This is a genomic window from Aeromonas sp. 603404 (assembly GCF_049171775.1).
Lineage (GTDB): Bacteria > Pseudomonadota > Gammaproteobacteria > Enterobacterales > Aeromonadaceae > Aeromonas > Aeromonas veronii_A.
In genome coordinates, this window is the sequence record NZ_JAAKPE010000003.1 from 115,343 (window position 1) to 173,013 (window position 57,671).

Genomic DNA, 57,671 nt, shown 5'->3' on the forward strand with positions numbered 1-57,671 from the left:
CATCACCAACATCCATCAGGAGAAGGCCCCGGCCAGCGGCCACGCTCTGGAGCAGGCAAAAGATGAGATGGAAGGGATGGACCATAGCCAACATCAGATGGCGATGCCCGAGGTGGAGAAGAAATCATGATCCCTGCCATCATTCGCTGCCTAGCAGGCAACCGCTCTCCGCTCTCTGTACTTGGTGAGAAAGGAGTTCAATCATGATCCCGTCGATTATTCGCTGGTCCATCGGCAACCGCTTTCTGGTGCTGCTATTGACCCTCATGCTCACCGCCTGGGGGCTCTGGTCGGTCAAACAGACCCCGGTGGACGCCCTGCCGGATCTCTCCGACGTGCAGGTGATCATCAAGACCTCCTATCCGGGCCAGGCGCCTCAAGTGGTGGAGGATCAGGTGACCTACCCGCTCACCACCGCCATGCTGGCGGTGCCGGGGGCCACCACGGTGCGCGGCTACTCCTTCTTCGGCGACTCCTTCGTCTATGTGCTGTTTGACGACAACACCGACCTCTACTGGGCCCGTGCCCGGGTGCTGGAGTATTTGAGTCAGGTCGCCCCCAACCTGCCCGCCTCCGCTCGACCCCAGCTCGGCCCGGACGCCACCGGGGTGGGCTGGGTCTATCAGTACGCACTGGTGGACAGAACCGGCAAGCATGACCTCAGCCAGCTCACCTCGCTGCAGAACTGGTTCCTCAAGTACGAGTTGCAGACGGTAGACGGGGTCTCCGAGGTCGCCACCGTCGGCGGCATGGTGCGCCAGTATCAGGTGCGGGTCGATCCGGACAAGCTGCGCGCCTACGGCATCCCGCTCTCCCTTATCGAGACAGCCATCAAGCAGGGCAATCAGGAGACCGGCGCCTCCGTCATCGAGATGGCAGAAGCGGAGTACATGGTGCGATCCAACGGCTATCTGAAAAGCGTGGAGGATCTGAAGCAGATCCCGCTCGGTACCAATGTGCGCGGCGCCCCGCTGCTGCTGGGCGATGTGGCTGATGTGGTCACCGGGCCCCAGAGCCGGCGCGGCCTGGCCGAGCTCAATGGCGAAGGGGAAGTGGTGGGCGGCATTATCGTCATGCGCTATGGCGAGAATGCCCAGCACACCATCAACGGGGTCAAGGCGCGGCTCGCCCAGCTCAAAAGCAGCCTGCCGGAAGGAGTAGAGATCGTCACCGTCTACGATCGCTCCGACCTTATCCAGCGCGCCATCGACAACCTCTCCGGCAAGCTGGTAGAGGAGTTCGCGGTGGTGGTGCTGGTCTGCCTCGCCTTCCTGTTCCACCTGCGCTCGTCGCTGGTGGTGGTCATCTCCTTGCCCATCGCCATCCTGACCGCCTTTATCGTGATGCACCTGCAGGGGATCAACGCCAACATCATGTCGTTGGGGGGCATCGCCATCGCCATCGGCGCCATGGTGGATGGCGCCATCGTGATGATCGAGAACGTCCACAAACACATGGAGCGGGAGGCGCTCACCGATAAGAACCGCTGGCGCATCATCACCGAGGCAAGCATAGAGGTGGGGCCCGCCATCTTCTTCTCCCTGCTCATCATCACCATCAGCTTCCTGCCGGTGTTCGCGCTGGAGGCGCAGGAGGGGCGGATGTTCCACCCGCTCGCCTACACCAAGACCTACGCCATGGCGGCGGCCGCCGCGCTTGCCATCACGCTGGTGCCGGTGATCATGGGTTACTTCATCCGTGGCAAGGTACTGGCGGAGCAGGCCAACCCGCTCAACCGCTGGCTAAGCCAGGGCTATGTGCCGCTGCTCAAGACCGTGCTGGCGCGACCGAAAACCACCCTGGCCATCGCCGCCGTGGTGACTGTGGCGGGCTTCTGGCCGCTCAAGTACCTCGGCTCCGAGTTCATACCGCCGCTCGATGAGGGGGACATCATGTACATGCCCACCACTGCGGCCAATATCTCGGTGGGCAAGGCACGGGAGATTTTGCAGCAGACCGACAAGCTGATTCGTACCGTGCCCGAGGTGCAGAACGTGTTCGGCAAGGCGGGGCGCGCCGAATCGGCCACTGACCCCGCCGATCTGGTGATGATGGAGACCAGCATCCAGCTCAAGCCACGCGATCAGTGGCGCCCCGGCATGACCCCGGAGAAGCTCAAAGAAGAGCTCGACTCCCTCATCCGCTTCCCCGGCCTCACCAACGCCTGGGTGCCCCCCATCAAGACCCGCATCGACATGCTGGCCACCGGCATCAAGACCCCGGTCGGCATCAAGATTGCGGGGCCGGATCTCAAGGTGATCCAGCAGCTCGGCCAGCAGCTGGAACAAATCGTCGGCAAGGTGGAGGGCGCCTCATCGGTCTATGCCGAGCGGGTGGCCGGTGGCCGCTATGTGAAGGTGGACATCGACCGGCTCAAGGCGGCCCGCTACGGCCTCAACATCACCGACGTGCAGGCGGTGCTCGCCACCGCGGTGGGCGGCATGGAGGTGGGCCAGACCATCGAGGGGCGCGAGCGCTATCCCATCAACCTGCGCTATCCCCAGAGCTATCGCAACTCGGTGGCCAGTCTGGAGCTGCTGCCGGTGGTCACTCCAAGTGGCGCACGCATCGCGCTGGCGGATGTAGCCCGGGTCTATATCAGCGACGAGGCCCCCATGCTGCGCAGTGAAAACGCGCGCCTCAACGGCTGGGTCTACATCGACATTCGCGGCCGCGATATTGGCTCCTTCGTCGATGAGGCCAAAGCCGAGGTGGGCAAGCAGTTGGTGCTGCCGGCAGGCTACGCCCTCACCTGGTCTGGCCAATACGAGTACATGGAGCGGGCCAAGGCGCGCCTCGCCTACGTGGTGCCATTAACCGTCGCCATTATCGTGCTGCTGCTCTATCTGGCTTTTCGCCGCGTTCAGGAGGTACTGCTCATTCTCACCACCTTGCCGCTGGCGGTGGTGGGGGGGATCTGGACCCTCTGGCTGCTCGACTTCAACCTGTCAGTCGCCGTAGGTGTTGGCTTTATTGCCCTGGCTGGGGTGGCGGTGGAGACCGGCGTCTTGATGCTGGTCTACCTCAACCATGCCTGGGATGACCTCGTGACCAGCGGCAAGCCGGACAAGGCGGGGCTGCACCGGGCGGTGATCCACGGCGCCGCCCTGCGCCTGCGCCCCAAGATGATGACGGTGGTGACCATTATCGCCGGCCTCTTGCCCATCATGTGGAGCCATGGCACCGGCTCCGAGGTGATGCAGCGCATCGCCGCCCCCATGATCGGCGGCATGGTGAGCGCGCTGGTGCTGACCCTACTGGTGCTGCCCGCCGCCTACTACCTGTGGCGCAGTCGCAGCCTTGGCAAGAGCGCGCACCCGCAATCCGAGTAACCCGATTTCACGATCCATATTGACTGAACGATAAGGAAACCATCATGAACTACAAAACGCTGACCCTGACCCTGCTGCTTGGCCTTGCCACCCAGACCAACCTGCAAGCCGAAGAGATGATGCACCATGAAGGGCACGATATGAGTCAGACGGGTGAGATGAGCGAACAGGCCGCAATGGTGATGACCAAGGGGGTCATTACCCGCCTCGATGAGGGGCGCGGCAAAGTCGGCATCAAGCACGAGGCGATCGACAACCTCAAGATGCCGGCGATGACCATGGTCTTTCGGGTGGCCGATCCGGCCCTGCTCAAGGATCTGAAGGTGGGGGATGCGGTGCGCTTTCACGCCGAGAACCCGGACGGCAAGCTAACCGTAACCACTATCCAGAAACAGTAATCAGAGTCATTTCAAAAAAAAACGGCGGGATCATCCCGCCGTTTTCTGTTATTGCACCATCCGCCGAGCGGCCTCCTCAGCCGTTCGGATAGGCTTGGGCTATGTTGGCCTGCGCCACCCCCATCAACTGAACCGAGATATCCTGCAGCACATAGAGGTCGCGGCGACGGGTCCAGGGTTGATCGGATTGCTCGTCGTACCAGACGGGCAGTTCGATCCCCTCCGGGGCATGGCTCGCCACCTTGCGGGCACGGCAGGTGATGATGCAGCGCTTGACGTGGTCGCGGTGACCGATAACGGCCGCCGTGCCGAGGGCGGCGGCATCTCCGCCGGCATAATCCCTGACGATGGCCTCCACCACGCCGTCCGTGCTGAGGTAGACCAGCTTGCCTTCATTATCCCAGTAAGGCTCGATGGAGATGACATCCCGGGCTGGAATGTCCGAATAGCGGGCCGAGTCGAGGAAGCGGGCAATCTCCCATTGCACGTACATGGGCACCGGCTTTTGCCGATAGAGGGCCGCACAGCAGGCAGCCAGAGCCTCGTTCATGGGGCCGGGCTCGGCCAGTTCATCCGGGTTGCCCGAGGCGTTGGGGCGGTTGCCGAAGGCAAAGGCGATGACGCAGTGGGCCTGGTCGATGGCGACCCGGGACGGGGTCATGTTGAAGCAGGCCTCCTCGATGAAGGGGGCCAGCTGGCGGGCCGTCTGCTCGTCGTGCAGCTCGGCGCTCAGCCGGTCGGTCAGGGTGGTGCGAAAATCCGCCGCACTCCCCTGGCTGTCATTGCTGCTGTTGCAGCCGGTGAGGGTGGCGACCAGGGGGGTACTCAACAGCCCCAGGGTGACTCTACGTCGACTCTCGTTCATTTAGATTCCTCTTTGGTAGCAAGCACTTAACGGGAACAAGCAGCAATTAACCCTTGACCCAATAAACGCTCATACCATACGGAAAAACGGGGGCGACAAAAGCCATACCGCGAGGCTCGTACCCAGAACGTGCAGCAATTCACACATTAATCAATAAACGAAAGCACTCTTTTGCGAATGAGCCAATAAAAGAAATTAACATCCACATTAATGAACCACTGATAGATAGATACTCTATCTGTGGTTCATTCGCACAGATTTCATCCCTCAGATAACGCGCTCGTTCAGCTGCGGGTTGCCAGCAACCGCTCCACATCCTCGATCACCTTGAGGGCCGCCTGCGGGCCGCCGCTGGAGGTCCAGAGTGACCCGTCCACAGCGCCAAAGCGCTTGGCTTTGATCACCGGCAGCTGCTGGAACGCCGGGGTCTGCTCCGCCTGACGCATGGCATCCACCGCATCACCGGTGGCGCTCAGGGTACCGACCACCAGCCAGTCAGCATCCAGCAGGTTGAGGGACTCCAGACTCAGCGCCGGTGAGTGGGGTGCGCCAGTACCCTGCTGCTTGCTTGGGCGTACAAGCCCCATCGACTCCACTACGCTGCTGGCAAAGGTGCCCTGATACATAAAGCTCGGCCCCTTGGGGTTCCAGCGCACTATGCTGATGCTCTCCCCCTGATGCTTGGCCAGCTTGCTGCGAGCCTGAGTCAACCGCTCGGCATACTGCAGCAAGAAAGTATTAGCTTGCTGGTCGCGGTTAAGGGTGTGGGCGGTGCGGCGGAAGCTATCCTGCCAAGGCTCACCCCACTTGCTGGTCACCACGGTAGGCGCGATCTCCCCCAGCAAGGTCAACAGCTCGGGACGGGTCTGGCCGGTCAGGATAAGGTCGGGCTCCAGCGCAATCAGCGACTCCAGATTGGGGCTGTCGAGATCGCCGATCACCTGGATCCCCATGCCCGCCTTGTTCAGCAAATAGCGAGGCAAAGTGGGTTGACCACGGCCATTGACGGCGCCGATGGGTGTCAGCCCCAGGGTCAGGGTGCTGTCGAGTTCGAGCTCGCTCAGCACCACCACCCGCGTTGGCTGGGCTGGCACCTGCACCTTCTGGCCAAACGCATCGGTCACTTCACGCATATCCTGCGCCTGAACCAGCGGCGCGGCCAGCATAAGGATGGCTGCAGCCAGGGCGGCAAAACGCTTCATCATCTCACTCCTTCTCGTTGCACGGCCCGGATAATCGGCCGCGTGAATATACTCGGCGGGCCCACAGAGCAGGCCCATATGACTCAACTCGCCGAACGCAGGGCACGGCCATGTTCGTGGCGACGAGGCACGATAATGGGCGCCCCGTCGCCGGGGGCATGCAGAATGTCGACACTGGTGTGGTAGAGCCGGTCGATTAGATCCTTGGTCACCACCTCCCGGGCCGGGCCCATGGCGGCAATGGTCCCCTCGCCGATGGCGATCAGCTCGTCACAGTAGCGGGCCGCCATCGCCAGATCGTGGATCACCAGCAGCACGGTTTTGCCCTCGGCGGTGATGCGATGGATCGCCTCCATCACCTCGGTCTGGTGACCAATATCGAGGGCACTGGTGGGCTCGTCGAGCAGCACCATGTCGCTGTCCTGCGCCAGGATCATCGCCAGCCACGCCCGCTGTGCCTGCCCGCCGGAGAGGGACGCTGCGCTCTGCTGCCAGATGCTTTCAAGCTGCATCCGCTCGCAGGCGCTGCGCACCATGCGGGCATCCTCCTCGCCCCACTGATTGAACCAGCCCTGATGAGGGTGGCGGCCATACTGCACCAACTGCTCCACCAGAATGCCGGCAGGCAGGGTCGGCCGCTGGGGCAGATAGGCGAGCTCCCGCGCCAACCCCTTCATGGGGTAGCTGGCGAGCGGCTTGCCTTTGAGCAGGATCTCGCCGCGTTGGGCTTTCATCTGGCCGGATAGCAGCTTGAGCAGGGTCGATTTGCCGCAGCCGTTGGGGCCGACGATCCCCACCAGCTTGCCCCTCGGCACGCTGAAAGAGATGTCCCGCAAAATGGGGGTCTGCTGATAGGCGAAATGGAGGCGATTTACGGTGAGCGTCATCAGTCAGCCCTCTGGCGATCGTTAACGAGAAGAAACAGCAGCAACAAGCCGCCGAGAATGCGGGTCATGATGCCGGTCGCCACCTCGTGGGGGCTGGCCAGCACCCGGACCAGGGTATCGCTGGCAAGCAGCAGCAGGGCGCCGCTAAGCGCCGCCAGCCAGAGCGGCACCACCCGGTCTTTCACCAGCCAGGAGGCAAGAATGGGGGCCGCCATGGCGATAAAGACCACGGGGCCGCCGATGGCGGTGCCGAGCGCCGCCACCAGAATGGCCTGGGCCAGAATGCCCAGTTGCACCCGATCGCCATTGACGCCAAGCCCTCTGGCCATCTCGGGGCCAAAGCGCAGCACCGCCAGCGAGCGGGAGAGATAGACGATCCACGGGCAGAGCAGCAGCAACAGGATGGCGATCGGGGTGATGGTGCTGTAACCCACGGCGATAAAGCTGCCCATGTTCCACAGATAGAGGGAGCTCAAGTGCAGCAGGGCCTGGGTGGACATCACAAACTGGCCGAGCGCCTCGAACAGCTCGGAGAGGCCGATACCGATCACCACGAACAGATAGCCCTGCTCACCCGGTTTGCGGCAGAGGGCATAGAGCACCAGCGCCGCGAAGATGGCTCCGATAGGTGCCGCCCACCAGGGCCAGCTGCCCACGGTCAGGTAGAGGGAGAAGACGATGATGGCCAGAGAGGCCCCGTTGTTGACCCCTACCATATCGGGTGTGGCCAGCCGGTTGCGCACCAGCGTCTGCACCAGACAGCCGGAGAGCCCCATGGCCGCCCCCGCCACCACCACCCCAAGGATGCGCGGCAGCCGGATCTTGAACAGGGTGAGCTGCTCAAGCCGTGTCCCCTCCCCCAGCAGGGTGTTGACCACCCCGGCAAAGCCGAGCTTGCCGCCGCCAACGCTCAGGGCCAGCAGAGCAAGCGCCAGCAGCGCCATTGCCAGCAGAGCCAGCCAACGCCAACTCGGCAGATGGAGCAGCAAAGATCGGTTGCCGGCCCGCAGGCAGAGCATATCGGTAGGTGTGCGCATCAGCCCCTCACTTGACGGTCAGCAGGGTACGAAAACCCCCGCGGTGGACAATGGCGATCAGCACAGGTGCCCCGATCAGGGCCAGAATGACCCCGTTGGGCAGCTCGAACGGCTGGATCAGCCAGCGCGCCAGAATGTCGGCCAACAGCAGAAACAGCATGCCGAACAGGGCGGAGAAACAGACCTGCACCGACAGTTTCACCGGCTCTACCAGTCGGCCACAGTAGGCGGCCAGAAAGCCGACAAAGCCGATGGGGCCGGCGATAGCGATGGCACTGGCGGTAAACAGGGTGGCGGCCAGCAGCACGCCAATTCGCACCCGGTTGGGGCGGATCCCCAGCGCCTGGGCCTGACTGTCCCCCATCTGCATCAGGGTCAGCTGGCGACAGAGCAGCAAGGTGATGACAAACGCCGCCAGCACGAAGGGCAGCACGGCAATGATGGCATCGAGATTGGCCGCCGACAGGGAGCCGAGGTTCCAGAAGCGGTACTGCTCCAGCACCATCTTGTTGGAGAGCAGCAGAAAGCTGGAGAGACCGCCGAAGGTGGCGGAGAGCGCCACCCCGACCAGAATGAGCTTGAGGGGGTTGGAGCGGCCAATCATCATGCCGAGCCCCAACACAATCACGTTGCCGAGCAGTGCGCCGAGTCCGGCCCAGAGCAAATAGCCATAGGCAGACTCCACACCAAACCAGGTGAGCCCCACCACCAGCGCAAAGACGGCCCCGGCGTTGACTCCCAGCAGACCTGGCTCTGCCAGCGGGTTGCGGGTCGCACTCTGCAACAAGGAGGCAGCCAGAGATAAAGAGGCGCCGACCACCATGGCACAGAGGGTGCGCGGCAGTCGCAAGGTATTGAGCACCATGGCGAGCTTCTCGTCGCCAGCCCAGCGGGCATCCCCCATCAGGTAGCCGAGCACCTCGCGAGCACCATAGACACCCGCACCGGTGGCGAGCGAAAGAGAAAGCAGTACAAACAGGAGGAACAATCCCAGCCAGAACAGCGAGGTCTGGTCTCTAAACACCCTTTAACTCCTTATGGTGGCAATGCGCATGTTGTTGAAATACATGTGGTTGAAATAAAAGCCGTCACCCGAGGTGATCCCCTGACAACAGCGGAAGCCCGCCAATGCGGGCTCCCGTTCAGCCATTACAGCTTGTAGGCCACACCGGCATAGACAGTGCGCCCGTCGAGGATCTGATCGGCCTCGGTGGCAACCCAGTCACGCTTGGTATTGGTCAGGTTGTTGAGTCCGAACTTCAGATCCAGTGCCCGGGTGGCGTTCCAGACTGCCCCGACATCCAGGGTGTGGAATCCTGCAGTCGTCTCATAGGTGGTGCCGCTCATGCGCGGAACCGGGAGGATCTGGCTGCCGGTGTAGTTCCAGCCCAGCTGGGTACTCAGGCTCTCGATGACCTGCCACTCCAGCTTAGCGTTGGCGGTATGCTCCGGCGTCCGATAGAGATCCTTGCCGCTGGTCTTGTCTTCCCCGTCGATCAGGGTGACGTTGCTGGAAAGGGTCAGGGTATCGGTGATATCAAACCAGCCGCTCAGCTCCACCCCCTTGATGCGGGCCTTGCTGACGTTCTGATAGGTCATCACCGCCGGACGCCAGGTGGAGGTCCATGCCTCGCTCTGGATCTTGTCCTTGATATCGTTGTGGAAGGCGGTAACCCAGGCGCCCCAGAACGAACCATCGTAGGCGGTGCCCAGCTCGTAGCTGACGGCGGTTTCCGGCTTCAGATCCGGGTTGCCCACCACGGCGCAGCGACCGCGACAGGCAGCTACGGCATAATCCGGGTTGGACTGGGCAATGGTCGGCGCCTTGAACGCCTTGCCAATGCCTCCCTTGACCACCCAGTTGTCCGTCAGGCTGTAGAGGGCGTAACCGCGGGGGCTGAACTCGGTGCCATAGGTCTCGTGGTGATCGACCCGGCCACTCAGGGTCAACGCCAGATCGCCAAAGCCAAACTCATCCTGCAGATAGAGCGCGCTCTGGTTGACGCTGACATCGCCCCCCTTGAGGTTGACGTTGTGCTTGAGTTCGGTGATGCGGTACTCGGCACCACTGGTCAGCAGGTGGCTGCCCAGATTACCGCTCAGCTGGCCATCGAAGGTGTGGTTGGTCTGGCTCACATCGCCGCTGGTCTTGCTCAGCGCCGTCATCAGTTCGGAGTCATCAAAGAGATCCACCTGCTCGAAGGCATAGCCGACCCGGCTGTCGAACTGATCCCAACGGCCGACGTGGGTGGCATTGAGCCCCAGTCGCTCCATCTGCTGGATATTGCGCGGCGTCTGGCCGTAGTTGTTCCAGTGGGCCTCCCGATCGTCTTTGGCGTAGTTCATCCCTACATCCAGATCCTGACGATCATCGATCAACCATTTGACGTTGGAGAGGATCCCCAGCTTTTCACGCTGCTCGATGGCATCGGCCTTGGGGTTGATGCTCTGCTCGCTCTGCCAGGCATCCCTGTGGTTCCCTTCCACCACCAGGTTGGCCAGCAGCTTGTTGTCGATCAGCGCCCCGCCCACATAGGCACTCGCCTTGTTGATATCCCCTCCGTGACCGTCGGTGGGGTCACTGAAGGTATAGGTGGCCGCCGCTTCGGTCTTCTCCCCGGGTTGGCGCAAGATGACGTTGACCACCCCACCCAGCGCATCTGCGCCGTAGAGGGAGGAGATGGGGCCACGGATCACTTCGATACGCTCAATGGCCGCCATCGGGATGGCGGAGAGATCGAAATCATTGCCATAACCGGAGGTAAGAGCATCGCGGGAGCTGATACGCCGGCCATTGACCAGCAACAGGGTGTAATCCCCCTCCAGCCCGCGCAACTTGATCTCGCTGCGGCCGTAGCTGGTCGCAGGGCTGATATTGACCCCCGGCAACTGTTTCAGAGCGCCGGTCAGATCATTGACATTGAGCTTGTCGAGCTCGGCCCGAGTCACCACAGAGACGCTGGCCGGGGCGGTCAGCTCGCTGTGCCGGGTTTTACTCGCCGTCACCACCATAGTTTCATGAACGGTGACAGGCGCAGTCCCTTGGGCCAGAACTGGCAGGGCAAAAAGGGACAACACCAGCGGATGCACTGCAAATCGTCGGGATGATGTACGCATCATCAACACTCCACATAAAACAACCAAGGCCAACACCACCGACATCCCTGTCTGACCTCGCCAGACCCGGTGCAAAGTGATGGAGTTCATTGGCATGAACAGTCGTCCATGCCCCATCACCCCGAACATCAGTGCATTACGGCAGGCCCTGCGTTGTGCTATGCCACTCGCAGCCATCAATAACAAAAGCGCCGTACCGACTGACATCGGGACGGCGCAATACTAAATGCAAATCATTTTTATTTGCAAGAGTGAATCAGGTATTCTTTCGCATCCGCTTAATTATCCATCACATCGTGGCGAGTCTGGTGATAGGCCTCTTCACTCTTGCCCCGGCGCCAGTACGGCACGGCGTAGAGCGACTGGCGATCCACCTCGAGCACAGACCGAAAATGGCGGCGCAGCGGCAGCACCAGCGCCTCTTCCCCACCCAGCCAGAAGAAGCCACCATCGCGCACCAGCGGCAGAGCAATCACATGCTCCAGCAGGCCGCTGGACTCGGGCTCGCCGACAAACCAGTGACAGCGCACCCCGACCGGCAGCGTCAACGGCTGAGCATCGGCCTGATCCGGCACCAGAATCGCAATTTCCCCTCTGGCATCGGCAGGCATCACCTCGCACATCGCCATGATGGCGGGCAAGGCGGTGAGATCCCCTACCAGACAGTAGTGATCGGCCGGTTGCAGCATAGGGTTGGGACCACCCGGCCCGGAGAGGATTACCTTCTCTCCCGGCTTGGCATGGGTAGCAAAGGCGCTGGCGGGCCCGCCGTCACCGTGCAGCACGAAGTCGATATCAATTTCCTGCTCATCACGGCGAAACGCGCGGATGGTGTAGGTGCGGATCACCGGCTTGTCAGCCGGGTCACTCCAGCGCGGGCCGCTCGGGGTCATTGCAGGCAGCACCGGCTCTACCTGATGGGGCTGGGCCAGCATCACCTTGATATGGGCCCCACCGCAGGTGAAGGGATAGTCAGCCAGTTCGCTGCCACCAAAGGTGATACGACGCAAATGGGGGGTGATCTGGGTAATGGCTTTGACAGTCAGCAGACGGGGACGATTGGGAGGCAGAGATGGGGACACAATGAGGCTCCTCGTTGAGTGTGTTGCCTATGCTACACACAAATGGGAATCACTATCAAATGCGATTATTTCTCGTCTATCCGGCTCAAACATCACTAATCACTACCATCAGCCCCCGAACAGAGAAACGGGCTTATGCACGCTAGTCCCATGATTGGACGAAGAAAGCAGCCGGACAACAACACTGTCACGCAGGGTTCCATTTGCCTATTTCGACCATAGTTTTTCGAGATCAAATTTTATTTCTCAATAAGTTTCCTATCCTTAGTGAAGCAGTTAATGTAAGCACAGGATGCCAAACAGGATTGTATGATGGATGACCAGATCCTGATTATTGATGATGACGAGCTCTCCCTCCCCGACGCGCAGCAAGCAGGCTGGAGGGTGATGATTGTTGACGATGAACCGGAAGTGCATCGCATCACCAAGATCACTTTAAACAAATTCGAGTTTGACAATCGTCCCATCGAGTTTCTGCATGCCTATTCGGCTGCAGAGGCAAAAAAATTGCTGGCCACCACCCCGGATGTTGCACTGCTGCTGCTGGACGTGGTGATGGAGGTCGATCACGCCGGTCTTGATGTTGTCAAATATGTCCGTGAAGAGCTGCAAAACAAGATGGTACGCATCGTGCTGCGTACCGGCCAACCCGGCCAAGCGCCGGAAGATGACGTGGTGACCAACTACGACATCAACGACTACAAGGATAAAACCGAGCTCACCTCCCAGAAGCTGCGCACCCTGCTGCGGGCCAGCCTGCGCTCCTATCGGGATATCCGCACCCTGGAAAGCAACCGGCAAGGGCTGGAAAAAGTCATCGAAGCCTCCAAGGGGATCTTTGAGAAACGGGCGCTGCGTCAGTTTGTCGAAGGCGCCCAAGAGCAGCTGAGCGCCCTGCTCCATCTGGGAGAGACCCAGATTTACGATGTAAAACAATATGCCTACGAAGTGAAGGATCAACTGCTGGAGCCCCTGCTGCCAGGTCATCCCCCGGTGCGGTTGACAGAGGCACCCGAGATACTGCGTCAGGCCATGACCCGGGGCTGCAATATCTACAACACCAACCAGATGGTGCTCTACTGCCAAAACCCGCGCCACCACCTGTTGTTTCATATCGAGACCACTCGCCAGCTCAGTCAGATCGATACCAGCCTGCTGACCCTGTTTACCGAAAACATCATAGTGGCACTGGAAAATATCCGGCTCAACGAGGTGATCGCCGACAACCAGCGGGAGATCATCTATCGCATCGGCGAACTGGTCGAAACCCGCTCCAAGGAGTCAGGGTTACACGTCAAACGGGTCGCGCTCTACACCGAGCTTTTCTGCCATCTGCTGGGGATGAGCGAAGAGCAGAGCGAGCTGGTTAAACGGGCCTCACCACTGCACGACATTGGCAAGGTGGGGATTCCCGATGCCATTTTGCACAAACCGGGCAAGCTGACCCCGGAAGAGTGGGAGATCATGAAAACTCATGCCCAACTCGGTCAGGATATGCTCTCCGGCAGCGATCTGGCGTTGTTCCAGATTGGCGCCACCATAGCAGGCAATCACCATGAGAAGTGGAATGGCAGCGGTTATCCCCGCGGTTTGAAGGGGGCCGATATCCCACTGGAAGGACGGATCGTGGCACTGGCCGATGTGTTCGATGCCTTGGGTTCGGATCGCTGCTACAAGAAAGCGTGGCCGCTGGACAAGGTGCTGGCCCTGATTGAAGAGGAGAAGGGGCAGCATTTCGACCCCCAGTTGGTCGAGCTGATGATGGCCAATCTGGACAAATTCCTCGAGATCCGCGAGCAGAACAAGGATGTCTATATTGGCGATCACTGATTGCTGCCAATCCCTTATCCTAAGGGTTCGAGCTAAAAAACCGCCCTGCTTATCGAGGGCGGTTTCTTCTCTCTGGTGTATCGTTTTTCCCGAGTCTGGGCTACTGCTCTGGCAAATTGAGATCCAGCTTGGCTGCCGGTTGGCCGTTTTGTTGATTTTCAGCCTGAGCTGCTGCTAGCGCACGTTTAAAAGCACGCCGTTTTTGCATCACCACAAAACCTGCGCCTCCCAGCAACACCAGTAGTACCCCACCCCCAACCAGAACCCAAAGTAGCCACCCCATTCCCTCTTCAGGCTGCTCTTCGGTAGACTCGGCGCTGGAGGCCTGAGCGGCTGCTGATGCCACCTCTGCGGGAGGCGGAGGGGGCGGAGGGGGCGGAAAGATATTGAAGGTTTTCACCGGCAACTCGATCTTCAGCTCGCGCCCCAGACGAGTGGTGCCATAAAGGGTCGCTTTCACCTCATGCTGACCGACCTCCTTGATGGCAGAGAGATCGATATCAAGCTTGGGCTCACTGGCCGTCTCGCTAAACTCGTAGAGGCCACCCACATTGCTGGTGACACTCCCCTTGATCGCGACAGAGGCCGGATCCAGTTCATCACGATCGATCAGCAGCGACAATTTGGCGCCCAGCTCTTCCGAAGGGGGTGTCAGGTTATAGCTGAACGGATAAGGATAGAGCAGCACATCCTGATAGCGGGCTCGGACAAACACCTGATTACCTGTGCTGAACATGGCGCGGTATTTGCCGGCGGGAATATCCTGTAGTGTCACTTCCGCCGTCATGATGCTGTCACCCGGCACTTCGTCCAGCCCCTTGCCATCATCGCGATAGTGGCCAAGTACTTGATCCAGCACGACCTCTTTCTTATCGGCATCGCTGAACGATTGCAGCTTGACGGTCATGCCAAGATCAGAGAGATAGTATTTATCTTTCGGCGGCTGACCATTGATCAGCAACCACGCCTTGAGCCTGACCACCTCCCCCTGATAGAGCTGCATCGGCAGGGCGGCGATATCGAGCCGGATATCGGAGAGAATGCGCACCCGGTTGTCGGGATCCACCTCGCCAATCGCCTGCCAGGGGCCCGGCATGGGATTGCGCAGGGTAATGAGATCATGCTCCGGCAGCGCCAGCCAACCCACATCTGCGGGTTTGACCTTGCCCACGTAAAGCTTGCTGCCATCGGGGCGAACCAGGATCACGGACGGGGTGCCCGGCTTGCGTTTGATGATGAAGGTGATCTCCTTCACGCCGTAATCGATGCGAAAGCGGTTATCCAGCAGCGGAATATCGGAAGGGGCAAATACCTCGGTCGCCATCGCCCCCAGCGAGAGCAACAACAGCAGACCGGCACACCACTTGCTCATTGCCGCCACAGACAACTTCCTCCCTTTTTCTGTACCAGATCCAGTCTCGCCTCGTGCAGGGCCTGAACCTCGGCACTGGCACGCACCACCTTGAGGGCGGGTCGGTTGCTCTCCAACCGGCGAATGCTGGTGTCCTGATTGCTTTCGTTTTCGTTGCTCTCGGTAGCCAGATTGAGTTTGGTCTGGCCGCCGGTCATCAGCAGGTAGACGTCCGCCAGGATCTCCGCATCGAGCAGAGCCCCGTGCAGGGTACGGTGGGAGTTGTCGATACCGTAACGATCGCACAGCACATCCAGGTTGTTGCGCTTGCCGGGGAAGAGATCCCGCGCCATCGCCAGGGTATCTGTGATGGTGCAGATATCCGCCGTCTTGAAGTTGAGTCCGAGCTTGCTGAACTCGTAGTCCATGAAGCTCACGTCAAACGGCGCGTTGTGAGCGATCAGTTCGGCGCCGCGGATGAAGTCGAGGAATTCATCGGCAATCTGGCTGAACGACGGTTTGTCACGCAGAAACTCGTCTGTGATACCGTGTACCTGGATCGCTTCCGGGTCAACCAGACGATCAGGCTTGATATAGACGTGATAGTGGTTACCGGTCAGCTTGCGGTTGATCACCTCCACACAGCCGATTTCGATAATGCGGTGCCCCAGATAGACAGGGCCGCCCGCCGTATTCATACCTGTGGTTTCAGTATCCAGAATGATCTGGCGATTCAGTTGGGGTGTGTTCATGATCCAATCTATGTCAAACTTCGGCTTTACTTACTCGCTAGTTTACCCCAAGCCTCATGTTAAAACAGATTGATTGCTCATGTTAAAACAGATTGATGTCTATACCGACGGCTCCTGCCTCGGCAATCCGGGCCCGGGTGGTTACGGGGCCGTGATGGTCTACGGCAAGCACCGCAAAGAGATTTCCGCCGGATTCAAGTTGACCACTAATAACCGGATGGAGCTGATGGCCGCCATCATGGGGCTGCGCACCCTCAACGAACCGTGCAAGGTGCGCCTCACCACCGACAGCCAGTATGTCCGCCAGGGGATCACCCAGTGGATCATCGGCTGGAAGAAGAAAGGGTGGATGACCGCCAACCGGCAACCGGTCAAAAACGTCGATCTCTGGAAGGAGCTGGATGCAGAAGTGGGTCGCCACCAGATTGAGTGGCTCTGGGTGAAGGGTCACTCCGGCCACCCGGAGAACGAACGGTGTGACGAGCTGGCCAGAGAGGCCGCCTGCGGCAAGGATCTGGCCGAGGATACCGGCTACCAGCCCTGACGGGCCATTCCCGGTGTGGCGAGGGACTTTGGCAGTTGCCAGCGCCGCCGCACCGGGATCAGTGGAAAGCGCCGTTTACGGGCCGCAATCACGTATACCGATGCAAATGCCCTGCAATAATCCCGCCCGATACTCTCTCGCCACCAACTGTGCCAACTCTGTTTTCCCATAAACGAATAACCAAAGCGCTCGTCGAACATCACCTCGCATCCCAATAGATGCAACCAGTCCGTCACCCGCCCAGGGGTGAACATCCGTGCCGACCAGGGCATTCTGCGCCGCAAGAACGGCACACAGTGACCGATCCCGACCAGACTCATGGGGTTATAGCCACTGATGATCAGCCAGCCATCGTCGGTCAACACTCTTTCGGCTTCACGCAATACCTGATGGGGATCGGCGGAGAAATCAAGGCAGTGGGCCAGCAGGCAGGCATCGACGCTGCCGGTCCGTACCGGTAGATCGAGGGGGTCGCCATACATGTCGAGCAGCCGCCCACCGGGGGCAACCCCGATCTGGTGGCGAATGGAGGAGCGTTTGCAGGAGAGTTCAGCGCTCAGGGCGCCAATTTTCAGCAGATGATACCCAAACAGATTGGGGCACCAGTTGTCGAGCCGATCCTGGATCTCGGCCGCCACCCAGTCCCCCATAGGCAATGCAGACCAGCTGGTCGGGATCTCGATTTGTTGTTCGGTACGTGCCACCTGCATAATAGGGCTCAACTCGGGGTTTCGAACGCCATCCTGTTATATAAGATACCCTCCCTAAAGAGAAGCAGACTCATGTATCCAGTGATCACAGTTCCAGCCTTTAATGACAACTACATCTGGTTGATCCGCCACGAAAATCACTGTCTGGTGGTCGATCCGGGCGATGCCGCACCCGTGCTGGAGCGGCTCGAGGCATTGGGGCTGGTGCTCGATGCCATCCTGCTGACCCATCACCATCACGACCATGTCGGGGGCGTCACCGACCTGCTTGCCCACTTCCCCCACGCCCGGCTCTATGGCCCCAAACTTGACCCTATGCCGGATCATCATGGCCAGTGGCTCGAAGATGGTGATCAGATCAACTGGCACGGCCTCGCCCTCGAGGTAATCCATGTGCCCGGGCACACCCGTGGCCATATCGCTTACTATGGTAACGGCATGCTGTTTTGTGGCGATACCCTCTTCTCGGCCGGTTGTGGCCGCCTGTTTGAAGGGACGCCGGAACAGATGTACCACTCGTTACAGCGCCTTGCCGCCCTGCCCGACGAGACCCTGATCTACTGCGCCCATGAGTACACACTCTCCAACCTGCGCTTTGCCTATGCAGTTGAACCGGACAATCCGGCGATCCGTGATCAGATCGGACTGATCAGCAAACTGCGGCAACAAGGGCTGCCAAGCCTGCCCACCCGGCTGGAGGATGAACGCAAGTTTAATGTTTTTCTGCGCTGCGAGCTCGATTCGGTAAAATTTTCTGCTGAAAAGAAGGGGCTAAAATGCGTGGAAAATCCGGTAGATACCTTCACCATCTTGCGTCAGTGGAAGGACGTTTTTTGAACAAACCTTGATCAGGGGGCCATTGCCCCTTATGATGCGGGCTGTTTTTCCCAAAAATGACCGGAACGAGATGAAGGTACGAACGGCCTTATTGGCAGCGCTGTTGCTCAGCGGCTGCCAAAACCTGAGCCATCAGGATGACCGGGCGCTAACGGCAATCGAGCCGATCAAGTCCCCCCAGGTCAAGAAAAAAGCGCATAAAAAACACTCTTCCCATTTCCTGTTTGGCGATGAACAACTGGATGAAATGGAAGAGACGGACAATCTGTGGGTGCGTATCAGCGATGATATGCAACTGGAAACTCCGGACAACCCGCGCATCCGCCAGCAACGTGAGTGGCTGTTGCGCAATGATAAGCATCTGGCGACCATTGCCAGCCGGGCTGAACCCTACCTCTATCTGATGGTAGAGGAGATTGAACGGCGTGAGCTGCCAATGGAGCTTATTACTGTCCCGATGATCGAGAGCATGTTTGATCCTCATGCCCGATCCCGCAGCAATGCCGTCGGACTCTGGCAGTTTGTGCCAGCGACAGGCAGAAACTTCGGTCTGCGCCACGACAACTGGTATGATGGACGGCGCGATGTGCTGGCCTCCACCAATGCGGCGCTCGACTATCTGGAGTACCTGAACCGCTTCTTTGACGGTGACTGGCTGCAAACGCTGGCCGCCTACAATGCCGGTGAAGGCCGGGTGCGCAACGCCATCCAGCGTAATCAGCGCGCAGGCAAGCCGACCGACTACTGGTCGCTCGATCTGCCGCGCGAAACCCGGATGTATGTGCCCAAGATCCTCGCCATGGCTGACATGATCAGCAATGCGGACAAGTACAATATCCAGTTGCCGGTGCTCGCCAACGAGCCGAAGCTGCGTGTGGTTGAGACTGGCAGCCAGATCGATCTGAATGTGGCCGCCCAACTGGCCGGTCTGCGCACGTCACAGCTCAAGGAGGTCAATCCGGCCCTGAGCCGTGGCGTGATGTCGCCCCGTGGCCCTTACCGCCTGCTGGTACCGGTGGAGTATGCCGATACCCTGGAGCTGGCACTGGCCGATCTGCCCAAGAGCGAGCGTATTCGTACCCGCTCCTATCAGGTCACCAGTGGCGATACTCTGTCGCGCATCGCCCAGAATCACGGCGTCAGCGTGAGCGAGCTGAAACTGGCCAACAATCTGCGCAGCAACAACCTGCGTCGCGGTCAACAACTGGTGATCCCGACCCATGGTCAGGTCAGCAGCAAGGCCAGCTCCGCCAGCAAACCGCAGCAGCTGGCAAGCCGTGGCAGCAGCCAGAAGGCCAAGGTCAGTTACAAGGTGCGCTCGGGTGACAACCTGTGGAGCATCAGCCAGGCGCACGGCGTCTCCCACGAAAAGCTCGCCAAGTGGAACGGTCTGAATGCCAAGTCGGCGCTCAAGCCAGGCATGAAGCTGGTGGTCTATCCCAAGCAAGGGAAGAAGAGCGACAAATCGATGGTGTATCAGGTTCGCCGTGGCGACTCCATCTCCTCCATCGCGGCTCGCTTCCAGGTGGCTATCAACGATGTGATGCGTTGGAACCAGCTGGATAAAAGGGATTACCTCAAACCCGGTCAGGAGCTGACCCTGTTTGTGAAGAACAACAGCTAAGCCTCACCGCGTGAACCCGATAAAAAACGGGGCCAGTCATCTGACTGGCCCCGTTTTTTATTACTGCGGCTAACCGCTGCTGTGTCTAAGCCGCCGACTAAAACAATGGCTTGGCGCCGCCTGCGGATGCATCACCGCTCTGCAGGCAAAACTATCACAGCTATTCCCAGAGCCTTGTCGGCACCACCATCAGCACGGTGCGCTGACCGATCGCCACATTGGCATTGGGGAAGACCACCGCCTCACGCGGCTTCTCGACCGTGTAGCGCAGCTCGCCATCCTCGGCCAGCACGAACCCTTGCGGGAATTCGGTGAAGTTGTCGACATCGCTGGCGAACAGGAAGCGAAAGTCCGCCGATTTTTTGGTGATCACCCGATCGATGGCAAACAGGGTGAAATCATCCGCCCGCCACGGCTCCAGTGCCACCTCATCCTGAGTGACCAGCTCCTGCAGCGCCTGCCGGGTTTCGATAAAGCGGGTCATGTCGTTCTCGCCAAACGGGCGCACCTTGCCCAGCTCCACCGTAAAGGCGTGGGCACCATGCTGGCGGGAGCTGTAGTAGCTGAAGGTCGTGGTCGGGCTGGCGGAGAGCAGAATAGTACGCACCCCGCAGGCGCCGAGGAACTGCACCTGCTCGCGGCAGTGAGGCCGCTCGTGGGGGAAGGGGTAGACGGCAAACTTCTCGTGGCGCGAACCGCGAATGGCGGTGTGCAGATCGTAGTGGTAACGGGGACGAGCCGGATCGGCAAAGAAGCGGCTCACATACTGCTCGAGACGCATGGCACGGATCCGCTCCCGATTGCAGAGCCCCTCCCCCTTGCTGTGAGCACCGGAGAAGAGCCGGTTCATGTTCTCCTCCACCTCCCGCAGCCCCAGATTCATCGCCGCCGGATTGCCAAACAGGAACAGCACCCGATGGCGGGCGCTCAGCTCGCCAGAGAGCAGACGACTCAGCAGCTGGTTGCAGATCTCGATGGGAGCGGTCTCGTTGCCGTGAATACCGCAGGAGAGGACGATATCCTTGCGCCCTCCCGGCTGGCCGCCCGCGCCACTGGCAGGCTCCAGACAGAGCACGCCGGTATCCCAGACACTGACCCGCGCACCATCGGGCAGGGCAAATTCAAAGGGCTCAAGCTGCCACTCATGGCTGCGGGTCAAGGCCAAAAAATCGTGCTGGGGAATCATCCGTCTCACCCTCTCGCTCTGGAATACTATGGCCGGATTATACGCAAGGCATCGCGGCTTAAAATCGTTTTTTAAACAAATTCAAACATTAACGATACAAGTGTGATAACAATCTAACGATGACAGCAATGACAGTAGCGATGTGGAATAAAGAGGAGAGGAAAAAGGATCAACGTAAAGCGGGGGGAGATAAAACAGACAACAGACCTGGCGGCTGGGCGCCACGGGGCAGAACAGCAAACGACTCAGCAGAAAAACAAGGCGTCCATGCCCGGTTGATTAACCACGCCAGAACGGCTTGGTGGTTTCTTGATAACGGTCAGCTTCGTTCAGGCCGATGTCTTTGAGCAGGTACTCGGGCAGCTCGGAGAGCTGGCGACGGCTGCGGCTGCGCTCCAGCCAGGTCAGAACGGTCATTTTAACGCGAGCAACCAGATTCAATTGGCTGGAATGCTGGTAACCGGTTTCGGTATAAGTCATGTTGGCCATGATGTGGCTCCTCTGAATATTTGTTTACGCACAGGGCTTTATTTGATGCGCAAAGCTTAGTCAGGGAGCAGGGCCGACTCAATTGACGAATTTTGATACGTTACATTAGGAAAACTAATAGTAAAAAGCTGACTGATACAATTTTAATTGTTTGATTTATAAAGAATAATTAAATCACCATTCGACCATCAACGGCCCGCAGCATATTGTGCTGCATGGCACCCATCTATATATGCATTTTACTGCTTTACATATGCAGGGATGGACAAGGTGTGAACAACTGGCAACAGCGGAGTTACACGAAATTGTTAATTTAATGATCTTGTGATGACCCTTATTTAACACAATGAAACATAAATAAAACCAGCACCGCATCCCCATTCAGAGGCGCACATTGCCCCCTCCTCAAAGTGCCTCTTGGCACTCTAACCGCATGCTGGTATGTTTATTTATACAGTAGTTTTGCTACCCGCAGCGATGTCATACCTGGTGTCGTCAACAGCGGGTCAGACCACAGGATCATCGATGGATACCTTTACCCCGACCGCCGCCCTGCGTCAACAGATGGCCGCCATTGAAGCCTCTCTCAACCAGCTGGCCGATCTGCTTGGCCAACTCGAGCTGCAGGAGGCCCATGTCTATCCCCTCCCCCCGGTGCCACAGGGGGAAGAACACGACCCGATCGAGCAAATTGAGGTGGGCTATCTCAACGGTGAAGCCGCGCTGGCGGCCACCCTCGCCGCTTATCGGGACCACAGCGCCCGCCCCGGCTGCTCCACCAAGGCAACTCATCGGCTGCCCGGCTGGTTGCGCTTTCCTGCCGCCGCCGCTCCGCTGATCCAGCCTCTGGTTGAGGAGATCAATCAGCGCAAGCTCGATTTCAAGGGGCTGGTGCAACAGGCGGGGGGACGGGACGAGAAGTTCGAGCTGGTACATACCGCCCTGCCCGGCGTGATCACTCTGCAGGTCTACCGCAAACTGACCCTGTTGGCGGGGGAGCTGCAATCCCTTGGCTTTACCTGGGCTGACAAGCAGACCATCAATCGCCTCAGTCGCGAGCAGGTGCTTGAGATGCTGGAGCGCAGCCGCCGCTACATACCGGCCCTCTCCAACAACGAGGAGTGGAGCAAGATGGTGGATCAGGAGGTGTACGACATTCGCCGTCTGCCCGCCGATGCCGAGCTGCGGATCCGCCGCCCGGTCAAGACTCACCCGATGATCAACCTGCTCTGGCTGGAGCGCACCCCGCGCAAGCAGCAGATCAAGGCGAGCCTGCCTCTGCTGCTCTGCTCCGATACCCCGCCTGCAGTCACCCATCTGGGCAACTATCCTCCCAAGAGCCGGCAGGCGCGGCGAGATCGCAAAATTGGCGGCGAGCCCATCATCGAGCGGCTGCACCTCTATCTCTATCAGGGGTGACTGGATCTGGGATAGCTGGATCTGGGATAACCGGGCCGCCTTTCCGCGATAAACGAGTATCCCGCATCTGTATCCCAAATAAGAAAAGGGAGAACATCTCTGGATGTTCTCCCTTTTCTGTATCGATAGGAGGTATGAAAGGTGGCGTCGCCAATCAGCCCATCAGCAGGGCCCGCAAGCTCTCCACATCTAGCCCGCGCACCTCGGACTGGCCGCTCAGCAGGCCATCGGCCAGCGCCCGCTTCTCGTCGTGCAGGGCGACGATCTTCTCCTCCACCGTCTGCTCGCACACCAGCCGATACACGGTCACCGGCTGGGTCTGGCCCATCCGGTGCGCCCGATCGCTCGCCTGATCTTCCACCGCCGGGTTCCACCAGGGATCGAGGTGCAGCACGGTATCGGCTTGGGTGAGGTTGAGGCCGGTGCCCCCCGCCTTGAGGCTGATGAGGAACAGCGGCACCTCCTCGTGGCGAAAACGCAGGATGGAGTCCTGCCGCACCTTGGCCGAACAGCCGCCATCCAGATAACAATAATCCCAAGATTTCTGCTCGATGCGGGCCCGCAACAGACTCAGCAGGTCGACGAACTGGCTGAACACCAGCACCCGATGACCACCGTCGATCGCCTCTTCCAGCAGGGCCATCGCCTCATCAAGCTTGCTGCTGGTTTGCGACCACTCGGGCATCACCAGCTCCGGTGAGCAGCAGAGACGGCGCAGCCGGGTCAGGCCACTCAGCACGTGCATCAGGGCGCGACCATCTGCGCTTTGCACCTGCTGCACCACTTCCCGCCGGGTCGCCTCGTAGAGCTGACGCTCTTCGGGGGAGAGGCTGATGTGGTGGATGATCTCGGTCTTGTCCGGCAGCTCGGTCAGCACCTGCTGCTTGAGACGGCGCAGGATAAAGGGGCTGATCACCGCCCGCAGCAAGGCCATGTGCTGGGGATCCTTGACCGCCTTGCCAAAGCGACGCTTGAACTCACCAAGGCTGCCGAGCAGCCCCGGGTTGATAAAGGTGAAGAGGCTCCACAACTCCCCCAGATGGTTCTCGATGGGGGTGCCGGAGAGGGCGAGGCGAAAATCCCCTTCCAGCTGGAACAACAACTTGGCGCGCTGGGTACCGGCGTTTTTGATCTGTTGTGCCTCATCGAGCACCATGGAGGGCCAGCGACGCCCCTTGAGCGCCTCCGCCAGACTGCCGAGCATACCGTAATTGATGAGGATCACCTGCCCCGCTTTGGCATCGCGAATAATGCGCTCGCGCTCGGCGGGATTGTCAAAGATCACCACCTCCAGCTCGGGGGCGAAACGGGCCACCTCCTCCTGCCAGTTGGTGACCACTGACTTGGGTACCACCACCAGCGCCGGGCCAAGATGCTGGCGCATCCGCAGCACGATCAGCGCCTGCAGTGTCTTGCCCAGACCCATGTCATCGGCCAGACAGGCACCAAAACCGTGATGGGCCAGGGTCGCCATCCAGCGCACCCCCTCTTTCTGATAGTCCCGCAGGGAGGTAAGCAGCTCGTCCGGGCACTCGACCTCCTGCTGCCACTCCTGCTGCAGGGATTGCCACGCCGCATCTCCCTCGGTGGTGATGACCGAGAGCAGACGGGTGAGCGGGTAAGCCAGCTTGTGGTTGATGCGCTGCTCGTCGTCGAGCATGGCCCCCAGCATGGAGAGCCGCTCCACAAGCTTGTCGCTCAGCATCAGGCTGGTCTTTTCGTCGAGCTGGACGGTGCGCTGGCCCGGGATCAGCTGGCGCAGGATCAGACGCAAATCGAGGATCTGGTGCTCATCGAGGGCCAGCGCCCCTTCGACCTGGAACCAGTCCTGCCGCCGCTCGATGCGCAGGCTCAGGGCCGCTTCATCAAGGCTCTTGAGGCGCGCGCTGTCCTGATGCCAGTGAATGACCACACCGGCATCCACCAGCTCGGGCAGGGCATTGACCAGCGCCAACGCCTGCTCTCCTTCGAGGTGCCACTCGCTGCCGGGCAGATCGATGGGAAGCTGGTTGCGCAGCTGCTGGGCCTGCCCCTTCTCGACGGCGAGATCGCGCTGCCAATAGTGGTTACCCTTGATCCCTTGAAGAATAATGCTCTCCCCCTTGCCCAGAGGCTGGGGAGGCAACTCGTCAAAACGGGTCACCAGCTTCACCGCAAGCTGGCCATCCTGCCAATCCAGTTGCACCGAAGGAATACCCGGCCAGGGAGCCAGTTCGGCATTGCCGTTGAGCCCCTCCACCTGGCTGTGCCAAGGCAGATCGGCGATCCCGTCCAGGGTGCGTTGCAACTCGTTCATCCCCTCGGCGGGCAGCAACGGAATGGATTCGAGCGCCGGCAAACGGTCGAGCAGTGGCTGCGGGGTGAGGATGAGCTGCCACAGATCCTGCGCCAGCGGCATGATGTGAGCGCCGCGCGCGGCTGCAGCGGGGATCAGCAGAGCGCTCATCCCCTCTTCGGTCGCGATAATCTGCAGCAGCGGCGCCGTGATGGCGAGCTGCAGTTTCTGCCCCTTGGCGTTGAACAGGCGGGGGTGATCGGCCAGCGGCATCCAGACATCCCGGGGCAAGCGTCCCATCACCCGCGGCAGGGTGCGCACCACCGCCCAGTCGTGCTCATCGAGCAGCGCCGCATACTGGGTAGAGAGCAGGGTGGGATCGACCCGGCGGCCCGCCGTCCACTCCCCCTTGGTGCTGAGCTTCTGGATTTTGCACTCCAGCTCGGGGCCATCGGCGTGAAGCAGCCACACCAGCCGCTCCTGCGGCTTGCGTACGCCGCTGGCGCGTCCCAACCCCTGCAGCCAGTTGAGCCAGCTGGCGGAGGCGGCCCCCTTCTCTTCGCCGCCTTCCTCTTCTGACTCTTCGTCTTCGGCCTCGCTGTTGCGCAGTTGGCAGAGTGGCGCCCCTTTGGCCCCCTCTCCCAGCAGCAGGCGCAGCAGATCCTGACAAAACGCCATCAGCCGGTGATGGGGTTCGGCATCGAGCAGGTGGGAGAGATCCCACTTGTACAACATGGCCACCTGCGGGCTCTGGGCACCGTGACGGGCTAGCGCGCAGAGATCGAGCCAGAGATAGCCCCAGTGGAGCTCCTCCACCGGCAGTTGCAGGGTATCGAACAGGCCAACCGCCTGACCGTGGCGATCACCTGCCCACTGGCTGAGCAGGTCGGCAAGCAGGGGGAACTGGCCGGTCAGACTGCGCTGCCACTTCTTGCGCTGTTCGCTGGCGATAACGGGATCGGCCTGCTGCAACCAGCCAAGCCAGAGCAAGGCACTAAAGGCACGCGGCCACTGCCCCTCATGACCCTCTGCCTGCCACTGGCCCAGTGCCGTGAGCAACCGCTCACCCAGCGGGCCAGACTCCCCCTGCGAGGCAACTGCCTGCAGGGCAGGCCACAACAGGCTGGAATCGGTGTTCTCGCCATCCCCACAGAGCCAGCGCCACTCCGCCTCAAACGCCTTACCTTGCGCCTGCACCTCGGGGGCACAGCGCACTAGCGCATTGGCCAGCGGCCAGCGCTCTTCATAGGGGGCATCGAGCAAGAGTTGCAGCGAGAAGTGCTCCAGCAGCAGTTGCTGCCAGGCAGGGCTGGAGCCCGCCAGCAGCTGATGGGCATCGGGGGTATCGAGCAGGGTGAGCAGATCGCCGGGAGAGAAAAAAGCCGGGATCTCGCCCGCCTTGCCGCGACAGAGCTCGCGCACCAGCCCGTGAACCAGATCCTGGCCGGTCACCGAGGAGACCCGGCTCCAGTCAGGGGCAGCGCACACACCGGCCCGCACCCCCAGGATCAACGCCAGCGTCCCCTCGGCAGTCAGGCTCCACTGCTGCTCCCCACGCAATCTGATCAGGCCGGCATCGTGCAGCCGGGTCAGGTGGCCGGCGAGCTCATGGCCCGCCCCCAGCGTATCTTGTAACAGACGGGTACTGGCGGCACGCTGCAGTTGCAAGGCACTGAGCAGCAGATAACTATCCGGGGAGAGGGTGGAGGCAGACATCAAAACTCACGGGCAGATGCAAAAGCGGAATTTTAACGGGAAAGCGTCGGCCACTCGACCCTTTACAGTGAAATAACTCAAAAAAAAACGGCCATCCGTGATGACCGTCGAAAGTAACGAAGGAAATAGCCGGATCATCCGGTTACCTCCCACAGCGGGAAAATCGGGAGCGCTAGCCCCTAATTCGTGGGGCCAATGCTAGAGGTTGACGTATTAAAAAGCTTTGAAGCGGATCACAATTGAAAAGGATTTCTGAAAACGCTTTCAATTTTTGACGACCAAAAGAGTGATCTTGCACCAAATGAACCATCGCCAACCCGGCCTTCCTCGTCTCGGCATGGATCCCCATATCCCAATGTCCATTCAGTACTCGACGGGTTCTCTTTACACTGACTGCCTGCATGCGCGGAACATCACTGACTGTTGGTAGCGGAGCGATTGCCCTTGTCCGGAGCATTGGCAGACTGATCTGGCCAGCACGCTCGGTACTCGGCCAGTTACGAGGGCTGCGTGGCAACTCACCGGTTGCAAGAAACGGGGATCCATCCGACCGGCTTGCCCGGGCTGTCATTGATCGATAGGATGTGCCCCATTCCAAGAGGGCAGGAGCAACATGATATTGCGACAACGCGTGGCGACAAGACTCCTGCTGCTGGTCTGCATTCTGCTGCTCAATTGTGCACTCCAGCCGCTGACCAGGCTGGCTCAGTTGGAGATAGCCGCTGGCTGCCATATGCTGACCGCCCCATCCTCCGCCATCGATGTCGATGAGGATGGCCGCGCCGCAACGCCGCAACCCGGCAGTTGCCAGCTCAACGGCAAGTGGCTCAGTGCCGCCAGCCTGCAATGCGCCGAACAGCTCTTCTTTGCCATCGCATTCCTGATCGCCTTGCTGGCACCACTGTCCCGTTGCTCGCCCCCCCTCCCCCCACCCAGAAATATCTCCCCGCCAGAACGGCGGCTTCATCTCACCCTTTGTGTCTGGCGAGAATGAGTCAGTCGCGGCTTAAACCACCCTGACTTTCATTTTCAAGAGACAACACCATGTCAAACATCTTCAAGACTGCCCTCTTGCTGGGCAGCCTGCTGTGGCAATCCATCGGATTGGCCAGCGATACCGGCTGGCTCACCAGCCCCCGCAACGATCACGCACAAATCCGGCTGCAAGCAGATAGCCGGGATCCGGCACAGACCCGAGTGCTGCTCAGTCTGGCACTCGAGTCCGGCTGGAAAACCTATTGGCAAAACCCGGGGGAAGGGGGAATTGCCCCTGAAATTCTCTGGGATGATCCCAAACTCACTCAACAATGGCACTGGCCAGTGCCAGAGCGATTCGCGGTCAGCGGCATGTCGACCCAGGGGTATCAGCAGGCCGTCACCTTTCCCATCAGCCTTGGTCATGGCAACCGCAAGGCGCTGACTGGCACATTACGCCTTTCAACCTGCAGCAACGTCTGCATCCTGACCGACTACCCTTTTGCCCTTGCTCTGGATGGTACGGCACCGGATGGGTTCGATCTTGCCTATGCACAGGCGATGAGCAAGCTGCCACAAGCCATGCCCAAGAGCGTCAACCTCCAGGCTGGCTACCAGCAAAACCGGCTACAGCTGAGCGCTAAGCAGCAAGAGGGGTGGCGGGCTCCGCAGATTTTCCTCCAGCAGCTGGAGGGGGTCGAGTTTGGCGAGCCCAGCCTGGAGGTGCAGGGCAATACCCTGATTGCTCGCATTCCGGTCAGCGATGGCTGGCAAGGGGATGCACCGGATATCCGTCATCAGCGACTGGGCGTGGTACTGGTCAACGGTGACGAAGCCTGGCAGAGCCAGGTCACCATAGGTGATCCCCTGCCACTACCCGCTGGTGGCCACTCGCTGCGCTGGATCCTGGGGGCTGCACTGCTTGGTGGGCTTATTCTCAACCTGATGCCCTGTGTGTTGCCGGTGCTGGCCCTCAAGCTGGGATCAGTACTGCAGCTGGAGACCCGTGAGCGTCGCCCGGTTCGCTTGCAGTTCCTGGCGGCAAGCGCAGGTATCCTGGTCTCCTTTTGGGCGCTGGCCCTGATGAGCACCCTGCTGCGCGCTACCCAGGGGGCCGTCGGCTGGGGTATCCAGTTCCAGAGCGTCTGGTTTATCGGCTTCATGGTCGTGGTGACCTTGCTGTTCTGTGCCAACCTGCTGGGGCTGTTCGAGATCAGGTTATCGAGCAATTTCAATACCCGCCTGGCAACCGCGGGTGGCAACGGCATGACCGGTCACTTTATACAGGGCTGCTTTGCCACTCTGCTGGCAACCCCCTGCTCCGCCCCTTTCCTTGGCACCGCAGTCGCCTTTGCGCTCGGGGCGCCATCCGGTCAACTCTGGCTTGTCTTTACCGCACTGGGGATTGGCATGAGCCTGCCATGGCTGCTTATCGCCGCCCTGCCCCGTCTCGCGCTCTGGTTGCCAAAACCGGGATGCTGGATGGGGCACCTGCGCATCCTGCTCGGCCTGATGATGCTGGGCTCCAGCCTCTGGCTGCTCAGCCTGCTTGGCAACCATATCGGCCATAACGGGGTAATGATCCTGATGGCACTGATACTGGCAGCCCTGCTGCTGGCGGTCGTATGGCGCCACGGTATTCGCGGTGTAACCCTGGGGCTGGCGCTGGGCTGCTTGCTGGCCGCCGCCCTGCTGCTCGGCGGCGCCTTCACCATGGAGGGCAAACCACCACAGGATAACGTCAACTGGCAGCCACTCTCGGAGCAGGCCATCCAGGACGCCCTGGCACAACACAAGCGGGTCTTCGTCGATGTGACCGCCGACTGGTGCATCACCTGCAAAGCCAACAAATTCAACGTGCTGCTGCGCGATGATGTGCAACGAGCCCTGAGTGCCCCCGATGTGGTGGCCCTGCGCGGGGATTGGAGCCGCCCCTCCGACAGCATCGCTGGCTTCTTGCGCCAACGCGGCAGTGTGGCCATTCCTTTCAACCAAATCTATGGCCCCGGGCTACCGGGTGGCGAGATCCTCTCTCCCCTGCTGGACCGTGCAACTCTGCTGGCCACTCTGGAGCACGCTGCGAACACCCCTGTTCAAGGAGAAACAAGATGAGATATATCCTGCTCATACAGACCCTGCCGGGAGAGCGGGGCATACCCGCAGCGCAAGGGGGAAATTATCGGCAATCGGCTGATCTCCCTCATATAGCGCTCGGGGGCAACGTCAAAAACGCACTGGTCATCAAGGGGCAATCATGACAGCAACATCATCCCGGATCCTCAGTCTGCGCCGCTGGAGCAAGGAGGCCCTCTGGCTGCTGCTGTTGGCGGTGATTATCTCGACAGCGCTGGACCTCTGGCGCAGTCCGGCGCTGCCAGAGGAAAGCCCGCTGCCTCAACTGCTGCTGCAAGATGGCACTCTGGCCGACCTGCAGACAATGAGTCGGGACAGACCACTGCTGATCTATTACTGGGCCAGCTGGTGCGCAGTCTGCCGTGTTACCACACCGACAGTGGAGCAGCTATGGCGAGACGGCGAAAACGTGCTGACAGTGGCGCTGCGCTCCGGCGACCAAGCCAGGTTGCAGCAGGGGATGGCCAGGAAGGGGCTGACCTTCCCGACCCACAATGATGAGCATGGCGACCTTGCCGCCCGCTGGCAGGTGAGCGTCACCCCCAGCTTCCTCATCATCAAGCAGGGTAAAGTGGTGAGCTCCACCACTGGCTGGAGCTCGGGCCCGGGACTGAAACTGCGGTTGGCCTGGGCCAGCCTCGGCTAACTCGGCCCGCCTGGGAGCACTATTGCGGCCCCTCTTCCCGCTGAAGAGGGGCTGCGATCGTATCGTTCTGACCTCGATTCAGAAAAAGGCCGGAGCCCGCAGCTACGCTGTTTAGCTTTTCCTCGCCGGTGATGGCATCTTGCCAAACCAGTGCTCTGAAAGTTTCTGCGCCTGTTTGACTTCCGGCCTGGTCATCGCTGCTTCCAGCTCGTCACGAGCCTGCATCGCCTCCGGCATCCCTTCTGTTGCCGCCAATGACAGCCAGGCATAGGCATGTACCCGGTTACGCGGAGCCCCCAGTCCCTCTTCACGCATGGTTCCCATCCGGTATTGTGCCATACGATCACCCTGTTGGGCCGCCAGCCGATACTGCTTGAGTGCCAACGCGTAATCTTCTTTGCCCCCTTGCCCCAAACGCAGCATTTCACCGTAGGCATAGAGTGCAGCCCTATTCCCTTGCCGGGCGGCCTTGGCATAGCTGGCTCTGGCCTGCTCCAGTTCACCTTGCTCCTGCTGCAGTGCTGCCAGATCTAACCATGCCCTGGTCACACCACCGTCAGCAGCACGCATTAACCAGTGGATCTGCTGCTCCCGGTCTACCTGCTGCAAACTCAATTGATATTCGGCCTCATGGGAACCGTGTGCAGCGGCCAGCTCCAGCCAGTAACGGCCCAAAGCAGGGTCTGCTGATACCAGCTCCCCGGCCAGATAAGCCTGGCCAAGCCAGAGCTCGGCTTCAGCAGAACCGGCATTGGCCGCCCGTTGATAGGCAGCGAACCCATGGATGGGGGCGGCCTGTCTGGCTTGCTTTAGCAAAGCGTCCGGTTGCTGCTGGGCTGCTGCCTTGTCGTGCCAGCGCTGCGCAAGATCCGGCCGTTTGGCGACCCCTTTACCTTGCGCATAGCGCTCGCCCAGCAGGTACTGGGCATCACGGTTGCCAAGCTCTGCAGAACGCTCAAGCCACTTGACGGCGTCCCTATCTGCCCCCGGTTGTGTGCTGTACCACCGTGCCAACACCAACTGAGCGTCGGCATGATCCCGTCTGGCGGCTTTCTCGAACCAGTCGAGGCAGTCACTTGCCAGCTTGCCTTGATACTGCTCCTGGCACATCAGGCCCAGCTGATAGCTGGCATTGCTGTTGCCAAGGCGAGCCGAGCGCTGCCACCACTGGGTAGCGAACGTCGGGTTTTTGGGCTCCCCGAGCCCGGCCTGATACCAATCACCCACTTGCCAAGCAGCATTGGCGCGGATCTGTTTATCGGCAGCCAAAGGGCCCGACTGCTCTGCCGCTTGCTGCATCCAGTGCATGGCATTAGGGTAATCGGGCTGGATTGCCAGCCGTCTGGCCAGTTCATATTGGGCGCGGCCATCCCCCTGCTTTGCAGCTTGGGATAACTCGGCATCAGTGCGTGGCGCCGTGACAGAGCAGGCGGTTAAGATGCTGGCAGTCAGTGCCAGCCATAGGACTCGATGGGTCATGAGAAATTCTTCGCTGAGTGAAAAAGGGGCGAATAAAACAGGGCCGGTTACAGATAGTGCCATTATTGGTCAATCAAGGGGCAGAAAAGCTGAATTACAGCCTCTCTGCCCCATGGCTTAATGTTTATTGACCAGCAGATCGAAGCGAGCCAGCTCGTCCTCCGCCATTCAATATCTAAATAACAAGCCCAGATTAATTTACATATCGACTCTGTGCTTGTTATCAGTGAATAACTTTACGTGACAGGATGGCCCTTTATATATTTTATTTCGACGCATCTAATCTGCGATTTAATAAGTTCAACGACCCATCCAAAATCCTCAGATTTACAATATATGTTATCGCTATGTGCTGATTTAAAGGGCGTGGATTCAAATCTCAGGGCTTTTTTCCTATTGGAAATAAAAAGCGTGTAGGGCCACTCTTTTTTAAACATGGTTTCATGCTCTGTCACTTCACTTTTAAAGTCAGTAAAAAATACTGCCAAAAGCGCCATACCACCGGCACCCACCAGGGCCAATGGCCCCAGCAGGGCAACCGCGAGCACACATACCACCACACCAAACCACGCCAAGCCACGGACTATGGTATAGGCCACTTCGGGTATCGCATCCTGATAAGTGACGATGACACCTTCAGTGGTTACCCGGTAGTGGTAATCCTTATCTGCCATAACCAAATAGCGAAAATAAGGTGTCATTGCCATAGCGACACAGAATGCTAGATAAGCAAACCCCCAATCACCATCACCAGCAAGCAATACGCAACCCACAGCGAACAACGTCATAATTGTTGTAACTGTTAGAATCATTAGCCAAGCGAATGGTGTAGGAACCCTGATATCCCATTCATGGAGAGTCGGGGCTTCGCGCACCCTTTTTTGGTTGGCATCGATAATGCGCTGTTGCTCCTCCTGCGGTAGCAGATGAAAAGGGGTCTCCTGCTCATTAGCCCCAATGACTTCGTTTGCATTGTCCATTATCTGTTCCCTTGCTTGCCGACCATCAACGCGGGCATGGTACCCAAGCCGCCGGAGCTTGTCGCCAATGTGATTGGGCCGCTACTGCTACTGCTGCCCTTGAAGATAAATTCTTGCTGCACCATGCCCCCGAGATAACCCAGCTCCAGCTTGATGGCGGTATTGATATCGCCCCCCAGCGGCAGGGTATAGACCAGATCATCCCAACGTCCGCGCTGTGTCTCCAGGGTTTTGGGCTGCTTATTTGATGAACCATCTCTGTTTTTTTGGCTCGACATTAGCCTGAAAAACGTTCGATATCTCGCCCTGCCAATACAGCTCATTATTTATCAAAATTTCTTTTAAGGCCGACATCAAGGACGCCTAAAGGGGATCTGCGAAGGGAAAATTCGGTATTGAACTCCCTATACTCTTTACAATCAAGTTCTGACATAAGCAGCTTAAGGATGAAGATGAAATCCTTATGTTCACAGTGTAAATCTGAAAATGCACCATCTTCGAAAGGAACCGTTTCAAATCTAATCAAAGATTTTTTTTTCACAACCTTACACACATAAGTACAGTTTTTATTGAAACCAAGATATAGAGTCGTTACCTCTTTCTGGAAACCAGTGAAAAATATAGCGAAAAGCGCCATGCCACCGGCACCCACCAGGGCCAATGGCCCCAGTAGGGCGACCGCGAGCACACATACCACCACGCCAAACCACGCCAAGCCATGGACTATGGTATAGGCTGCTTCGGGTATCGCATCCTGATAAGTAACGATGACACCTTCAGTGGTTAACCGGTAGTGGTAATCCTTATCTGCCATAACCAAATAGCGAAAATAAGGTGTCATTACAGCAGAGACGCTCAACATAATATATACCCCGCTCCAATCCTCACCCGCGGTCAATAACAGCCCTCCCCCCCCGAGAAATAGTGTCGAGAAGAGGCACATTATTATGATGATAATCCAGGCTAATGGCGTGGGAACCCTGATATCCCATTCATGGAGGGTTGGCGCTTCACGCACCCTTTTTTGATTGGCATCGAGAATGCGCTGTTGCTCCTCCTGCGGTAGCAGATGAAAAGGGGTCTCCTGCTCGCTCACCTCAATGACTTCGTTTGCGTTGTCCATTATCTGTTCCCTTGCTTGCCAACCAACAGCGCGGGCATGGTACCCAAGCCGCCGGAGCTTGTCGCCAATGTGATTGGGCCGCTACGGCTACTGCTGCCCTTGAAGATAAATTCTTGCTGCACCATGCCCCCGAGATAACCCAGCTCCAGCTTGATGGCGCTATTGATATCGACCCCCAGCGGCAAGGTATAGACCAGCTCATCCCAACGTCCGCGCTGTGTCTCCAGGGTTTTGGGCTGCATGGCGACCTGATAGCGTGCCACATCCTCTTTAGTGCGGGCAGGTATCATCTGGCCAGCCTTGGCGAGCGGTTGGCTAATGACCTTCAGCCCGATGGTCTGCCCGCGCAAATGCGCAGGCAGCGAGAGCTGCAATTGCCATTGGGCGCGGCCGCTGTCCATCCACCCCTGGGGGGGCGTGCGTACCACACTCAGGCTGGCCCCCGGTTTATTGACTAGCAGCTCGAAGCGGGCCAGCTCCTCTTCGGCATACCAGCCAGCAGGGTTATTGCCCCAAGTGGATTGCAATAACCACTTTTCCAGATCCGAAGTTTTAAAGATATTGAGCAGTACAGTCACGACCACATAGGCGGCTCCCAGCACAAAGAAGCCAATGCCCATCCAGCTTGCACAGATGGCTGCGATGGATGAATAGCCCAGCAAGCCATTGATGCCTAATTGCGCAAACTGTGCCAAAAAAATTAAGAATTGTCCGCCCAATACGCCCACTTTCATCTGCAAGAGCGTCTTCTCTATGCCGCTTATCAAGGGGTCCTTACTAGCCTGCAAAGTATCCCAAAACTCAGCCCCGGCCGCCGCCATGCCCAGGCCAGAGAAGGCCAGCATACGCAGCGAGAAGGTTTTCACCAGCGCGGCATGCTCACCGACACCAGCTTCTTTCAAGGACATCCTAAGTAATGGCTCGCCATTTCTTGACAATGGCTTCAACTGCTCCCAAACCACCCCCTGATAGAGCGCGGCGATGGCATTGCCGGTCCAGGCGAAGGCCGAGCCCAGCTGTATATTGGCGCGCAACCGGCCAACCGACTGGGCATTTTGCGCCGTAGCCGCCATGACCACCGTCAGATTCCAGAGGTTAAGCAGGGCCACCAAGCCGCCAAAGGTCGTCAGATTGGGGACTCTCTCGTTCATGGCGCTGATGCGCTGATTTACGCCACTGCGCACACTTGCCAGATAGTCGCCGATATATTGTCTGGCCTGCTGCTGGTAGAGTTCACCCTTGAGTTTGACCAGCATGGGCATCTCACGGGCGATCAAGGCATCCAGCTTTTGCTGCAGACTGTGCAGATTGCCGTTGATGGCCTGCACTGTGGTGTTGTGTCCCGGTGGTGGCGAGCTGATGGCCACCATCTGTTTGGCAATGAGCCAGACCTTCTGCTGGAAGCTGTTGGAGAGCATGCGATAGCCGCTGTTGACCTGCAGCGGCTGGTCACCGAGCAGTGATTCCAGCAGCACCAGCCTCAGATTACCTGCCAGGTTGTTCTTCCAGGCGTGGGGCAAGATGGCCGCCATGATCTGGGCGTGAGCGCCCTTGGCCAATGACGTTGCTGCCGCTTTCATGGCGTCAATCACGGCCTCGACAGTCTGAAACCAGGGTTTTTGCTTGAGCCCGTCGTCACCCAGTAGCGCCTCCAGGTCGGCCGTTCTACCGAAAAGGGCCGTCATATCGCCAGAGGAGGTGCTGAGCCAGACATTGTCGACCGTCTGTTCACTCAGCCCTTTGTGCAGCGCCGCATCAAAACCATAGGGGGCCAGCGCCAGCAAGTTGTCATTGACCTTCTCGCCGAGCAGTTTTTCCAGCGCTTTTTTGTTGTCCTCTGTGCTGCAACTGAGAGAGAGGGCCTGCCCTGCCTCGGCGAACAGGGTTTGCAGGTAGGCTTGCCCTTCGGCCGTGCAGTTGTCGAGCCCCAAGGGCAGCGGATCGGCTTTGAGGCGGGTCAGGCCATTGCGCAAGTCCTCATGGGCACGGCCCACAGCCAGATCCAGTTCATTGAGAGGCCCCTGATACTGCTTGATAAAGGCATTGAGGCCACTCCAATTGACCTCGTCCTGGAACGCTGCGCGCTCTTTCCACTGACTTACCTGCTTGTGGGATGGATTGAAACCATATTGTTCCCGCAGGACCTTCAACTTGGCCTCGGCCTGTTTTTCCAGAGGAGAATCCAGCCTTATTACACCCGGCTCTGCCGTCATGTTCTCCATATCGGCTAGATAGCGATTCCCAAGATAATCATCCAGCGCCTCTTCAAAGGCATGAACCTTGGCCACATTGCCCCTGACGGAGGCGGGCAACTCTTTCTCATCGAGGCGCACTCGGGCCAGATTACGCGTCACCTCGGCCATCATCAACTTGTGCGTGTTTGCCTTGCGCAGTTTCTCATCCTTGCCCATCAAAGCTTCGCGCTTGGCCAGCAGTTGATTGACCTTCATGGAAAGGTCTGCCAGATCGGCCAACGGATCCTCCAGAGCCACTACCATAGCGCTTTGGGGATCCGGCATTCCCGCCTTGTAGGCGGCTGGTGAAGCCGCGGGCTTGTGTACCAACAGTTTGATACCTTGCTTATCCTCTTCGGCTGGCTTGGCCAGTGGAGTGCAAGAGAGCACAAAGCCGTTATTTGGCATACCGAGATCCGCAACCTTATCTAGAGCATCAGGCAAACCACAATGTGCGGCCTTCATGGTGCTTGCAAAACTGCCCAGCTTGACCTGCCGCATCCAGGCACTGCGCAAGCCGTTGTTCTTCTCCATCTCTTTCTTGATACGCCCGGTCCAACGCTGGGGAGAGTAAATGAGGGACAACGAATGAGTCGCCGGGTAGAGCAGATGGCCCTTGCTCCCCTTGCTCTGACTGATGAACATGGCATCTTTCACTTCATATTCATCCAACACCTTGGCTTTTTCGTCATAGACATAGAGCCAGCCATCGCGCAGCTGGCGCAGGGCATAACAACTCTCCTTGAACTTGAGCGGTGAAACAAAACCCGCTCCGGCGGGCAATGGATGCTGCTGCTTCTGAGGAGGTGCGAAAGGCTCATCAAGGGCATAGCGCACCGGTACCAGGGCAATCTCTTTATTTTTAAAGGGGCAGGTGCCAACCGGGCTCTTGCAATCCTTGTTGCCGGCAGCTCCAGCTGCTTGGTTCGGGGTGCTCATGACGTTATTTCCTGTGCAATGGCGTGTTGCTCTGCCCAGTTGGCTGCCTGTTCAACACGCTGTGACGGGGTCTGTGCCGAGGGGGTAGTCAACAACCTGCTCACGATCGGGTAGGCATCACCCTGCCACCATGACTCGCCCAGGAAGCCCAGCACATTGAAAAACAGCAGCAAGTCGCGTTCGGTCTGAAATCCCAGTTGATAAGCCTGTTTGGCCCAGTGGGCAATCCATGCCTTTGGGTCGGACTGCTGCGCCAGCCTCTCAGAAAACCACACCTGCATATGGCGATAAGTCGCATCCAACTGGTTTTGCCAACTCACTTCGCCCAAGCGGGCCCATTGCACATCGGTGAGTCTGCATGTGTCGCCCATCGGCTCGGCAAGCGTCTCTTTGACCTGCCAATGGCGCCAACCGGTGCGGGTTGGCAGCCAGACTTGTGCAATTTTCCGCCACAGCCAGGGGTCTGCATCCACCATCAGACATGCCATGGTTTCCGGGGCGGCCAGTTTGAGCAAGATGCGGCTGCCGTAAGGGCTTTCGACCTCGATAAGCTGGCGCAACTGATCCGCCAGCGGCAAGAGAGGCAAAGCGGAGGCGAGCAACCATCCGGTATTGGCTGACAGGCTCTTGAACCAGCCGAGCAAGGGCTCGCTGGCCTCCACCAGACAGGGAGAGACCTCCCGCAGGCTATCCCAGGGGGCGTAGAGATAGAGCGGCTGGTAAGCCGGGCAGTCGCTGACCTCAAATAGTTGGCGTTCGAGCTCAGGGATCTGCCCGCCATCGAGCAACAGATAAAGACGTTCACCTTCTGCCAAGGTGAGCGCTGGCAATACCATTAGTTGCCCTCCTTGGCCAGCTGTTCACATATCTCGCAGACCGGCTCGGCCGATTTCAGAGTCGCAATCTGGCGAACCGTGTCGACCGGGGGCAGCGGGGGCACCGCCTCGACATCATCAGGCAGGATAGGCATCTGCCCAGCCCAACCGGAGCCAGAACCGGGACTACCGCCAGAGTTCATCTTGATGGAGCCACCACTTATCGTCACGCCATCAGCATCGACCTTGACGAAGCTGCCACCCACTTTAAGGGTCAGCTCGACACCGGCCTCCAACACGATCTTCATGCCTGCCTTGTGGTGTACCTCCTGGCCGGCATCAATCAGCAGCGATTGCCCCAGCTTCTGATGCATGGAGGCATCCACCGTCAGCGAGTAGTCCGCCTTGATCTGGTCGCGCTTCTCGCCTTCGACTGTCAGGTGGTCGTTGGCCTTGATGCGAGTGACCCGCTCGTTGTCGATATCCCGATGCTCGTCGTGTTTGATATGCCAAACGACATCGTTCTGGATGAGCACGTTCAGATCTTTCTGACCGTGGAGATAGATCTCTTCCTGTCCCGCCTGGTCTTCAAAGCGCAGCTCGTTGAAGCCCTTACCCTTGTGGGTTTCGGTACGCAGCACAGTGCGGGTCTTGTTGAGTGGCAACTCGTAAGGTGGCCGGTTGGTGGCGTGGTAGGTGCGGCCGGTCACGATAGGCTGGTCGGGGTCCCCTTCCAGAAACGAGACGATGACCTCGTGGCCGATACGCGGGATGGCCATCATGCCGTACTGACCGCCAGCCCAGCCCTGACTCACCCGTACCCAGCAGGAGCTCTGGTCGTTGGAATTGCCGTAGCGGTCCCACGGGAATTGCAGTTTTACCCGGCCGTGCTCGTCGCAGTAAATCTCTTCCCCTTCGGGACCAACCACCATGGCAATTTGCGGGCCATCCACCATGGGCTTGTTTGGCGCCTCTGGGCTGCCGATACGCGCCCGCCAGGTAGTGCTCGCCTTCACCACGCCAAATTCGTTGTGATAAACGGTCGGGCCACTGCCGCCCTCCTCCTCCAGCGCTTGCGGCTGTTCGCCGGTGTGGCGGATATGGACGACTTGCCAGTCGGTATTGAGGCTATCGTTGGGGTGCTCGGTCAGTGAGAAGAACAGCCCCGGCATAAGGGCTGCGCTATTCGATTTGCCGCTGCCCGCCACTGCATCGTTGCGTAGGGCATCGAGCCGGTGCTGGGCAAAGGCCTTGCCGCTGCCGTCCTGCTTGTAGCGACCCGGGTAGTCAAAATGCTGATAGGTATCGCGCTGATGCTCGAGCTCTGCGCCCTGCTTTTTGTGGGAGAGGCCATAAGCCGGCGTCTTGAAGCTGTAGTCCTTGAGCTCTACATCGCTTGGCCGTACCGCCTCACGGTAGTGGAACTGGCGCACGTAAGGACCTTGTTCCAGCGAGCGGTTGCCAAGGTTGAAAAAGAGCTCGGGGCCAGCAGTCAGGGCTGCGGCATCGTCAGCAAAGACGATGCGATGTTTGCCTGCTTCAAACTCGTGGAAGTAGAAGAGCCCCTCTTCTGCGGCAAGGCGATTGAGGAAGTCGAGGTCAGTTTCGCGATACTGAACGCAGTATTCCCGCTGGGCATGTTCATTTTTCAGGGCAAAGGCGTAGTCGGTGATACCGTGTTCTTGCAGCAGAATGGAAAGAATTTCCTCGGGCTTCTGTGCCTGAAAGATGCGGGAGTTTTGGCGCAATCCCAACCGCCACATGGCCGGTTTGACTTGCAACTGATAGCGGGTACGGCGAAAGCCGCTGTCCCCTTGGGCAAACTCGCTCACTACCCCGCAGACCCGACGCTGCAACTCGCCGTTGTACCACACCAGCAGCTCGCACGGCTGGTCCAGCACGGCACCAAAGTCGATATCAGGTTGACTGCTTGCCAGCTCCAGCGTCAGAACAAACGGTCCGCTGAGCCTCTCATACAAATCAAAGGCAGCGACAACGAAGGTGGTTTCTGGCAACGCCCCCACCTTGGCGGTGAATTGTAATCCTGTGCTATTGGCCATCTTGTGCCTTCTCCATAGCTACCGCACGCCCGCGGCGCGCTACTTGGTGGTTCGATGATGAGATAAAGCCATCATTGACGGCCTTACCTCATAACCGAGCCAAACTGTGGCCATTCTCTCTAACCGGCCTGTCCGCTGCCCGAACCAATCACCACGCCACCACAATCCACTGCCGTGCCGGTGACGGCGATGGGTTTGCCATTCACCAGCACAGAGCCAACACCACCGGCAATGGCCCGTGGGTGCGGCGGGTTGTTGGGCTTGTCATGGGGCGCCAGTGGATCACCTTGACGAGCCACAGGCTTGCCATCTAGGAACACGTCGGGACTGGCAGCTATCACCGGGGTCGGTGGGAAGCCATCGTGGTCGGTGCCGATGTCACCGAGCAGTGCGATAGCGGGGCACATAGTCATTCTCCATATGAGCGGGTAGACGCACAGACATCATCCCTCTGCCCCTGTGCCCGATGGAACGCACCAGGCACAGGCGATTTTGATAAACAGCGGATAAACAGAACAGGCCACAGCACAGGCTATGCCATTTAGCACTGGCGAAATTAGCCAAATAAAATCAAATGGTTAACCTCTTTCGATAGATGACAGGGTTATCCATTCGCAAGGGATTGCGCAAACTGGGCAATCCCCCTGCAAAATATTGCATCTGCAGTGCAACCATCTGTAGTATGCGCAACTGGTTGCGCATAACAGAGCAATCAGCTACCGGATAGCCCTTGTTGCAGTTGGTAAAGCCGGATGTTGAGTGCTTTCAAGTCACTCTCTATCCCTTTCAGCTCGGCAGCCGTAATAGGCTCCTGCGACGCTTTTCGCGCCTCCAGTTCGCTCAGACGTAAACTGAACGGGACCTCCTGCATCAGGTTCTTCTGTACCTCGTAGAGCTGAGACTTGAGGTAGGAAATCGTGACCGTCTTGCGCTGACGCTCCAGCTCCAGCAGCTGATCGATCAGGGCATCGACCCCGGCGCGCGCCTCCAGATAGGTCGGCACCCGGTTGAGATCCCCTTGCTGGCCGGCCAGCGCGGTCTGCCACTGCTTGTCCAGCGCCTTGACCGCCAGCGAGTCGGGATAGAGCATCTGCAGCGAATTGCGCAGCCCCTCGCCATAACGGTACCAGTAGAGGGGAGAGGTCTGCTCCAGCCGATCCAGTTGGGCCTGATAACGCGATACAAGCTCGCTCTCCATCCCCTGCAAGGTCTGCTCCCCCAACACGATGCGCGCTTGGCGAATGTCGTCATAACTCAGGGCCTGCGGTAACGCTGCAGCGGGTTGTTGCAACCGTTGCGCCGCGATGACCTTCTCCTGCTGCTGATGTTGCCAACCAAGCCATCCCATCATAGGCAAGGCGCAGGTGAGCAGGCCACAGCCAAACCAGAACCAGGCCGGCCGCTGTTTGCGGTGCTGCTCAATCTTGAGCACGGTCGGCTTCATCTGCCCCTTCTCGCGCCCCACCAGGATACTGCCCTGAGGCAGGTGCGGGGTTGCCCCGACAGAGGCGCCATGGTCGCTCTCCATGTCGGATTTGAAGAAGACCATCGGCGGGATCTGCAGCTCATCCTTGAGGCCCGGCTCATCGGAGACGATGACAATCTCGGTCTCGTCAAACAGATGGGTGTAGCCCTCGATAAAGTGCACCAGATTCTCGACCCGGGGGATGCGGCTCAAACCGGCGTTGTGCAACTTCTCGCTGATGAGTTGCAGTGCCCGCTCGCAGCGGTAGATCAACCGCTTGTCCTCGTGGCTGATCTGGTACTGGCGGATCACGTCGCTGATGCGGGCAATAAACCAGTCGAGCATCTCGATGCGGGCCCGCTCCTGATGCACCGGTGGCCAGAAACTCTCCCACTGGGTGACGATCAGGTTGGCGAGAAACTCGCACCCTTCGGTAAAGCCGCTCAGCCCCTGAATGCGGGAGCGCGCCAGAGTGAAGTAGATGGCGGTCTGCAGATCCACCCCGTGCTTTTCAAAGATTTGACTGGCGAGCTGATGGATCCGGGCCCAATCCACCTCGGGGCGGGAGGCGTGGCTGAGCTTGTTGATCTCGGCGCGCAGCGCCTCGTACTCAGGCAACATTCTGGGGTCTCGCCCCACCTTCAATGCCTGCTGGCCTTGTTGATTCTGTGACATATCGGCTTCCAAGATGAGAGGGGCTCGTATGCTCCCCCTGCATGATCAATAGAGGGATTCAGGCAATCTGAACTGGCTGAACAGGCCGCCGGTGAAGGGGTTCTGGGCACTGTCGGTATAGACCCGATAGGTCATGGCACCCTGATCCACCGGGAAGCGCACATCAAAGGTGGCGTCGTTGACCCGGGTCAGCTCTCCCTTGCCCATCAGGCGGAACATGGCCCAGGGTCCGACAAAGCCTTCGCTGCGCGGCGAACGTTCACGAGCAGCCGGTACCAGGGTGATCTTGCTCTCGGCCCCGTCGCGCATGGTGTTTGGCCACACCAGCGGGATCTTGTTGCGACGGCCGTGGGCATACTCCAGCAACTGGCCATCAAGGTTGAGCACACTACGCCGCTTGTTGGCGGTAAGTTCGATGGGCTCGAGGGCAAATTGCACCTCCAGATTGCCCTGCTGGCTGAAGAAGATCTGGCGGATCCGCGCAGCGCGATCCAGCTGTTTGATCAGCTCGGCCTGAATGGGTGAGCTCAGCTCTCCCTCCATCAAGCCCCCCTCCACCATGGGTTTCAGGTTGACCTGATAGAAGCTGTCCAGGGTGCCACCGGGGGCAAAGAAGCGCTCCATCTCGGAGAGCGGCACATCCTTGGCAGAGCCCGGGTTGAACGGATAGCGATCCGCCAGCTGGCTGTTGAACGGTGCCAGCACCTTTGCCTGCCACTCCTGATTGAGGGATGACATAGCCAGATCAATCACCAGTTGCGAACTCTGATCCGCCAGTTGACCCACCCAGCGATTGAGTGGCTCGGGCAGACCACGAGCATATTGCTGCAATGCAAAGACCGGATCGGCGTACTTGTTGGTCAAACGCAGTTGCACCGCCTTGAGGGCTGACTGTCCCGGCTCGGTGGCATTGACGATCAGCTCCATATAGTGCTGCAGCTCAATCAGCTTCTGATTCACTTCCGAAATAAGCGGCCCCTGTTCCCCACGGCCAGTCAAGACGCCATTGGTGGCCATAAAGGGGCGACCGATCCGGGCAGTGATCGCCTGCGCCGGATCTCCTTCCGCATCGGAGATCTTGCGAATACGGGTGTTGTCATCCAACGCGGCGAGCACCCGCTGGAATGGCTGGTCGTTGCCGGTGATGGCCGAGAGCACATCAAGCGCCTGCTCGGGACTGACAAGGGTCTGCACATCCAGATTGGTCAGCAATTTTTGCCACTGGTTGACGTAATCGGTGACATAGCGATCGTTGACCTGACGGGTGATCTCCTTGCGATCCGCCTCGCTCAACTGGCTCAGCTTGCGCTGGCCCAGCACCCAGGCATCCATGGCGGTGAGATCGATCAGCGCCTTGTCCTGCTTGAGGAAGAAGTCACTGAACCCGGGCCAGGTCAGCAAACGCGGCACCTGACCAGCGCTCTCGTTGCGCAGGGCAAACACGGTGTCGAAGGTGGGGCCCACCTCGTCACGGACATTCAGATCCGGCGGCAACACATCACCCGCCTTCACCACCAGATTCTGATAGACCCGCTGATACATGGGCAATTTGCCCAGTTCACGCTGGGCGCCATACACTGGCTCCTTGAATGGCACAAATGCCGTGATGGCGGCCTGATCCCGGGCGGCGCGAGCAACGTGCCAGTCGGTATGATCAAGGGCATAGTCAAGATGTCCCATCAACTGCTCCTGGACCGCCCCCTGTCCCGGGAACGCTTTCTGCCAGCGGCTGGCCATGTACTGCTCCACCAGCTCCTTGTTGCGGCCGGAGGCATCATCCAGCATCCGCATCACCCGCAGAATGGCGAGCTTCTCCTCGCTGCCAGCCGGCGCCCGGTTCAGATCCTCCAGCAGTCCCTGCATCTGGGCAGGCAGGAAACGCAGCCCCAGCAGTTGCAGATAGGAGCCTTCCACATAGGGGCCAATCTCATCCCCCTGATAGAGACCAAGGTCTGCCACCAGCGGCATCCGTTCGCGGTAGTTGCCGAAAGAGAGGGTCGCCTCGCGAATAAGGTTGAGACGCGGCAACTGGCTGACCCCGAAGGCGTGGGCATCGGCCACCTCATTCGTCTCCATAAAGGCCTGCGCCTTGGTCAGGACATTGCGACCCGCCTCCTCGTTTACCCGATAAAAGTAGTGCCAGCCACCGATCAGGGCGGCAGAGAAGAGCGACAAACAGCCGAGGCCAATGGTCATCCGGCGGCGGCGATAGAGGGTATGCAGCCGGTTTTCTCCGGCCAGATGGGCCTCGGGGAAAATGATCGAGGAGAAGAGCTTGCGCACGAAATAGGTGTTGGACTCCCCGCGCAGGGCGGAGTGGATCGGCTCGGGCAAGCTGTAACGCCGGGAAGCGGCCTGAGCAAAAGCATCGAACGGGACACCTTGCTGATAGACGGAGCTGATATAGACGCCGCGCACCAGCAGTGGCTTGCTCTCTTCAATGGTCAGGGTTTCATCGAGCAGGCTGGTCACATAATCCTTGAGACCCGCCAATTGACGAACAAACGAGAAGAGGGCGTTGCGCTGGGCGGCATCGAGCCGGGCCAGCATCATTTCCGGCAGATTGCGGTTGAGATTGTCGACCCACAGATCCCAGAACAGCGCCAGATCCTGCTGCCAGGATTTGCCCTGACTGCTGCTGGGGTTGAAGGTCACCCCCAACACGGCGTCACGGGCCTCTTTATCCAGCTGTTCATAGACCACATCAAAGCCGCGCAGCATGTCGAGTTTGGTGAAGGTGACATAGAGCGGCAGCCGGGTATTCATGGTGGCCGACACCTCTTGCAACCGGGCACGCATCAGCTGGGCATACGCCTTGCGCTCGGCCACGCTGGCCGCAGACAGCCATGCCAAATCAACGGTCAGTACCAGACCATTAAGGGGCTGACGACGACGGTGCTCGTTGAGCCAGTTCAGCAGATGCAACCAGAGCCGCTCATGCTTGCGAGCTTGCGGGTCCAGCTCGGGCTCGGCTTGTGACAACAGTGCACCGGCCGGATCCAGCATCACGGCTTGCTCCCCCAGCCAGCAATCGACCAGCTGGCCTTGCGCCACGTCCCGCAGTTCGGTATCGAGTCTGGGATTGAGCTTGTTGGCCGGATTGGCACGGTGGATCAGGCTGCTCTTGCCGCTGCCGGGCAGACCCAGCACCAGATACCAGGGCATGGCGTAGAGCGCCCCCTTGCCAAGGTGTTCATTCAAGGCTTGCAACCAACGTTCGAGGAACTGCGCCTGTTTGTCGATGAGCCCTTTGACCGGATCTTGTTCCAGCAGCACCTCATGCTGGCGCTCGGCCTTGAGCTGCTTCATCTTGCGCCATACCCGCCAGGAGAGTACCCCCAGCAGCAACCAGAGCCAGAGCAGGGTAAACACCACCCGCCCCCACAAGGGCTCGAATGGCTTGGCATCACGGATCTCGATGCGAGGCCCCAGCCACCACACCAGGAGCAGGGCGACAACCCACAGCACCACACCGAGCAGGGGCCAGGAGGGTTTCAGTTTCGGCAGCTGTTGCCTCGACAAGGTAAAAATGGTTTTGAACATAAAATGTGATCCAACTCCGACTCAATGACTCATTTCGGCACTTATTTCGGCACTTATTTCGGCAAATGGGTGGCATAGGGGGCCAGGCGGCTGACCAACCCGGGCTCCCACTGCGACAACCCAAGGCGCTCCGCCTCTTGCCACAAGTGTTGATATTGCTGGCGCGCAAGCGCCTCCATGCCTTCCTGCTCCAACAACTCCGCCTGCACCAACAAGGCATGGAAGCGGGCTCTTGGCTCTTTCATCTGTGCCATCCGCTCATCAAGCAGGGCGAGCGCGGCGGCAATCCCCTGCTCCCCATGACGCAAGGCGACCTCCTCGGCCAGCTCGGCCTGTCCGCTGCCGCCCCCACTGCTCTTGGCAGGCTGCAACCAGCGGCTGCATTCGGGGGAGAGAAACGGGGAACCATCGCTGAAGGTGAGATCCCGCAGCGCTGGCAGGCGCTGCAAAAATGCATCCAGCTCCGCCATGATCGCCTGCGCCACCACGCCATATCCCAGCTTCTGGGCCACCTCGGCCGAGAGCCTGTGCCCCTCGAACCAGTAAGGGGCCAGCGTCAGGCTCTGCTCGATGCGCTGCCAGAGCGCCAGATCTGGCGTACCCATGGCGGCGCGATACTCATCCACCATGTCTGCCGACATGGAGGCCAGCTGGGTTTTGTTCCCCTGCGCCGTTATCGGCGGGGTGGTGATGCCGGCCCAGATGGCATGACGACGCAGCCGATAGCCGATAGCCACCTCTGGCTGGCGCTCAATCAGCAGCTCCGCCACCTTGAGCTGGGTCTGTCGCCATGCCCGATCGTTGGAGCTATCAATCTCGACCCCGGAGCCCTTGCTGCTGCCACTGAGCACCATAGCGCTCGCCATGCTGCTTGCGCTGGCGGAGGTCGAGACAGAGCTGTTCGACGGTTGGCCAGCGGAATCAGCCTGAGCCTGGACAACCTGCTGTCGCTGGGCCCGCTTCAACCCCATCACCAGAGGATCCAGCAGTTCCCCCTTGTCAGGGCACTGGGCCAGCCAGACGGCCTCCAGCTGTTCTGCCTGCGCCAGCAACTGCGCCAGTTCCGCCGCAGAGGCGCTCTCGCTCACCCTCGGCAGGGCACCCTCGAAGCGCTTGATGATCTGCACCATCAATCGCTGCTTCTGAGCCGCATTCCCGGGCCAGGCCAACAGCCAGTAAGCCTTGATCCAGGCTTCCAGCAAGCTCAGCGCAGCCCCCATCGGGGTCGCCTTGGCGGGGTGCTGCAGGCAGCGCAACAGCTGTGCCAGCACCCGCATATCCTTGGTGCGGCTCTCCAGCAAGCCGAGGCAGGCCTCGGCCACCGCATTGAGATCGACCTGGCTGTGAGCGAGGGAGCCCAGCTTGACCAGCTCGGTCTCCACATAGTCCCAGCGCGGCTCGTCGGCCAGCACGGCGCCTCTGATCTGTTCATCCGGCAGGCTGGTGAGCAGGCGTGCACACCAAGGGTGTTGATAGCTCATCTTCCCCCCTACCATCGGCACTGCTGACGCAGCGGTGCCAGCGCCTCTTTCAGGCCGCTCAAATCGACCCGCAGAAGGGCGCCGTTGTCGGCCCGCACCTGCAGCTCGCGATGGCCCTGCCAGCGCTTGAGCTCCTCGATGGCGGGCAGACCGCGGCCATATTCGAGCAGCCATCCCTGATCCCGGATAAACCAGCTCTGACTGCTGCGAGTTGCTTGTCCATCCAGCGCGACTTCGACACTCTCCCCGCGCCACGGCGCATCCAGCCGCAAGCGAATATGGGTGATGCTGTTGACACAACCGATCGCCAGGGTGGCACCGCGCAGGGCCGGACGGGTCAATACCGCCGTGCCACTCTCCTCATCCTGTCGCAACAGGAAGGGTGAGCTATCCGGCACTCGGGCCAACTCCTGCTCCGCTATCGCCAGCCAGGCCGGAGACTTGGTGCTCTCCTTGTTGCCTGATTGCGTCGCCTCATTGCCAAGGGCGTCATAGCAGGCGAGCCGGATCAGAGGGGATGGCTCGCGACGACACGCTTGCCACGCCGCCATATCAAGGGGAGGCACCGCATTGCCGGTCGCCAGCAGCAGGGGCAACAAACTCATGATGCTCATCAGTTCACCTCCAGTTTCTGGCACTTGTGATCCAGGGTGCGCTTGGGAATATTGAGGCTCTCGGCCACCAGCATGCGATTGCCCTGAAAGTAGCGCAGGCGCGCTTCAATCACCGATGCCTCGTACTGCTGCATGGCACGGCGCAGATCGCGGATATGGTTGTAATCATCCAGCGCATCCGGCAGCTCGGCACAGACCCGATCCCGCAGCTCCGGCGGCAAGGCGCCAAGCCCCACCTCTTCACCATGACGGGTGTGGGCACAGGCCACCTCCAGCAGATTGCGCAGCTCGCGCACATTGCCGGGGAAATCGTAACTTTGCAGTTGCTTGAGGAACTTGCGCTGCAAACCAGCCAGTCCCTTGTCATCCTGCGCGGCAAACTGGGCCATGAAGTGCTGGCAGAGCAGGGGCACATCCTCGATATGCTCGCGCAAGGGGGCGATCAGCAGCAGACACTGGCAGAGACGGTGGTAGAGGTCGGCACGGAACCGCCCCTCCTCCACATGGCGGGTCAGCGGCTGATGAGTGGCCGCGATGAGGCGAAAATCGGAGTGATACTCCTGCTCTGCCCCAAGCGGCCGGTAGCTGCGGGTTTCCAGCACCCGTAGCAGCTTGGCCTGCATGGCGGCGGGCATATCGCCCACTTCGTCTAGAAACAGGGTGCCACCATTGGCCTGCGCCACCAGCCCGGTCTTGTTGGAGAGGGCGCCGGAGAAGGCCCCCTTCTGATAACCGAACAGCTCGCTCTCAATGAGATTCTCGGGGATGGCGGCGCAGTTGATGGCGACGAACGGCTTGGCGGCACGCTCGGAGCACTGATGCACCAAGCGGGCGACCACCTCCTTGCCACTGCCGGTCTCTCCCTGAATAAGCACGGTCAGCTTGTGCTGGCCCGCCTGGGCGATCTGCTCGCGCAAGCCTCGGATCACCGCCGACTGGCCAACCAGCTGATCCCCCAGCAACTTCTCGTGCTGGCGCTGGCGCTCCCCCTCCCCCTTGATCTGACGCAGGGAGTCGCGCAGCACGTTCTGATCCCGGCGGCTACGCCCCAGATCGCGGATCAGGGTGAGCTGGTTGCAAAAGACCTGCGCCAGACTGGCCAGCTCGGGGCGAGCCGCCCACTCCTGCAACACATCGCCACTGTCCATCATCGCCAGCACGGCAAACGGCTTGCCGTTGCCATCATTGAGCGGAAAGGCGTGCAGGCCGCACTGCTGGCCAAGGTTGGCCAGCAGTGCGCGAAAACCGGCGTGCTCAATGCGGGCACCGCCATGGAGGGAATCCCAGGTGCGGGATTGCGCCTTGTGCAGCACATAGGCGAGTGGATGAGAGAAATCATCCACCGCCAGCGCCAGCGCAACCTCCTGCCCCTTGACCCACCCTTTGCACTCCAGCTGGCGGCCGCTCACGTCCAGCATGCCAAGCAGCAGTCCTTTGGGCTGGAAGCTGGCATTGAGGGTCGAGCTCCACCAGTGGCAGAGATGTTGTTCATCCCGTTGCGAGGTGAGCGCTAGGGCGAATGCGAGGGCTTGCTCCATGGTCAGCCCTCCACCTCAGCCACAAACTGGTGATCGGCCACCGAGAAGCGCACCCGGTTGATGGGCTCACCGGCCGAGAGGCGCTGCAACAGTTGCAGGGAGACCGGCGGCAACAGGGCGCCATCGATGACGGATTCGAGCATCCGCGCGCCGTTCTCGCTACGGTTGGCGCGCAGCAGGATCTCCTCGGCCACCTCGCTCTCCAGCACCACCTCCGCACCGAAACGCTCCTTGAGCAGCTTGACCAGCCGGTTGAGTTTGCCACCGACGATCTGCACTAGCGTGTCGTGACCGAGCGGCAGGTAGGGGATCACCTCCATCCGCGCCAGCAGGGCCGGTTTGAAGAAGGCGGCGAGCTCCGGATAGAGGGCATCCAGCAGCACATCGGGCTGCTCGGCATGCTCGACGATGGTCTGGAAACCGAGGTTGGAGGTGAGGAAGAAGACCACGTTCTTGCAGTCGATGATCCGCCCTTCCCCATCCGCCAGCTCGCCCTTGTCGAACGCCTGATAGAAGAGGTTGAGCACGTCCGGATGGGCCTTCTCCACCTCGTCCAGCAGCACCACGGAATAAGGCTTCTGACGGATCGCTTCGGTCAACACGCCCCCCTCGCCAAAACCGACATAGCCGGGCGGCGAGCCGATCAGGCGCGAGACAGTGTGCTTCTCCTGATATTCGGACATGTTGATGGTGGTGAGATACTGGCGACCGCCAAACATCAGCTCGGCAATCTGCAGCACGGTTTCGGTCTTGCCGACCCCACTTGGCCCCACCAGCAGGAAGGCCCCCAGCGGACGGCCTGGACGACGAAGATCGGCGCGGGCGGTCAGCAGGTGTTTATGCAGGTGGGCCACCGCCACATCCTGCCCCTTGATGAGCTCGCCAAGGTACTCCGGCAGACGGGTCACCACATCGAGCTCCCCTTGGGAGATGCGATTAAGCGGCACCCCGGTCCACTCGGCGATCACCGCTGCGATCTGGGTCTTGTCGACATGGGCAGAGACCAGCACCTCACCCTGTTGCAGCTCGGCCAGCTCGCGCTCGAGCCCGGCAAGCTGCCCGGCGGCCGCTTGCGGATCGAGCGGCGCATCGGCGAGATCCAGCGCCTCTCTGGCCAGCATCTCATCCTGCTGATCCGCCAGCAGGGCGGCACGCAGTTCGACAATCCGATGCACCAGCCCCTGCTGTTGCTGCCATCGGGCTTCCTGCTCACGCAGGTTGTCACGACAGGTCTGCTGGGCCGCTTGCAGCTCGGCGAGGCGCTCATCGTTGTCACCCAGACCAATCAGGCTCTGGCGCTCCAGCTGACGGATCTCCAGCTCGCGCTGGCGCAGTTCGTTTTGCAGGTGACTGACCGCGCGTGGCGGCGTGGTCAGGTTGATGGCCACCCGGGCACAGGCGGTATCGAGTACGTCGATCGCCTTGTCCGGCAGCTGACGGCCGGAGATGTAGCGGGCGGAGAGCTGAGCGGCAGCTTGCAGCGCCTCCTCGTCAATCAGCACCCCATGGGCCTTCTCGTAGATGCTGCGCAGGCCGCGCAGGATCACGGTGGCTTCACCTGCATTGGGTTCACCCACTTTCACCAGCTGGAAGCGGCGCGACAGGGCGGCATCTTTTTCAACGTACTTCTTGTATTCGCTCCAGGTGGTGGCAGCGATGGTGCGCAGCTCGCCCCGGGCCAGCGCGGGCTTGATCAGGTTGGAGACATCCATGCCGCCCGCCTGGTTGCCGGCACCAATCAGGGTGTGAGCCTCATCGATAAAGAGGATGACAGGTCGCACGGCATCCTTGACCTCCTGCATCACCCCCTTGAAACGCTTCTCGAACTCCCCCTTGACCGAGGCGCCCGCCTGCATGGCGCCGAGATCCAGGGTCATCAGTTCGACCCCGCGCAGCTTTTCGGGTACCTGACCCGCCACGATGCGCAGCGCCAGCCCCTCGATCAGGGCGCTTTTACCGACGCCGGCCTCCCCCACCACGATGGGGTTGTTTTTGCGGCGACGGGAGAGAATGTCGATCATCAGATCGATCTCGTGATCCCGGCAGAGCACCGGATCCAGGGTTCCCTGACGGGCCTGTTCGGTGACGTTGACAGTAAAGCGGGCCAGCAGGCTGGCATCGGCGGGCAGCGCGGCCTGAGTCGACGTGCCGTTGGCAGAAACAGTCACTTGGGTCTCGGCAGACTCTTTCACCCACTCGTCGAACTGCTGGCGCAGCAGCTCGCGATTGATGTTGGCAAGCAAACGGGTCACCGAGCCCGGCAGGTAACGCAGGGGAGTCATCAGCAGCACCAGCAGCATGACGCCGCTGCGCAGTTGGCCATGTTGCAGCTCGGCAGAGGCGAGCAGCCAGCTGTCTTGCAGCCACTCCACCAATAGCGGCGAGAAGGAGGGATAACCCTGACCATAACCGTTATCGGCCGCCGAGGGTTGCAGCAGGCTCTTTAACTCTTCAACCTCAACTTCGGCCCGCTTGAGGATCTGGCGCACATCGCTGAGGGGGGTCTCCAGCATCTTCAGCAGCAGGTGCTCGATGCGGATCTCGGCGCCCTGATGATTGACACAGAGGGCCGCTGCCTCCTCCAGCATGTGACGGCAGATGGGGTTGAGTCTTTCCACCAGTACCGGTAGCTCTATACGAATCAAGGCGTGCTCTCCTTAAGTATTTATTTTAATAATTCGCCCAGTTGACGCAGTACGTCCTGGGTCTGGTTATTGAGTTGGTGGTGATAGAGGCCAAAGATGATGGCCAGGATCAGCGCCCCTCCCATAAACAGGGTGCGCAGGGAGACTTGCTTGCGCAGCTGGTAGCGAGATGCCTGCTGACCGAGGTCGAGATGAAACACGCTGGGTGCCTCACCGCCACGTTCGAGTGACAGCTGCTTGTGCAGTTGCTTGACGATCCGTTCAAACTCGTCACGGCCCTGGCTCATCACCTTGTAGCGCCCCTCAAAACCGAGGCAGAGGCAGAGATAGATGAACTCCAGGATGTCGCGATAGCGCACCGGATCTTCCTGCAGACGGGCCAGCAGGACGAACACCTTCTCGCCCCCCCAGGTCTCGTTGTGAAACCGGGCCAGCAGAGAATGTTGGGACCATTCACTCTGGCTGCCCCAGTCGCGCCCCATCACCGCCTCATCGATAAAAGTGCAGAGGATGTAGCGAAACGAGAGGACGACGCCATTCTCGTAACCCTGCGCCATCAACTCCTGTTCGATGGCCTGGATCTCGGTCACCACCCGCTGATAAAGCTCGGGCACCCGGTCGTAGCGCGACAACAGACGCACCCGCTGCACCAGCCCCAATAGCGGGGTCACCGCATCGATCATCGGGTTGATGCTCTGGCCACGCAGGCGGAACCAGTAGTCCGAATCCATGTCCAGCTGCTCGGCGTGATCGAACAGCAGGTCGCTCAGTTGCTCGTTGTTGATAATGTCCGTGGTCATCTCTGCTTGTTTCCTTGATGCGATCACTGGCTACGGATGGCCCAGAGCTGCATGTCGAGCTCGGGGAAATCGCCGGCAATGTGGAAGGCGAGCGTGTTGCTGACCGCCAGCATCTGCCAGGCAGGGCTCTGACGGTCGAGCTGGAAGTAGCTGTAACCGGCGTGATAGGGCAACTGGCGCGGCGCCACCGGCAGCGGCAACAGCGGGATACCGGGCAGCTGCAGGCTGATGAGTTCGCGGATCTTGTCGCTCGACGCCACCTTGGTCTGCTGCAGCAACTGTTTGCGCAGCTGCTCCTGCGGCATGCGGGCACGCACTGCCAGCACGAAATCGGCGCTCTGCATCAACTCGCTCTCGTTGACCATGGCCACCATGACGCCGTACTGGTGCTTGCGCAGCTGGATGGAGACGGCACGTGGCGACAGCACGGTACTGAGCGCCTGACGCAGGGCCAACATCACCGGCTCGAAGCTCACCTGCTGATCGTCATGACGATAAGCGGGGAACTCGGGGGGCAGACGGGACTCGTCGGTAAAGGTCATCAACTCGCCACAGAGCTGCACCAGCGCCTCGTGCAACCGCTCGGGGTGCAGGGTGCCAAGACGCGCCAGATGGGAGAGCAGGGGCTGAGCCCGGTTGAGCAGTTGCAGCATCATGAACTCGGCCACATCGGCCACCCCCTGCTGACCCGGCGTGGCGATGCGCTGGGAGAGGCTGCGAGCCCGCTCGGCCACGAGGCCAGCCGACTCGCCGAGGAAGCGCTTGAGGGTCGGGATGGCAGAGACACTGATACTGCAGGGCATGAAGTTGGGATCCAGCACCAGACCGCCATCCGGGCGCTTGTCCAGAATGCGAGCAATGGCGAGGGACGCGTAGGCGCTGCGGTCTTCCCGCTCCAGCATCAGCCGCAAGCTGACCCGCCCCACTTCGAGGGAGACCACGTCGCCCCCTTCGCTGTGGAGATCCCGCACATCGTGGCGATGAGCCTGCAGCCGGGTTGCTACCTGACCGCCCTGATTGACCTCGTTGACCCCGCTCACCGAGAGCGGCAGCGCCAGATAGACCTTCTGGTTGGCCACCGAGGCATCGGTGATCTCCAGCGGGGTCGGCAGCACATCATCGTTCGGAATGTTGAAGACGGTGCCGTCCGGCATGATACCGGTGGCCCCCACCAGCGCGATGCGGCCAAAGCCGAGGTAATCCTCGTTGATGGCAAGCGACTGCAACCCGTAGAAATAGTCGGACAGCGCGCTCAAACGCGCGTGCAGCGCGTAATCTGAATGTCTCTGTTGTTGCTGGAAGTGCTGGGGCTTGATAAAGAGCCCTTCACGCCAGATAACCCGATTTCGACTCGACATGATTATTCTTCTTCTTTTTGTAGTTCCACTTCATCCAGGCGCAGGTGCACCAGAATTTGATAGGCCGTTCCCTTGCTCTTGACCTTGATGACCTTGCGCCACTCGGCGCTGTCCGGATCGGCGTACCGAGCAATCACGCCGATGTAACGGGTCTTCTCGTCAAGCTTGACGGGGGGCAGGTATTTGAACTGGCCGGGTAGCAGGGTGTAGTCCTGATGATCCAGGTAGTTCTTGCCAAGGGCCTTCTCTACATCTGCCGTCACCTGGTCGTAGTCGGTGGCGAGCAGCCTGGAATCTTCCGCCAGCAGCACCACCTGAAACTCGATGGGTGCCGCCTCCCCGCTCTCGTTGGGGTTGACGTCAGGCTCCGCCAGCAGGCTGAGCCCCAGGGTGGAGGGCTGGTCATCGTTGCTCCCCACCTGGACATCCGGGTTCATGACCACATAGGCCATCTTGCCCATGGTGGTACAACCGGCCAGGGCCAGCAGACAGGCCCCAAACCACAGTGCACGTATCATCAAATCAGTCCCTGTTGCTGACGCACGGCCTGGTCATAGGCCTGGGCGTAGACCTGATGGAACAGCTTGTCGAACCCCTGCTGACGGGCAGAGGTGAGCTCACGGTAGTAGTGCTGATACATGTTCCAGGCCCACCCCTCATCAGCCATACCCGGCGCGCCGCTGCGGCGGTATTGCTCGAAACGGCCGAGCAAGGCTTCCGGTGAGAAGGCCTGCAGGATGCTGTCGAGCGCCGCACTGATGGCCTGCTGGTTTGCCACGTGGTGGATGCGCACGTTGTGCAGGCTCTCGGCCACCGCGGCCGGTGCGCTCAGGTGCACCGGGCTCTTCTGCTCGGCAAACAGCACCGCCAGGGTCTCGTCATAATCGAGGCCAAGGCGCAGAGGGTTGTCCTCGATGGGGCGCAGGTGCTTGTCTGCCAGCGCCGCCTGATCGCTTTGCAGTTGCAGCAACCCCTCCACCATGGCCCGCACTGTCTTGCCCATCTCTTCGAGCATGTCGTGGGCCTGTCGGGTGTCCTGCAACTGCAACGGCTGACCCAGCCCGCGCATCAGCGGGGTCAGGGCGACGTGATCAACGTCCTCCAGCGGCTGGAAGTCGGGGTGGTTCTCGATGGTGGGCATATCCAGAAATTCTTGGTTCATGGTGTTCTCGACGGCTGAAAATGGAGCGAGGGATACGGTGTCCATATCCGGTTGAAACTGCGGTTGAGCCTGCAGGCGAGCATCCACCAACGGACTCGGAGCCGCACGCTCCTGCTGCAATGCCAGCAGGGGGTCGACCGCCAGGGCCTGTGGATCATCCAGGGTCTGGGTGTGGTGAGGATCGCTGGCCAGCCACTCATCAAGCTGCTCGGTCGGACGGTTGCCCAGCACCTGCTGCAAACTCTGCTCGGGGGAGATGGCACCGAGATAGGCTCGCAGGCGAAAAGGGCCGACAATCAGCTCGTCACCCTGCTCGAGGTTGACCTTGCGAGCCCGCCCGATGGGCGAGGTAGCACCATTGATGTAGGTCTGGCCGCTGAGATCGCACAGGCAGAAACGACCGTCATTGAGCTCGACGCGGGCATGGGCTGGCATCACCGCCCCCAACCTGTCTCGCAGTTGCCAGTCATCCTGTTCGGAGGAGCCCAATGTTCCCCCCATCTCGTCGAAGCGATATTGCACCTGCTGGCTGCCGTCGAGCTGCTCGCTGTTGAGCACCACCAGAGATAGTTGCTGGTTAAAGTCGTCCACATTCACTCCTGCACGTATTCCTACACTGAATTTCTGCGCTTATTCCTGTACACAGATCGTCACGAACGGGTCACTCGGCGGTTGGCCAAGAAAGGTACTCCATCCCAGACGGGCACTCTGCTCCTCCCCCAATCTCAGCCCCTTGGCCTGCTCCTGACCGAAGCCAAGCCGCAGATCCCAAGCCAGCTGATCGCGCAAGATGAAAGAGACAAAGGTCACCAGAGCGTGGAAATGCTCCCCGTTCGGGAGAAATCCGAGAAACTGGCTAAAACTCAGATCATTGATTTTCAATAAAAACTTGCCGGCACAATCATTGACCTTGTCACCGATGACGAAGTCGTGCCCCAGAGTGGCGCAAGCACCGCCCAAGCGGTTTTGCTGCTCCGGATGGATCGGCACCTTGCGCCACTGCCAAGCACTCACTTCCACATCCGCCAGATCGAAGCAGTGGGCCACGAGACCAGCAACCACCTCTGGAGAGCGGCTGGGGCTGGCCAGCATGCCCGCATAGGAGAGCATCTTGGCGCGGTTGACCGGCAAACTCTGACAGACGGCATCGTTGCCAAGCCCCACCAACGCAAACATCAGACGGGAGAACCCATCCTCACCGTCATCCTGAAAACGGACGTGGTAGCGATACTTGCGCCAGATCCGGTGCAGCAGGGTCAGCAGGCGGTGGTGGAAGAAATCCAGGAAAAGACCGAGCTTCTGTTCCCCCTGGGCGTACTCCCACGCCAGCGAGTCGAGGTAGTACCCCGGCATCGGCGACTGACTACCGTGCAGACCCAGAAAGGCCACTTCCAGTTCGTGACGCCCCTTCTCGTCACGACCAATTTGCAGCACGTCGCTGGTGGGAAACCCCAGCGATGCAGTCGCCTTGAAACGAATATTTTCGTCACTCGGCAGGTGGTCGAGACCACGCTCCTGATCGGCACCGTCCAGCCGGTTGAGCAGCTCAACCAGCTGGAAGAAATTGAAACGGGGCGCCTCGTTAGCGGCACTCACATCAGGGAGTGCTGACCGATCTGGACTGGCCACTGATAGCGCTCCTTGTTATCGAGATTGACCACCTCAAGCAGGTGGAAAGCGTTGACGCTGGCATAGAGCGAGAAGAAGTGGGCCAGCACGGTGCTGAAGAGATAGAGCTCCCCTTCGCTGCCAAAGGCGGACTGGCGGATGGAGAGCACCGACTTGAGCCCCCGCACCGGCATGCCGCGCACCAGCCTGTCCACCGGCTTGGTCTCGATCTCCTCGATCCCCGCCAGCCGCTTGCGCGACGCCTGCTCTGCCTGCTTGTCGTGCAAAGCGGGAAAGTCATAGGTACGCAGCACCTGCACCAAGGCATCCCGGCGCAGCAGAGAGACATAGTTGAGCGACAGGTTGGAAATCAGGGTCCAATGCAGGCTGCCATCCAGTGCCGGACGCAGCGGCCGGGTCGGCCGGATCAGGTTGCGGAAGGTAGCAAACGACGGTGAACTGCCGGTCGGCACGCAGATACTGCCCACCTTAAGGCGGGCAGCACGGGAGCGGTTGGTGCAGGTGAGCGTCACCGAGATGGATTCATCCAGATCGACCGTAGTGGTTTCATCGCCCCGCACAAACGAGAGGCTGTGCTCGAAACCATCACCACTCACCGACTCCCTGACCCGCACCCGGTAGTAGAGTGCCAGCCGCTGCTTGGCCCGCTCTATCTGGTGCTGAAAACTTTCGAATGGCTGATAGATGCGCGGCGTGCCCCGAGAGCGCCCCAGATTGCCCTCGA

44 protein-coding genes (2 of these 44 running past the window's edge) are annotated in these 57,671 nt (G+C 59.9%); 11 read left to right on the forward strand and 33 right to left on the reverse strand.

The window, feature by feature from the left end:
- The 3 genes from G5306_RS06205 to G5306_RS06215 form a co-directional block, all read left to right on the forward strand.
- A protein-coding gene (locus G5306_RS06205; RefSeq protein ID WP_421312570.1) for an efflux RND transporter periplasmic adaptor subunit crosses the window boundary here: on the forward strand, window positions 1-130 show its 3' portion. 1,394 nt of this gene lie to the left of the window's left edge; only the last 130 of its 1,524 coding nucleotides appear in the window; its start codon lies off the left edge, out of view; it ends in the stop codon at window positions 128-130.
- Between the two features lie 73 nt (window positions 131-203).
- A complete protein-coding gene (locus G5306_RS06210) occupies window positions 204-3,332 on the forward strand; it encodes an efflux RND transporter permease subunit (protein ID WP_421312571.1) in 3,129 nt (1,042 codons plus the stop codon).
- Between the two features lie 44 nt (window positions 3,333-3,376).
- Window positions 3,377-3,730 (forward strand): copper-binding protein, encoded by a 354-nt coding sequence (locus tag G5306_RS06215; RefSeq protein WP_421211849.1) that lies wholly within the window; start codon window positions 3,377-3,379, stop codon window positions 3,728-3,730.
- 76 nt (window positions 3,731-3,806) lie between these two features.
- Here the strand turns inward: G5306_RS06215 and G5306_RS06220 are convergent, their stop codons facing one another.
- From G5306_RS06220 to G5306_RS06250, 7 genes are all read right to left on the reverse strand, one after another.
- Window positions 3,807-4,595 carry a hypothetical protein gene (locus G5306_RS06220; protein WP_216953224.1) on the reverse strand — a complete coding sequence of 263 codons (789 nt, stop codon included), beginning with the start codon at window positions 4,593-4,595 and terminating at the stop codon, window positions 3,807-3,809.
- Window positions 4,596-4,879: 284 nt separating this feature from the next.
- Complete coding sequence (locus G5306_RS06225) at window positions 4,880-5,797, reverse strand: ABC transporter substrate-binding protein (protein WP_421312644.1); 918 nt, start codon at window positions 5,795-5,797, stop codon at window positions 4,880-4,882.
- 83 nt (window positions 5,798-5,880) lie between these two features.
- Window positions 5,881-6,684, reverse strand: coding sequence for an ABC transporter ATP-binding protein (locus G5306_RS06230; RefSeq protein WP_421312572.1), 804 nt, complete (start codon window positions 6,682-6,684; stop codon window positions 5,881-5,883).
- Window positions 6,684-7,721, reverse strand: coding sequence for a FecCD family ABC transporter permease (locus G5306_RS06235; RefSeq protein ID WP_149152541.1), 1,038 nt, complete (start codon window positions 7,719-7,721; stop codon window positions 6,684-6,686). Before G5306_RS06235 ends, G5306_RS06230 begins: the two co-directional genes overlap by 1 nt.
- Window positions 7,722-7,728: 7 nt before the next feature.
- A complete protein-coding gene (locus G5306_RS06240) occupies window positions 7,729-8,745 on the reverse strand; it encodes a FecCD family ABC transporter permease (protein ID WP_019446608.1) in 1,017 nt (338 codons plus the stop codon).
- A 125-nt stretch (window positions 8,746-8,870) separates the two neighbouring features.
- Window positions 8,871-10,838 carry a TonB-dependent receptor domain-containing protein gene (locus tag G5306_RS06245; RefSeq protein ID WP_421312645.1) on the reverse strand — a complete coding sequence of 656 codons (1,968 nt, stop codon included), beginning with the start codon at window positions 10,836-10,838 and terminating at the stop codon, window positions 8,871-8,873.
- Between the two features lie 278 nt (window positions 10,839-11,116).
- Window positions 11,117-11,920 (reverse strand): siderophore-interacting protein, encoded by an 804-nt coding sequence (locus G5306_RS06250; RefSeq protein ID WP_069526731.1) that lies wholly within the window; start codon window positions 11,918-11,920, stop codon window positions 11,117-11,119.
- A gap of 312 nt (window positions 11,921-12,232) precedes the next feature.
- On the opposite strand from G5306_RS06250, the gene G5306_RS06255 reads away from it, so the two are divergent.
- Window positions 12,233-13,750: an HD domain-containing phosphohydrolase gene (locus G5306_RS06255; protein ID WP_216954328.1), complete on the forward strand. Its 1,518-nt coding sequence runs from the start codon at window positions 12,233-12,235 to the stop codon at window positions 13,748-13,750.
- A 100-nt stretch (window positions 13,751-13,850) separates the two neighbouring features.
- On the opposite strand, the gene G5306_RS06260 is transcribed toward G5306_RS06255, so the two are convergent.
- Both G5306_RS06260 and dnaQ read right to left on the reverse strand, forming a co-directional pair.
- Window positions 13,851-15,122: a TIGR03503 family protein gene (locus tag G5306_RS06260; protein WP_421312573.1), complete on the reverse strand. Its 1,272-nt coding sequence runs from the start codon at window positions 15,120-15,122 to the stop codon at window positions 13,851-13,853.
- Window positions 15,119-15,853 carry a DNA polymerase III subunit epsilon gene (gene dnaQ / locus G5306_RS06265; RefSeq protein WP_058055867.1) on the reverse strand — a complete coding sequence of 245 codons (735 nt, stop codon included), beginning with the start codon at window positions 15,851-15,853 and terminating at the stop codon, window positions 15,119-15,121. Before dnaQ ends, G5306_RS06260 begins: the two co-directional genes overlap by 4 nt.
- A gap of 79 nt (window positions 15,854-15,932) precedes the next feature.
- On the opposite strand from dnaQ, the gene rnhA reads away from it, so the two are divergent.
- A complete protein-coding gene (gene rnhA, locus G5306_RS06270; RefSeq protein ID WP_005353268.1) occupies window positions 15,933-16,397 on the forward strand; it encodes a ribonuclease HI in 465 nt (154 codons plus the stop codon).
- Here the strand turns inward: rnhA and G5306_RS06275 are convergent.
- Window positions 16,385-17,107, reverse strand: coding sequence for a methyltransferase domain-containing protein (locus tag G5306_RS06275; RefSeq protein WP_005361718.1), 723 nt, complete (start codon window positions 17,105-17,107; stop codon window positions 16,385-16,387). The genes rnhA and G5306_RS06275 overlap by 13 nt on opposite strands.
- A 72-nt stretch (window positions 17,108-17,179) precedes the next feature.
- On the opposite strand from G5306_RS06275, the gene gloB reads away from it, so the two are divergent.
- Together gloB and G5306_RS06285 are read left to right on the forward strand one after the other, a co-directional pair.
- Window positions 17,180-17,944, forward strand: coding sequence for a hydroxyacylglutathione hydrolase (gene gloB, locus G5306_RS06280; RefSeq protein ID WP_421171792.1), 765 nt, complete (start codon window positions 17,180-17,182; stop codon window positions 17,942-17,944).
- Window positions 17,945-18,014: 70 nt separating this feature from the next.
- Window positions 18,015-19,568 carry a LysM peptidoglycan-binding domain-containing protein gene (locus tag G5306_RS06285; RefSeq protein WP_421312574.1) on the forward strand — a complete coding sequence of 518 codons (1,554 nt, stop codon included), beginning with the start codon at window positions 18,015-18,017 and terminating at the stop codon, window positions 19,566-19,568.
- A 160-nt stretch (window positions 19,569-19,728) separates the two neighbouring features.
- Here the strand turns inward: G5306_RS06285 and astE are convergent, their stop codons facing one another.
- Window positions 19,729-20,754, reverse strand: coding sequence for a succinylglutamate desuccinylase (astE, locus tag G5306_RS06290; RefSeq protein WP_069526733.1), 1,026 nt, complete (start codon window positions 20,752-20,754; stop codon window positions 19,729-19,731).
- 279 nt (window positions 20,755-21,033) lie between these two features.
- Window positions 21,034-21,243 (reverse strand): DUF1127 domain-containing protein, encoded by a 210-nt coding sequence (locus G5306_RS06295; protein WP_005337823.1) that lies wholly within the window; start codon window positions 21,241-21,243, stop codon window positions 21,034-21,036.
- Between the two features lie 525 nt (window positions 21,244-21,768).
- Between G5306_RS06295 and G5306_RS06300 the strand changes: the two genes are divergently transcribed.
- On the forward strand, window positions 21,769-22,662 hold the full coding sequence (locus G5306_RS06300; protein ID WP_216978392.1) for a DNA replication terminus site-binding protein: 894 nt from the start codon (window positions 21,769-21,771) through the stop codon (window positions 22,660-22,662).
- A gap of 154 nt (window positions 22,663-22,816) precedes the next feature.
- On the opposite strand, the gene G5306_RS06305 is transcribed toward G5306_RS06300, so the two are convergent.
- Window positions 22,817-26,653: an SNF2-related protein gene (locus tag G5306_RS06305; RefSeq protein ID WP_421312575.1), complete on the reverse strand. Its 3,837-nt coding sequence runs from the start codon at window positions 26,651-26,653 to the stop codon at window positions 22,817-22,819.
- 613 nt (window positions 26,654-27,266) lie between these two features.
- On the opposite strand from G5306_RS06305, the gene G5306_RS06310 reads away from it, so the two are divergent.
- The 3 genes from G5306_RS06310 (at window position 27,267) to G5306_RS06320 (ending at window position 30,407) form a co-directional block, all read left to right on the forward strand.
- Window positions 27,267-27,647, forward strand: coding sequence for a hypothetical protein (locus tag G5306_RS06310; RefSeq protein WP_421205324.1), 381 nt, complete (start codon window positions 27,267-27,269; stop codon window positions 27,645-27,647).
- Between the two features lie 50 nt (window positions 27,648-27,697).
- Complete coding sequence (locus tag G5306_RS06315) at window positions 27,698-29,740, forward strand: protein-disulfide reductase DsbD family protein (RefSeq protein ID WP_421312576.1); 2,043 nt, start codon at window positions 27,698-27,700, stop codon at window positions 29,738-29,740.
- 142 nt (window positions 29,741-29,882) lie between these two features.
- Entirely contained in the window at window positions 29,883-30,407 is a 525-nt protein-coding gene (locus tag G5306_RS06320) for a protein disulfide oxidoreductase (RefSeq protein WP_421312577.1), read from the forward strand.
- 111 nt (window positions 30,408-30,518) lie between these two features.
- On the opposite strand, the gene G5306_RS06325 is transcribed toward G5306_RS06320, so the two are convergent.
- The 20 genes from G5306_RS06325 to tssF form a co-directional block, all read right to left on the reverse strand.
- Window positions 30,519-31,886 carry a tetratricopeptide repeat protein gene (locus tag G5306_RS06325; protein WP_421312578.1) on the reverse strand — a complete coding sequence of 456 codons (1,368 nt, stop codon included), beginning with the start codon at window positions 31,884-31,886 and terminating at the stop codon, window positions 30,519-30,521.
- Window positions 31,887-32,122: 236 nt separating this feature from the next.
- The gene (locus tag G5306_RS06330; RefSeq protein ID WP_421221391.1) at window positions 32,123-32,866 is read right to left on the reverse strand and encodes a hypothetical protein; all 744 of its coding nucleotides are present in this window, start codon (window positions 32,864-32,866) and stop codon (window positions 32,123-32,125) included.
- On the reverse strand, window positions 32,866-33,144 hold the full coding sequence (locus G5306_RS06335; RefSeq protein ID WP_421205333.1) for a hypothetical protein: 279 nt from the start codon (window positions 33,142-33,144) through the stop codon (window positions 32,866-32,868). Before G5306_RS06335 ends, G5306_RS06330 begins: the two co-directional genes overlap by 1 nt.
- 44 nt (window positions 33,145-33,188) lie before the next feature.
- Entirely contained in the window at window positions 33,189-33,989 is an 801-nt protein-coding gene (locus tag G5306_RS06340) for a hypothetical protein (RefSeq protein WP_421312579.1), read from the reverse strand.
- Window positions 33,989-37,162 carry a toxin VasX gene (locus G5306_RS06345; RefSeq protein WP_421312580.1) on the reverse strand — a complete coding sequence of 1,058 codons (3,174 nt, stop codon included), beginning with the start codon at window positions 37,160-37,162 and terminating at the stop codon, window positions 33,989-33,991. Before G5306_RS06345 ends, G5306_RS06340 begins: the two co-directional genes overlap by 1 nt.
- The gene (locus tag G5306_RS06350) at window positions 37,159-37,998 is read right to left on the reverse strand and encodes a DUF4123 domain-containing protein (RefSeq protein WP_421254939.1); all 840 of its coding nucleotides are present in this window, start codon (window positions 37,996-37,998) and stop codon (window positions 37,159-37,161) included. The genes G5306_RS06345 and G5306_RS06350 overlap by 4 nt, the downstream gene beginning before the upstream one ends.
- Entirely contained in the window at window positions 37,998-40,037 is a 2,040-nt protein-coding gene (locus G5306_RS06355) for a type VI secretion system tip protein VgrG (RefSeq protein ID WP_421312581.1), read from the reverse strand. Before G5306_RS06355 ends, G5306_RS06350 begins: the two co-directional genes overlap by 1 nt.
- A gap of 119 nt (window positions 40,038-40,156) precedes the next feature.
- Window positions 40,157-40,444 carry a type VI secretion system PAAR protein gene (locus G5306_RS06360; RefSeq protein WP_019444936.1) on the reverse strand — a complete coding sequence of 96 codons (288 nt, stop codon included), beginning with the start codon at window positions 40,442-40,444 and terminating at the stop codon, window positions 40,157-40,159.
- 305 nt (window positions 40,445-40,749) lie between these two features.
- On the reverse strand, window positions 40,750-42,177 hold the full coding sequence (locus G5306_RS06365) for a VasL domain-containing protein (RefSeq protein ID WP_421312582.1): 1,428 nt from the start codon (window positions 42,175-42,177) through the stop codon (window positions 40,750-40,752).
- 45 nt (window positions 42,178-42,222) lie between these two features.
- Window positions 42,223-45,720 (reverse strand): type VI secretion system membrane subunit TssM, encoded by a 3,498-nt coding sequence (gene tssM, locus G5306_RS06370; RefSeq protein WP_421312583.1) that lies wholly within the window; start codon window positions 45,718-45,720, stop codon window positions 42,223-42,225.
- A 53-nt stretch (window positions 45,721-45,773) separates the two neighbouring features.
- The gene (tssA, locus tag G5306_RS06375; RefSeq protein ID WP_421312584.1) at window positions 45,774-47,201 is read right to left on the reverse strand and encodes a type VI secretion system protein TssA; all 1,428 of its coding nucleotides are present in this window, start codon (window positions 47,199-47,201) and stop codon (window positions 45,774-45,776) included.
- Between the two features lie 8 nt (window positions 47,202-47,209).
- Window positions 47,210-47,815 carry a type VI secretion system-associated protein VasI gene (vasI, locus tag G5306_RS06380; RefSeq protein WP_421254944.1) on the reverse strand — a complete coding sequence of 202 codons (606 nt, stop codon included), beginning with the start codon at window positions 47,813-47,815 and terminating at the stop codon, window positions 47,210-47,212.
- The gene (locus G5306_RS06385; protein ID WP_421312585.1) at window positions 47,815-49,353 is read right to left on the reverse strand and encodes a sigma-54 interaction domain-containing protein; all 1,539 of its coding nucleotides are present in this window, start codon (window positions 49,351-49,353) and stop codon (window positions 47,815-47,817) included. Before G5306_RS06385 ends, vasI begins: the two co-directional genes overlap by 1 nt.
- Window positions 49,354-49,355: 2 nt before the next feature.
- The gene (gene tssH / locus G5306_RS06390) at window positions 49,356-51,998 is read right to left on the reverse strand and encodes a type VI secretion system ATPase TssH (RefSeq protein WP_421312586.1); all 2,643 of its coding nucleotides are present in this window, start codon (window positions 51,996-51,998) and stop codon (window positions 49,356-49,358) included.
- A gap of 20 nt (window positions 51,999-52,018) precedes the next feature.
- Window positions 52,019-52,798: a type IVB secretion system protein IcmH/DotU gene (gene icmH, locus G5306_RS06395; protein ID WP_033138090.1), complete on the reverse strand. Its 780-nt coding sequence runs from the start codon at window positions 52,796-52,798 to the stop codon at window positions 52,019-52,021.
- 23 nt (window positions 52,799-52,821) lie between these two features.
- Window positions 52,822-54,156, reverse strand: a complete 1,335-nt coding sequence (tssK, locus tag G5306_RS06400) for a type VI secretion system baseplate subunit TssK (protein WP_421312587.1) — start codon at window positions 54,154-54,156, stop codon at window positions 52,822-52,824.
- 2 nt (window positions 54,157-54,158) lie between these two features.
- Window positions 54,159-54,674: a type VI secretion system lipoprotein TssJ gene (gene tssJ, locus G5306_RS06405; RefSeq protein ID WP_421312588.1), complete on the reverse strand. Its 516-nt coding sequence runs from the start codon at window positions 54,672-54,674 to the stop codon at window positions 54,159-54,161.
- Window positions 54,674-55,909, reverse strand: a complete 1,236-nt coding sequence (gene tagH, locus G5306_RS06410) for a type VI secretion system-associated FHA domain protein TagH (RefSeq protein ID WP_421312589.1) — start codon at window positions 55,907-55,909, stop codon at window positions 54,674-54,676. The genes tssJ and tagH overlap by 1 nt, the downstream gene beginning before the upstream one ends.
- A gap of 39 nt (window positions 55,910-55,948) precedes the next feature.
- Window positions 55,949-56,947, reverse strand: coding sequence for a type VI secretion system baseplate subunit TssG (tssG, locus tag G5306_RS06415; protein WP_042053054.1), 999 nt, complete (start codon window positions 56,945-56,947; stop codon window positions 55,949-55,951).
- A protein-coding gene (tssF, locus tag G5306_RS06420) for a type VI secretion system baseplate subunit TssF (protein ID WP_337072831.1) crosses the window boundary here: on the reverse strand, window positions 56,911-57,671 show its final stretch. It continues 1,006 nt past the right edge of the window; 761 of the gene's 1,767 nt are visible here — the last part of the coding sequence; its start codon lies beyond the right edge, outside the window — the gene reads right to left on this strand; the stop codon is at window positions 56,911-56,913. The genes tssG and tssF overlap by 37 nt, the downstream gene beginning before the upstream one ends.

Coding starts and splice junctions, on each gene's coding strand:
- G5306_RS06210 (WP_421312571.1), top strand. CDS start 204: ATGATCCCGTCGATTATTCGCTGGTCCATCGGCAACCGCTTTCTGGTG.
- G5306_RS06215 (WP_421211849.1), top strand. CDS start 3,377: ATGAACTACAAAACGCTGACCCTGACCCTGCTGCTTGGCCTTGCCACC.
- G5306_RS06220 (WP_216953224.1), bottom strand. CDS start 4,595: ATGAACGAGAGTCGACGTAGAGTCACCCTGGGGCTGTTGAGTACCCCC.
- G5306_RS06225 (WP_421312644.1), bottom strand. CDS start 5,797: ATGAAGCGTTTTGCCGCCCTGGCTGCAGCCATCCTTATGCTGGCCGCG.
- G5306_RS06230 (WP_421312572.1), bottom strand. CDS start 6,684: ATGACGCTCACCGTAAATCGCCTCCATTTCGCCTATCAGCAGACCCCC.
- G5306_RS06235 (WP_149152541.1), bottom strand. CDS start 7,721: ATGCGCACACCTACCGATATGCTCTGCCTGCGGGCCGGCAACCGATCT.
- G5306_RS06245 (WP_421312645.1), bottom strand. CDS start 10,838: ATGCGTACATCATCCCGACGATTTGCAGTGCATCCGCTGGTGTTGTCC.
- G5306_RS06255 (WP_216954328.1), top strand. CDS start 12,233: ATGGATGACCAGATCCTGATTATTGATGATGACGAGCTCTCCCTCCCC.
- G5306_RS06260 (WP_421312573.1), bottom strand. CDS start 15,122: ATGAGCAAGTGGTGTGCCGGTCTGCTGTTGTTGCTCTCGCTGGGGGCG.
- dnaQ (WP_058055867.1), bottom strand. CDS start 15,853: ATGAACACACCCCAACTGAATCGCCAGATCATTCTGGATACTGAAACC.
- rnhA (WP_005353268.1), top strand. CDS start 15,933: ATGTTAAAACAGATTGATGTCTATACCGACGGCTCCTGCCTCGGCAAT.
- G5306_RS06275 (WP_005361718.1), bottom strand. CDS start 17,107: ATGCAGGTGGCACGTACCGAACAACAAATCGAGATCCCGACCAGCTGG.
- gloB (WP_421171792.1), top strand. CDS start 17,180: ATGTATCCAGTGATCACAGTTCCAGCCTTTAATGACAACTACATCTGG.
- G5306_RS06285 (WP_421312574.1), top strand. CDS start 18,015: ATGAAGGTACGAACGGCCTTATTGGCAGCGCTGTTGCTCAGCGGCTGC.
- astE (WP_069526733.1), bottom strand. CDS start 20,754: ATGATTCCCCAGCACGATTTTTTGGCCTTGACCCGCAGCCATGAGTGG.
- G5306_RS06295 (WP_005337823.1), bottom strand. CDS start 21,243: ATGGCCAACATGACTTATACCGAAACCGGTTACCAGCATTCCAGCCAA.
- G5306_RS06300 (WP_216978392.1), top strand. CDS start 21,769: ATGGATACCTTTACCCCGACCGCCGCCCTGCGTCAACAGATGGCCGCC.
- G5306_RS06305 (WP_421312575.1), bottom strand. CDS start 26,653: ATGTCTGCCTCCACCCTCTCCCCGGATAGTTATCTGCTGCTCAGTGCC.
- G5306_RS06310 (WP_421205324.1), top strand. CDS start 27,267: ATGATATTGCGACAACGCGTGGCGACAAGACTCCTGCTGCTGGTCTGC.
- G5306_RS06315 (WP_421312576.1), top strand. CDS start 27,698: ATGTCAAACATCTTCAAGACTGCCCTCTTGCTGGGCAGCCTGCTGTGG.
- G5306_RS06320 (WP_421312577.1), top strand. CDS start 29,883: ATGACAGCAACATCATCCCGGATCCTCAGTCTGCGCCGCTGGAGCAAG.
- G5306_RS06325 (WP_421312578.1), bottom strand. CDS start 31,886: ATGACCCATCGAGTCCTATGGCTGGCACTGACTGCCAGCATCTTAACC.
- G5306_RS06330 (WP_421221391.1), bottom strand. CDS start 32,866: ATGGACAATGCAAACGAAGTCATTGGGGCTAATGAGCAGGAGACCCCT.
- G5306_RS06335 (WP_421205333.1), bottom strand. CDS start 33,144: ATGTCGAGCCAAAAAAACAGAGATGGTTCATCAAATAAGCAGCCCAAA.
- G5306_RS06340 (WP_421312579.1), bottom strand. CDS start 33,989: ATGGACAACGCAAACGAAGTCATTGAGGTGAGCGAGCAGGAGACCCCT.
- G5306_RS06345 (WP_421312580.1), bottom strand. CDS start 37,162: ATGAGCACCCCGAACCAAGCAGCTGGAGCTGCCGGCAACAAGGATTGC.
- G5306_RS06350 (WP_421254939.1), bottom strand. CDS start 37,998: ATGGTATTGCCAGCGCTCACCTTGGCAGAAGGTGAACGTCTTTATCTG.
- G5306_RS06355 (WP_421312581.1), bottom strand. CDS start 40,037: ATGGCCAATAGCACAGGATTACAATTCACCGCCAAGGTGGGGGCGTTG.
- G5306_RS06360 (WP_019444936.1), bottom strand. CDS start 40,444: ATGTGCCCCGCTATCGCACTGCTCGGTGACATCGGCACCGACCACGAT.
- G5306_RS06365 (WP_421312582.1), bottom strand. CDS start 42,177: ATGTCACAGAATCAACAAGGCCAGCAGGCATTGAAGGTGGGGCGAGAC.
- tssM (WP_421312583.1), bottom strand. CDS start 45,720: ATGTTCAAAACCATTTTTACCTTGTCGAGGCAACAGCTGCCGAAACTG.
- tssA (WP_421312584.1), bottom strand. CDS start 47,201: ATGAGCTATCAACACCCTTGGTGTGCACGCCTGCTCACCAGCCTGCCG.
- vasI (WP_421254944.1), bottom strand. CDS start 47,815: ATGAGCATCATGAGTTTGTTGCCCCTGCTGCTGGCGACCGGCAATGCG.
- G5306_RS06385 (WP_421312585.1), bottom strand. CDS start 49,353: ATGGAGCAAGCCCTCGCATTCGCCCTAGCGCTCACCTCGCAACGGGAT.
- icmH (WP_033138090.1), bottom strand. CDS start 52,798: ATGACCACGGACATTATCAACAACGAGCAACTGAGCGACCTGCTGTTC.
- tssK (WP_421312587.1), bottom strand. CDS start 54,156: ATGTCGAGTCGAAATCGGGTTATCTGGCGTGAAGGGCTCTTTATCAAG.
- tssJ (WP_421312588.1), bottom strand. CDS start 54,674: ATGATACGTGCACTGTGGTTTGGGGCCTGTCTGCTGGCCCTGGCCGGT.